The organism is Nonomuraea sp. NPDC049129, assembly GCF_040648495.1.
Lineage (GTDB): Bacteria > Actinomycetota > Actinomycetes > Streptosporangiales > Streptosporangiaceae > Nonomuraea.
The window spans coordinates 55919-112592 of record NZ_JBEZDU010000028.1; the positions used below are offsets into that span (position 1 = coordinate 55919).

A 56674-nucleotide genomic window follows, 5' to 3' on the forward strand; every position below is an offset into this window, starting at 1 on the left:
AGGTCTGGGAGCCGACCCTGGCGGTGGCACCGATGGAGACGCGGGGATGGCCGGTGGCCGGCCGGTCGGTGAGCCTGGTGGGGCGTACGGCGGTCCAGGCCAGGCCGCTGGTGGAGAGCAGATCCTCCATGCGGGCCATGTCGGTGTAGGTGTGCCGCATGAGGTGGTGTAGGAGGCGGGCGGCCAGGCGGGTGCCCGGTCCGGCGCCGGTGGGGACGCCGAGCCCGGCGGAGGAGATCACGACCAGCCGGGCACCGGGCTTGAGGGCGGAAATGATCTCGGCCGTGCCGGTGGAGTAGACGGCGGTGGGTCCCCGTCCGGCGGCGCCGAGCGCGGAGATCACCGCGTCGTGGTCGTCCAGCAGACCCTGAAGCGAGCCGGGGGCCAGGATGTCGGCGGTGCGGATGGTGAGCCCGGGCTCGGTCATTTGGAGGGCCTGGGCCCGGCGGGCGATCGCGGTGACGCGGTGTCCGGCGGCCAGGGACCGCTCGACGATGAGCCGTCCGGTACGGCCGGCCGCACCGATGACGGCGATGGAGCTCATAGGTGTATTCCTCCCCGAGCGTCGGCGGGCTATTGGGTGGCGGTTACTGGGCGGCGGGCTTGGTGGCGGGCTGGAACTTGAAGGAGACGGCCTCCATGAGCCCCTTGTGCTTGGTCTTCTGGACAGCGGCGATGCGCCACTGGCCGTCGGCCTCGCGGACGAGGGTGTAGGTGGCGAGCTTGCCGAGCTTCTTGGGCGCGCCCTTGACGACCTCGCCACGGGTGACCACGACGGCGGTGTCGGCGCCGTAGCGGCGGATCTCGAGGATCTCCATGACCAGTTGGGTGCCCTTGAGGAAGCTGTCGAACAGGGCCTGGTGGGCGCGGCCGATCTCGGCGCCGCCGTGGTACACGGTACCGACGAAGGTGACGTCGGTGGCGTCGTCACTGAAGCAGGCGCCGTAGGCCGCGCCGTCTCCGCGATTCCAGGCGTCCTGGCTGCGCTGGAGGACGGTACGGATGGCGGCGAGGTCGATCGTGGTGGTCATGGCGATACCCTCTCGTGATAGCTTCTAAGGAGCAGTTACTTCCTTAACGAAGTATCTTCTCTGAAGAAGAGAATATGAAGCGGAGAATCGCGTGTCAACCACACCGGGACGATCGAACGCCGGCCGGCTCTACCGCCGCTACCTCAGCGCGGTGATGCTGCACGGCCAAGCCAGCGCCAAGGCGTGCGACCTGGGCGCTACGGATCTGTACGCGCTGAACATCCTGGAGCTGACCGGCCCGATGACCCCCGGCGAGCTGGGCACGCGCACCGGGCTGACCACCGGGCCGACCACCCGGCTCATCGATCGGCTGGAGCAGGCCGGCTATGTACGCCGTGTTCCGGCACCCGACGACCGCCGCAAGGTGATCGTCGAGCCCATCGGCAAACCGGCCGAGCTCGACCAGGTCATGGCCCCCGCCCGGCAGAAGGTCGGCGCGATCCTCGCCGGCTACTCGACCGAGCAGCTCGACGTCCTCTTCGACTACTTCGACCGCGCCGCCGATGCCTACCAGGAGGCCGCCGAGCTGCTGCGATCCGACTCCTGAGCCGTCTGCCCCAGGAGGTAGCACTGACGTCCGTCATGAACTCGCCGGCCGACAGGGGGGCCGGCCTGTCAGCTGACGTCCCTCGTGAACTCACCGGCCGGCAGGAGGCCGGCCCGTCAACGGGATGGGAAAACCAGGCCCGCGTCGTAAGCCATGATGACCAGCTGTATTCGGTCACGGGCGCTCAGCTTGGCAAGCAGGCTGGCCACGTGTGCCTTGGCGGTGCCAGGGCTGATGTGCAGCCGGGCGGCGATCTCGGCGTTGGACAGGCCGCCCCCGACCAGGGCCAGCACCTCGTGCTCCCGTTCGGTGACGCCCACGAGCCGCCGCGCCTCGGGAGAAGGGGCGCGAGCCGGACCACGGGTGAAGTCCTCGATGAGGCGGCGGGTGACGCCGGGGGCGATCAGGGCGTCTCCGGCGGCGACGACGTGGACGGCGGACAGGATGTCTTCCAGCGCCATGTCCTTGACCAGGAATCCGCTCGCTCCCGCGCGCAGGGAGGCGTAGACGTTGTCGTCGTCGTCGAAGGTGGTCAGCATGATCACGCGGGTGGTCTGGGACTCGGCGAGGATGGTCTGGGTGGCCTCGATGCCGTCCATGCCCGGCATGCGGATGTCCATGACCACGACGTCGGGGCGCAGCCGGCGGACGAGCTGGACGGCCTGGGCTCCGGTCCCGGCCTCTCCGGCGACCTCGACATCGGGGGCGGCGTCGATGACCATGCGCAGGCCCGCGCGGATCAGCGGCTGGTCGTCGGCGAGCACGATGCGGATCGTCACCGGGCCTCCATCAGGTCGATGTCCGCGTCCTGGCCGAGTCCGCTTGGCGCGAGCGGCAGACGTGCGGTGACGCGGAAGCCGCCCTCGGGCCGGCGGCCCGCGCTGAAGTCGCCGTTCAACAGGGCGACCCGTTCGCGCATGCCGACGATCCCATGCCCGTCGCACTCGCGGACAGCGGCGTGTCCGTCGTCGATGACGTCGATGCGTAGTTCCTCTTTCCCGTAGTCGATCACGACCCGGCAGTGGTCCGTGTTCGCATGGCGGAGCACGTTGGTGACCGATTCCTGGATGATGCGGAAGGCGGACCGATCGACGGCGGCGGGCAGCGAGCGTGGCTCTCCGTGCCGGCGCACGTCTACGCGGACACCGGCGGCCATCGTCGTCTGCGCCAGCCGGTCGACGTCGGCCAGCCCCACGGGAGCAGCCGGCTCAGCCAGGCCGGAATACCCACCCTCAGCCAGGCCAGGACGCCCGCGCCCGGTCGAGCCGGGAAGCCCGTGCTCAGCCGGGCCAGACTGCCCGCGCCCGGTCGGGCCAGACTGCCCGCGCTCAGTCGTGCGGAGCACGCCGAGCAGGTGCCGCAGCCCCTTCAACGTCTGCCTGCTGGTGTCCTCGATCGCGTCAAGCGCCTGGCGCGCCTGCTCCGGCCGGCTGTCGATCACCCGGGCGCCCGCGCCGGCCTGGATGGCGATGATGCCGATGCTGTGCGCGACCATGTCGTGCAACTCTCGCGCGATGCGCAGCCGCTCGTCGGTGACCGCCCGAGCCTCGGCGTACGCGCGCAGTGCCCGGTCGTACTCGCGCCGCTGCCGGATGAACATCCCGGCCAGCCAGGCGACCAAGACGGCCAAGCCGAGCAGGAGCGACAGCGCGAGGAAGCCCGGCGCCGAGGCACGCAGGCCGTCGCGCAGCAGGTCCAGCTGCCAGGCCGGCTGCTGCACGATCAACGCGGCGGCGGCCGCCGCCAGGCCCGCGCGGCGCGACCGGGTGGCGGCGAAGAGGCAGACCATGACGTCGGCCGCCGGGAAAAGCGGCCAGACCCCCTGGGCCGGGTAACCCAGGAAGGTCGCCACGACGATCTCGGCCAGCAGCACCGCGAGCACCATGGCCGGCCGCTGCCGTGCCCAGGCCAAGGGGACGGCCATGGCGACGGCGAACCCCGCATGCGCCGCGCCCACCGGGAACAGGTCTTCACTGTCGGTCAGCGTCATGGCGTACAGCAGGGGCACCAGGGCCGCGACGCCGCCCCAGATGAGCAGCGCCCGCACGCCGGAGGGTAACCGTGACCAAAGGGGCGGTCTGGGCGTTTTGTCGCGCACCCGGTCGATCGTAGTCATCCGCTTCCCGTCGGGCATCGGCCTGTGGGCGTATGCCCGCAGGCCACCCCCGCGCCGCGGAAACCGGCCCACGGCCAGATGCGGCGCCTCTGGGAGCTGCGACAGCGTTGATCGGGTGATCGAAGTCAACGGACTGACCAAACGCTACGGCGCGGTGACGGCGGTGCGGGACCTCACCTTCGCCGTACGACCGGGGCACGTCACAGGGTTCCTCGGCCCGAACGGCGCCGGCAAGAGCACCACCTTGCGCATGATCCTCGGCCTGAACCGCCCCACCGCGGGCACCGCCACCATCGACGGCCGCCCCTTCGCCCGCCATCGCGCCGGGCTGCGTCATGTCGGCGCGCTGTTGGACGCGGGCGACGTCCATGGCGGCCGCACCGCCGCCGCTCACCTGCGCGCACTGGCGGCCGGCAACGGCCTGCCCCGCCGCCGGGTGGCCGAGGTGCTGGAGGAGGTGGGCCTGACCGGAGCGGCGCGCCGCCGGATCGGCGGGTTCTCGCTCGGCATGCGCCAGCGGCTCGGCATCGCCGCCGCTCTGCTGGGCGACCCGCCCGTGCTGCTGTTCGACGAGCCGATCAACGGCCTGGACCCCGAGGGCGTGCGCTGGGTGCGCGGCCTGTTCCGGCGCCTGGCCGCCGAGAAACGCACCGTGCTGGTCTCCAGCCACCTGATGAGCGAGATGGAGAACACCGCCGACCGCCTGGTCGTCATCGGGCGAGGCGAGTTGATCGCCGAGGAGAGCCTGGCCGACTTCGCCGCCCGCGGCACCGGCGCGTCCATCGCCGTACGTACTCCCGACCCTGCCGAGCTGGCGGCGGTCCTCACCCTTGAGGGCGCGCACGTCCGGCCGGACGGCGGAGAGGCCCTGACCGTGACCGGGCTGAGCGCCGCCCGCGTCGGCGAGCTGGCCCACCAGCGGCGGATCATGCTGTACGAGCTCGCCCCGCGTACCGCCTCGCTGGAGCAGGCGTTCATGGAGTTGACCGCCGACCGCGCCGACTACCGAGCCGGGGCCCCGCGATGACCGGCGGCCGATTCCGCGACCTCCTGGCCGCCGAGTGGATCAAACTCTGGTCCCTGCGCTCGACCTCCTGGCTGGTGGGCCTGGGCACGTTGGCCATCGTCGCGTTCGCGCTCCAGAACAGCCTGGACGCCTACAACGGCTGGCCCGGATTCACCGCGATGGAGAAGGCCAGGTTCAACCCTCTCACCGAGGCGTTCAGCGGCCTGTCCGCCTCCATGCTCATGATCGGCGCGGGCAGCCTGGGCGCCTTGACGATCGTCGGCGAGTACGCCACCGGCCTCATCCGCACCACCCTGGTCGCCGTCCCGGCCCGCCACCGCGTCGTGGCCGCCAAGCTCACCGTCGTCGCCACGGTCACGCTCGCGACCGGCACGCTCGTGTCGCTGGGCACGTTCGGCGTCAACCAGGCCGTCCTGTCCGGCCGCGGCGTCGCCGTCTCGCTCGGTGACCCCGCCGTCCTGCGCGTCCTGGCCGCCAACGCGCTGCTGGCACCGGTGTCGGCGCTGACCGGCTTGGGGATCGGCGCGCTGCTGCGGCACACCGCCGCCGCCATTGTCGCCGTCTGCGCCGCGCTGGTCATCGTGCCCACCTTCTTCCAGCCCAATGTCCATCAGTGGCTCAACGACCTGTACGCCCTGGTCCCCCTCTATATCTGGCGCACCTGCCTGGGCCTGCCCCAGCTCCGTGACGACCCCGCTCTGCCGACGGTGGCCGGCTCTTGGGCCGCCTTCGCGCTTTGGCCGCTGGCCGCCGCCGTCGTGACCTTGATCGTCGTACGTCGCCGTGACGTATGAGCGCCCTGACGAGGAGAAATCGCATGATACTGGCCCGCTTGCCGGCCGTTCCGTTGACGGCCTGCCTCACCTTGATCGCGGTGGCCGCCACCACGACGACCGCGACCGGAAACCCGGCCCCCACCGCGACCGTGTCCGGAAAACCGGCCCCCACCGCCGTCCGGCTGGCACTCCCGCGCCCGACCGGCCCCGACGCGGTCGGCCGCGACATCCTGCACCTGGTCGACAACAGCCGCAAGGACCCCTGGGTGCCCGACTCGGGCCCACGCCAACTCATGCTGTCGATGTACTATCCGGCCCGCTCCGCGACCGGCGCCCCCGCCCCCTACATGACCACCGCGGAGGCCGCCTCTCTGCTGCGGCGCAAGGCCCCCGGCGTCGAACTCCCTCCCGAGACCGTCAGCGCCACCCGCACCTACGCCCGCACCGGCGCTCCCGCCAAGCGCGGCCGGTATCCACTCGTCGTCCTCTCCCCCGGCCTCGGCCTCCCCCGCGCCAGCCTCACCTTCCTGGCCGAAGACCTGGCCAGCCGCGGCTACGTCATCGCGCTGGTCGACCACGCCTACGAGTCCTCCGGCACCACCCTGCCCGACGGGCAGACCATCACCTGCGCCCCTCTGTGCGACCAGCCCAAGCCTCCAGAGGGCGGGCAGGCGACCATCACCAAGAACCGGACCAAGGACGTCTCCTTCGTCATCGACGAGTTGGCCGGCCGGCACCCCGCCTGGAAGAAGTCCCGCATGATCGCTCTCAAGCGGATAGGCATGGCCGGCCACTCCCTCGGCGGCGACGCCAGTGCCGCCACCATGGCCGTCGACAAGCGCGTACGGGCGGGGGTGAACCTGGACGGCACCTTCCACCCCGCCGTGACGCTCGACCGGCCCTTCCTGCTGCTGGGCAGCCAGGCCGACCACGTCCCCGGCAAGGACGACACCTGGGATGCGAGCTGGTCCAAGATGAGCGGCTGGAAGCGCTGGCTCACCGTGGCCCATACCAGCCACACCAGCTTCACCGACCTGACCATCCTGCAGAAAGCGGTCGGCATGTCAGCGCCTGACGAGCTGTCGCCGCAACGCTCCCTCGAGCTCACCCGCGCCTACGTCGGCGCCTTCTTCGACCTGCACCTGAAGGGCAGGGAGCAACCGCTGCTCAACGGGCCGTCACCGGCCGACTCCGAGGTCGCCTTCCACAGTCCCTGACTCGCTCAGCATCGGTCCCGCTCCGCGCACTCGGCGGGGCGGGGCCGGGGCGTCAGAACAGCAGGGCGTGCGCGATGCCGATGGCGGCGCCGCCGGCGATGAACCAGGCGTTGTTGAGCCGCGTCTTCCACAACAGTACGAGCGTGACCACGGCGATGACCGCGGTGAGCGGGTCGATGATCGCGGTCCGGCCCAGTTCGTAGGACACCCCGGCCATGAGAGCGAGGGCGGCGGCGTTGAGGCCGTCGAGCAGGGCGGAGGTCCACTCGCTGGAGCGGAGCTTGTCGGTGAGTTTGGTGAGCAGGCCGACGAAGACGAACGAGGGCAGGAAGATGGCCACGGTGGCCAGGAACGCGCCCAGCGGCCCAGCGATCATGTAGCCGACGAAGGTGGCGGTGGTGAACACCGGCCCCGGGGTGACCTGGCCGACCGACACGGCGTCGATGAGCTGCTGGTTGGTGATCCAGCCGAGCCGGTCGACGAAGTCGCCGCGTAGGAAGGCCAGCAGCACGTAGCCGCTGCCGTACAGCACCGAACCGATCTTCAGCATGGTGGCGAACAGCTGAAGCAGCTGGCCGCCCGTGGGGTCGCCGAACACCGGCAACCCGCCGATCATCGGGGACCCGCCGAACGTCAGCAGTGGTGCGGCGAGCACCCCGTGGGCCGCGCCCCGGCCCGGCGGGCGGCGCAGGGCTCGGGCCGTGGCGGCCAGCGCCGCCCCGGCCGCCAGTACCAGCAGTTCGTTGACGCCCAGCAGGTACGCGGCCAGCGCGGCGACCGCCAGCACACCCAGCCAGACGGTCTTGACCACGGTGCGCAGCATGCCGAACAGCGCGTGCGCGATGATCGCGATCACCGCCGGGACGATGCCGTACAACAGACCCTCGGCCGCCGGCGTGCTGCCGTAGGTGACGTACGCCCAGGCCAGGCCCGTGACCATCAGCGCGGCCGGGAGGATGAAGCACACCCCGGCGGCGACCAGACCGCGCCACCGGGCCCGGTCGTAACCGAGGTGGATGGCCAGTTCGGTGGAATTGGGGCCGGGGATGAGGTTGGTGGCGCCCATCAGGTCCACGAACCGCTGGTCGCTGACCCAGCCGCGGCGGCGTACCAGCTCGTCGCGCATCATCGCGGTGTGCGCGGCCGGGCCGCCGAAGGCGATCAAGCCCAGCTTGAGGAACACCAGCGTCACCTCACGCAGCCGACGCCGGGCCGCCACCGGGTCCTGCCCGTGCGCTCCGGGCTCGTCCTGGCTCACCTGGACCCGGCCGGATCTTCCGCGTCCGGCTGCTCGACGCCGAGCCGACCGTCGAGCAGCAGGCCGGCCAATCCGATCGCGCCGCAGATCACGGTGACGACGACCAGCGCGGGATCGGTACGCCCGGTGAGCGCGTCACCGAGAAGGACGACCGCGATCGTGCCGGGAGCCACACCGACGGCCGTGGCGACCAGGAAGGGCACGAGCCGGACCGACGACACGCCCGCGCAGTAGTTGACCAGCGGAAAGGGAACCGGCCCGATCAGCCGCAGCGACCCGACGGCGAGCCAGCCACGACGGGCGAGGCGCCGGTTGACCGCCGCGACCGCCGGGTGGGTCAACCGCGCGGCGACCGCGTCGCGACCGATCGCGCGGGCGAGCAGAAAGGCCAGCGCCGCGCTCACCGTGGTCGCGCAGAGTGCGATGGCGATGCCGGTGACCGGCTCGAACAGGAGCCCGGCGCCGAAGGTGAACGGGGACCGCGGGAAGGCGATGGTTACCAGCGCATGCGTGACGAAGAACATGAGAGGAAGCCACGGACCGGCCGCCCGTGCCCAGTCGCGGATCTGTTGGGCGTCCGGATACGGAACGAACAGCGCGATCGTCACGAACGCCGCGAGCAGCACCACGACCCCGATCAGTCTCGGAGTACGGAGCCATCGCGCACGGCGGCGTATCAGCATGGAAGGTGCTTTCAGTTTTACGCGGAGCTCGGGGCGGGCTGGAACAGCTCGATGAGATTACCAGCGGGGTCGGCGAGCAGTGATCGGTTGCGACGGATGGTAATCGTGAGGTAATTTTCTGTCATAGCCGGGTGCCTGACTGGCGCTCGGTCCCCGCCCCATTGGTGTCCGCACCAACGGGAAAGCGTCCGGCGGGGCGGTGGCCCAAGAGGCGCACTCCCTCCAGGAGCGCGCAGTCAGGCCCCGACAACGCGGTTCTCACCCACGGTCCGCCCGGCTTGCCGGACAGACGCGGCTTCGGCTTCCACCGAATCACTACCCGGCCCCGATCGGGTGCGACGAGACTACGCCGATGTCGCTTTATCTAGGTAAACACAGGGAACCGAAGACGCTCCAATGCGTCGTGGCGGCCGATCCGTGGTGGCGAGGAACCTCGCGGATCTTGTCGCACAACGTGATCACGTAGTCGAAGCCCGTGACCGCGTCCAGCGACTGCGGCCGCCGGGGTTCGAGGTCGATGCCGTAGTCCTCACGCAGAGTAACCTTTAGGCGCGCCAGAGGGCGGCGAGTTGCCGGACGGCCAGCCGGGACGGTACGGCGCGGAACAACATGTCGCGCACCCAGGCGGCGGCGCCGGTCTGGGAGGTCAGCCGCGATTGCCGGGACGCCGCCCGCATGATGCCGTTGGCCCTGGGCCTGCGCTCGGCGTCGTAGCGCAGGAGCCGCTGGGCGACGTCCACCGGTTCGGCGCCGGTCAGGTGGCGGGTCAGCGCGGCCGCGTCTTCGAAGGCCTGGCTGGCGCCCTGGCCGAGGTCGGGTGGCATGGCGTGCGCGGCGTCGCCGAGAAGTGCGATCCGGCCGGCCGCGTACGAGGGCAGGGGTTCGGCCAGGCAGGCGATCGGATCGACATAGATGGCCGAACATCGCCCCGCTGCGACGGTCGACCAGCTGGCTGGCGAGCAGTTCCGGCGCCAGGCCGGGAGGGCGAGGCAGCATGCCGCGCAGGTCCAGCCGGCCGGTCCGCCGCAGCCCGGGATGGCCGGGGAAGAGCTGCGCGCGCAGCCTGCTGCCGATGCCGTCGGCCGCGATCACCGCGTCCGCTCTCGTGACGGGGCCGCCGCCGCTGATCACGGTCACCCCGGTGGGGTCGGATTCCAGGCGCTCGACCAGGGTCACGGTGCGCACCAGGTCGGGGGGTAGCGGGGCGCGTAGCGCCTGGTGCAGTTCCACTCGTTCGATCATGACGGGCGCCCCGATCTCCTGCTGCGCCTGGGTCAAGTCGGTGACCAGCAGCGGCCGTCCCCGCCGGTCCCGCAAGCCGCCATGGGTCGCCCGCATGACGTGCCCGCGAACATCGCCGGCCAGCCCCAGCGCCTCCAGCGCGCGGAGCCCGTTGGGCATGACCACGATCCCGGTGCCCGCCTCTCGGAGCTCCGCGCCGCGTTCGAAGAGCGTCACCTCGTGGCCCAGGCGGTGCAGCCCCACCGCCGCCGCCACTCCCCCGAGCCCGGCACCGACCACCGCGATCCTCATGGAACCTCCTCGCCGATTCACTACGATCGTACTAGTACGACTATTGGTAGCATGGCCGCATGCCGCCGACCAATCCGGCCCGTCGCCGAGCTCTGACCGATGCCGCCATCGAGCTGCTGGCTTCCTCGGGCGTCCATGGGCTGACCCACCGTGCGGTGGAGAAGCAGGCGGACCTGCCACCAGGAACGGCCTCGAACTATTTCCGCAGCCGGGAAGCACTGCTGGTGGCCGCCGCCGAGCGCATCGTCGAACTGCATCACGCCGACACCGACCAGGCCATCGACCGGGCCACCGAGCAGCCCACGACGCTGGTCGACCTGTGGACGCAATCGCTGCTCACAGCCGCGACCACTCTGCGCGACCGCTACCTGGCGATCTTCGAACTGCAGATGGAGGCCGCGCGCCGGCCGGCGCTCGCCTCGGCGCTCGCGAGCCTGCAGGACACGGCGTCGCTGCTCACCGCCGGCTACCACGACAAGCTCGGCCTCACCATCCCGCGCGAGAGGATCCCGGCCCTGATCACGCTCTACGGGGGTGCGCTGTTCACCCTGGTCGCCGCGCCGCCGGGGAGCGTCAGCAGGGCGGCCGTCCAGAACGTGGTCGAGGTCATGGTGCACGGCTGCGCCGTACCAGAGGACCGGCGATGAGGTGATCGCTCAGCGCGGCGCGCTCAGGAGGCCTTCGACCTTCTCGGCCGGGTACGGCGTCGTGCGAGCAACGCCGAACAACTCCCAGTAGAAGTCGTTCATGACTGCCGCGACAGGTGCGTACCGGCGGATCGCCGCGGCGACGGCCGGCGGAGCACCGACGGGGTCCGCACCGGCCGCGCACGCGCGGATGTACGCGTTGCGCCGCACGGGCCCGCCCTCTCGTGGCACCGCCACCCGCAGATGTTGGTGACAAGCCAGTTGACCAGCTGCATCAGCGCGTAACCCGTGTCATGCGTCGCCTTGCGGGCCAGAAACCCGCTCTCGCGGGCGGACAGGTCGAACCGAGGGGAGGCCGCCAGCCCGAAGTCGGCGATGTCCAGGCGTCGGCCGTCGGTCAGGACGTTGCCGAAGGGGGCGTCGAAGTGCGTCAGCCCATGGCCGTTCATGAACGCCACACCGGCCGGCAGGCGTGACCCGACCATGGCGCACGCCGCTACCGCTGCGTCCCGGCCGGCGGCGAGTTGTGCGGCGAGCCAGTCATGGAGGCTGTGCGGGATGAATTCCTGAAAGAGCACGACGCAGGCGGTGGCTCGCGCAAGGGCGTGCAGGCGTCGCCGTATCGCCGGTCACTGCGCAACGCCAGCGCGCTCGCCACAGCGCTGTATCTGCCGAGACGCTCACCCCGGGACATGTCCAAGCCGCGCGGTTCCAGCGGGTGACCTCCTTCATGATCGGCTCGCTTGAGCAGACGCTACACCCGCGCGCCGGCTGCGCCCTCTCCAGGGATTTCTGACGATCCCGTGCTCAGGGGAAGCGGCTCGCGGGTGTAGCGGTCAGCGGGGAGACGCGTCGATCTGTACGCGGTCGCTCTCGCCGTCGGAGAGGAACGCCGCCAGCTCCTGCCCCTGCTCGGCGACCTCAGCCCGGTCGGCTCGGGAGAAGCCGCCCAGCGGGGTGACGATCACGGTGCCCGCCTGGACGCTCCAGGTCGCGGCGACCCGGCCGTCGACCAGGACAACTCGGGCCCCGGCGACCGACAGGAGGCGGTGGGCGTCGTCGATGATCCGGCCGCGGTCGTGGTAACCGAGGAGCGCGTTGTCGAACGCCGGCAGGAACCGTACCGGGGCCGGTGTGTCGGGGTCGGGGCGCGGCGCGTCGGGGAGGTCCAGCAGGACCCGGCCGCGCTCGTCCCGGAAGGTGACCAGCTCCTCTCGTATCGCGGCCACCGCGGCCGGCAGTCCGGCCAGGCCGCACCAAGCCCGGAGGTCGGCCGAGGCGGCCGGACCGAACGCGGCCAGATAGCGCCGCACCAGCGCTTGACCGACCGGATCGGAGCCGACTGAATCGGAGGCGTTCGGATCAGAACCGACCGGATCGGAGCCATTCGGACCGGAGCCGTTCCGGGCCGGTGGGTCGATTTCGCGCCCCAGCCAGGAGGAGAGCAGGACGTTGCGTACTCCCGCCCTCGCACGCCACACCCCACGCGGCGGCAGCTGCGCCATCGGGATGAGCGCGGCGACCAGCATCTCGCCCAGGGCCCGCGGCCCCGGCTCTGGCCAGCGCTCGGCCAGCGCCCGCGCGAGCTCGCTCATCGAGCGCGGCTCGTCGTCGGCCATCACCGCCCGTCCTGCGGCCGCGAGCTCGTCGAGATCCACCCCGGCGAGCTCGCGGCGATAGGTCCCGAGTACGCGTTGACGCAGCATGGCGTCATGGCGGCCCCGCCAGGCCAGGACATCGTCGGCGGTCAGGAGGTGGACGGTGCGGCGCATGAGGTGGGTACGCACCACGCCCCGCCGGATGAGCAGGTCCGAGAGCGCCGCCGGGTCGAACGCCCGCAACCGCGACCAGAGCCCGACGAACGGTTCCTGCGGCTCCTGCGCCTGCAGGCCGCACAGGTGCGCGACGGCGTCGAGCACCGGCATGTCGGCGCGATCGAGCAGCAACTGCCGGGCGAGCGTCGCGCGGTTGAGCGCCCGGGTGTCCAGAACGGTCATCGCCGCTCAGGTCGACTTCTGACCGTCGAGCGTTTCGCGCAGGATGTCGGCGTGCCCGGCGTGCTGGGAGGTCTCGGCGATGACGTGCATCAGCACCCCGCGCACGCTGCGCACCGCGCCCGGCTCGTGCCAGGGTGCCTCCGGTAGCGGCTGCGTCGCCGACAGGTCGGGGACGGCGGCGACGATCTCCGCGGTGCGGGCGGCGACCTGCTCGTAACCAGCCAGGATCCCGGCCAGCGTGTCGCCGGGCAGCATCTGGAAGTCGTTCTGGTGGTCGATCATCCACTGCGGGAACTCGCGTGCGGTACCGGCCGCGATGTCGGCCCAGGTGACGCCCTCGGGCAGGCCGTACGTCATCGCCGACGGGCCGTCGACCACGAAGCGCAGCCACGTTTCCTCCATGGACGCGACGTGCTTGACCAGCCCGCCCAGGCACAGCGCGCTGACCGTCGGGCGCTCGCCGAGCTGCTCGTCGCTGAGCTCGCGGACGGTGTTGATCAGGGCCGATCGGGCGTTCGCGATCGCGGCGAGCAGGTCGCCCCGCTCGGCGTCGAGGGTTACGGGGGGCGTGGTGGTGGCGGTCACGGCGTTCGGGCCCTTCGAGTTGTCGTCGTTGTCTGGCACACGACAACAGTCGCAGAGGTAGCGGACAGGAAGTGGCCTCTTCTCCAGGCAAAATGAGGTCATGCCGAAGACTTCCGCGCGACTGCTGTCGTTGCTGTCGCTGCTCCAGACGCGCCGGGAATGGCCGGGGGCGCTGCTGGCCGAGCGGCTGGAGATCAGCCCGCGCACCGTACGCCGCGACGTCGACCGCCTGCGTGAGCTCGGCTATCCCATCCTGGCCTTCAAGGGGCCCGACGGCGGCTACCGGCTCGACGCAGGCGCGGAGCTGCCCCCGTTGCTGTTCGACGACGAGCAGGCCGTCGCCCTGGCCATCGCGCTCCAGACCGCCGCCACCTCCAGTGGGGCGGGCATCGAGGAAGCCGCGGCGCGCGCGCTGAACACCATCCGGCAGGTCATGCCCGCACGGCTGCGCCACCGGATCGACACCCTCCAGATCACCGCCGTCGAGCGGCCGGCGCGCCGACCGGGCCCACAGGTCGACAGCGGCGTCCTCATGGCGATCAGCGCCGCCGTCCACGCCCGGGAGGTGCTGCGCTTCGACTACCCACCCGGTGTGGACGACGACGGTATGCCGACCCCGCCGCGCCGGGCGCAGCCCCATCACCTCGTCACCTGGGGCGGGCGCTGGTACCTCGTCGCCTGGGACCTCGACCGCGAGGATTGGCGTACCTTCCGCGCCGATCGGATCACCCCGCGCACCCCTACAGGGCCCCGCTTCACCCCGCGCGAGCTGCCCGGAGGCGACCTGGTCGCCTTCGTGACCAGCAAGTTCCGGGGCGTCGACAGTGCCGGCAACTGGCCCTGTCGCGGCGAGGTGATCCTCGACCTACCCGCCGCCGCCGTCTCCCGCTTCGCCTACGACGGAGTCGTCGAGGAGCTCGGCCCGAACCGCTGCCGGCTCGTCCTGACCTCGTGGTCCTGGACCGGCCTGGCCGCCACCCTCGGCAGGTTCGACGCCGACATGGAGGTCGTCGGCCCGGCCGAGCTCAAGAACGCCTTCGCGCGCCTGGCCCGCCGTTATGCCAGCGCGGCAACCGACATAGCCGCCCCGCCGGGTACAGAGTGATTGAGCAGGAGCCGTCCGCGAAGTGTTCACCTTCCCCTTGGCATTCTTTGCCGTGATTTGACCTGAGAAGAGCGGCGAACATGACCATGTCTGTCACCCCCGAAGGAGGCCTCGTGCACACACAGCCGCGCCCCCGCCCTTCCTGGCCGGTACGACTGACCGTCGTCCTCGCCGCCATCACCTCCCTGGTCGGCCTGGTCGACATCACCCCCGCCAACGCCACGGTCTACAACTCCTGCACCATCTCCCGCTGCGCCGACGCACGCTCGGCCAACTCGATCTGGGCCTCAAAGAACTACCCCACCAGCAGCGGCTGGTACGCCTGGACGGACGGCAGGTACAACTACACCGGCGGGCGCTTCTACAACCGGGAAGGCCAGCTCCCCAGCGGCGCCACCTACTATGAGTACGACGTTTACTCCCGGGCGCGGGGTGCCGCGCGTGACGCGTACCGGATCGTCGTCAACCGCAGCAGCGGTGTGACGTGGTTCTCCCCCAACCACTACACCGACTTCTACCGGCTCTAGGACCGCCATGACCGCCGCCGCACATCCGCCGCCGCACTGGCTGACAGTGTCCACCGGCCCTGCGCCGACGCTGGTGGATGGGCGGGCCTGCCGGACGCGTGCCGCCTTCTTCGAGGAGGTGGCACGCGCCCTGCGCCTTCCCGGCCACTTCGGCCGCAACTGGGACGCGCTCACCGACTCCTTGCGCGATGTCGGCGCGGTCACCCTGATCGTCGGGCACGCGGAGGAACTGCTCAGCGCCGAGCCTCCCGGGCAGCTCGCGACCCTGCTGGCCGTCCTCGCCGACGCGGCCAAGACGGGGCTGACCGCGACCCTGTGCACCGACCCCGGCCACGAGGCCCTGCTCCGGCAGCGGGTCGCCGCCGCGCTGGCCTGAAACCCCGGGCCGCGCCCTCCCAGGCTCGGGCGGCTTCATATGCGCCGGCGCGGGCCGGGTCCGCGTGCGTTGATTCAGCGTCGCCCGCGACGGGCGGTACCGAAGATGGATCTGGTGATCTCCCGGCCGAGGCTGGAGGCCGCCGACCGCGCCAGGGACTGGAACTCCTTCGACTCCAGCACCCGCTCCAGCATGGACTGCTTCGCCTCTCGCTCCGGCTCTCGCTCAGGCTCTCGCGGGGTTTCGCGAGCGGGGCCCTTGGGAGGCTCGGCCAGTTTCGCGGACAGGATCTCGTAGGCCGACTGGCGGTCGACCGCCGTACCGTACTTCCGCTGAAGTGGCGAGGCGGCGATGACGCCTTGGACCACGTCCGGGCTCGACGGTCCCATGAGCGTCTGAGGGGCGCGCAGCCGCGTCCAGGCGACCGGGGTCGGCGCGCCCGTCTCGGACAGGACCGTCACGACGGCCTCGCCGATGCCGACCTCGGTGAGCAGCCGCTCCAGGTCATAGGAGGACGCGGGAAAGGTCGAGACGGTGGCCTTGAGCGCCTTGGCGTCCTGGGGGGTGAAGGCGCGCAGGGCGTGCTGCACGCGCGCGCCCAGCTGGGCCAGCACGTCCGTCGGTACGTCGTTCGGCGTCTGGGTGACGAAGAACACGCCCACACCCTTCGACCGGATCAGCCGTACGGTCTGGGCGATCGACTGCAGGAACGCCTTGGACGCGTCGTCGAACAGCAGATGCGCCTCGTCGAAGAAGAACACGAGCTTCGGCTTGTCGACATCCCCCACCTCGGGGAGCTCGTGGAACAGGTCGGCGAGCAGCCACATCAGGAAGGTGGAGAAGAGCTGCGGCCGGTCCTGTACGGCGGGCAGCTCGAGAACGGAGATCACCCCATGACCGTCCGGCGTCACCCGGAGCAGGTCGCGCACGTCGAACTCCGGCTCGCCGAAGAACGCCTCCGCCCCCTGCGCCTCGAAGTTGGTCAAGGCACGCAGGATGACCCCGGCCGTCGCCGCCGACAGCCCGCCGATGCCGCTCAGCACCTCCGGCGTGGTGGTCAGATACCGGATGACCGCGATCAGGTCTTTGAGATCGAGCAGCGGCAGCCCTTGCTTGTCGGCGAAGTGGAAGATCAGCCCGAGAGTCGACTCCTGCGTCTCGTTGAGCCCGAGGACCTTGGCGAGGAGGGTCGGGCCGAAGGCGGTCATGGTGCCGCGGATCGGGATGCCGTCTCCCAGACCGCCCAGGGAGAAGAACTCCACCGGACAGGCCGCGGGCTGCCAGGTCTCGCCCACCTCGGCGGCGCGCCGGGTGACGCGCTCGGAGGCCGTACCCGGTGAGGCCAGGCCCGACAGGTCGCCCTTGATGTCGGCGAGGAAGACCGGGACTCCCTGGGCGGCGAGCTGCTCCGCCATGAGCTGGAGGGTCTTGGTCTTTCCGGTCCCGGTGGCGCCGGCGACCAGTCCGTGCCGGTTCAGCATGCTCAGGGGGATGCGGATCCGCTCGGCGGAGTCGGCGGTGCCGTCCTCGCGCACCAGGGCACCAAGCTCCAGTGCCGCTCCTTCGAAGTCATACCCCTTCATCGCTTCTCCCCCTCCGGACGTCCACCGAGGGGTCGTGCGCATCATGCTCGCTTCGCAGGTGCGAAAAACCCGCGTCTGGGCAAAAGCGATTATGCGCTGGACGAGTTCTGTGACTTTTGACTATCGTGTGGCCTATGTCCAGTCCTGAGGCATCAAGACGCTAGCCACCGGTTCTTCCGGTGGCTTCTCGTGATGTCACGCGGCAGCGCCGCCCCCTGAGGCCAGCGCGCCCTTTCGTCACTCCCGCCGCCGGATCACCGTCGTACGGACTGATTCGTTCCAGGAGTTGCGCCCCTGTCGTGGTGCCGGACCTGGTCCTTTCCTTTCACGCGGTAGCGCCCGCGTCCCTGATGGACGCTGGTGCGCGCCGCGTCGTCCTGTGATGCCCTTTCAACGCGGCCTGGAGTCTTTCGCTCATGCCCTTCGCCATCTACATCCTCGGACTGGCGGTCTTCGCCCAAGGAACGTCCGAGTTCATGCTCTCCGGACTGGTTCCGAACATCGCCGCCGACCTGAACGTGTCCATCCCGGCCGCCGGCGCGCTGACGTCCGCCTTCGCCGCGGGAATGATCGTGGGAGCGCCGCTGATGGCGGTGCTCAGTATGCGCTGGCCACGTAGACGGGCACTGCTCGTCTTCCTGGTCGCGTTCATGCTCGTGCACGTCGCCGGCGCCCTCACCGCCAGCTTCTCGGTGCTCCTGGTGACCCGGGTGCTCGGAGCGCTGGCCAACGCCGGCTTCCTCGCCGTGGGGCTCGCGACGGCGGCCGGCATGGCCCCGCCGAACGCCAAGGGGCGGGCCACCTCCATCCTGCTGGGCGGCATCACGCTCGCCTGCGTCGCCGGGGTGCCCGCCGGTGCCGCGCTGGGTCAGACGTTCGGCTGGCGGTCGGCGTTCTGGGCCGTGGCCCTGATCTCCCTGCCGGCCGTCTTCGCCGTGCTGCGCTCGGTGCCGGACGTCGCGCCGGCGACGGGGGACCCCCGCGCGGGGCGCGAACTCCGGGCCCTGCGCGGCCCGCGACTGCTCGTCGTGCTGGCGCTGGCCGCGCTGGTGAACGCCGCCACCTTCTGTACGTTCACGTACCTGACCCCATTGGTCACCAACGTGAGCGGCTTCTCGCCGGGCTGGGTGCCGGCGGTGCTGGCGCTGTTCGGTCTCGGGTCGTTCGCCGGGGTGACCATCGGCGGGCGCCTGTCCGACACGCGGCCGACGCTGGTCCTGATCGCGGGCGGGATCGCCCTGCTCGCCGGGTGGGCGCTCTTCGCCGCCACGGCCGGCAGCCCGGTCGCCACGCTCCTGCTCGTCTTCGTCCAGGGGACCCTGTCGTTCGCCGTCGGCTCGACCCTGATCGCCCAGGTTCTGTACGCGGCCACCCAGGCGCCCTCGCTCGGCGGCTCCTTCGCGACCGCGGCCCTCAACGTGGGCGCGGCGGCCGGGCCCGCCATCGGCGGCGCCACCATCGCCGCCGGGCTCGGCTACCACTCGCCTCTGTGGGTCAGCGCCGTGTTGGTGGCGGCGGCGTTCGCCACAGCGGGCCTCGCCGAGGCCGTACGGCGTCACGCTGTGGTGGCCGCACGGTAACCTAGGGCCACCTGGCGCGCTCGCGCACGCGTGCTTTTGGTCGTTCCCTACAACTGTGGAGCCTTGGTGTGCTCCCTCTGCGACATTTCCCTACGAGCCGGCAGAGGCAAGGCTGTACAGGTGCGGGGGGTGCCACAGGGAAGGCGCGCACAGTCAACAGGAGGGCTCGGTCGGGTGTTCAGTCGTGTCGCCATCGTCAACCGTGGTGAGGCCGCGATGCGGCTCATCCACGCAGTCCGGGAGCTGGCCGCGGAGACCGCGACACCGATCCAAACCGTCGCGCTGCACACCGACGTCGACCGCGCCGCCACGTTCGTGCGCGAGGCCGACCTCGCCTACGATCTCGGTCCGGCGTCCGAGCGCCCGTACCTCGACCTGAAGGCGCTGGAGCGCGCGCTGGTGGAGACCGGGGCCGACGCCGCGTGGGTCGGCTGGGGGTTCGTCGCCGAGGACCCGGCGTTCGCGGAGCTGTGCGAGAAGATCGGCGTCACCTTCGTCGGGCCGAGCGCGGAGGCCATGCGCCGGCTCGGCGACAAGATCGGCGCGAAGCTGCTCGCCGAGGAGGTCGGCGTGCCGGTCGCGCCGTGGAGCCGCGGCGCGGTCGAGACCCTGGACGCCGCCCTCGCGGCGGCGGCCGAGATCGGCTACCCGCTGATGCTGAAGGCGACCGCGGGCGGCGGCGGGCGCGGCATCCGCGTGGTCACGGACGAGGCCGAGCTCGCCGACGCCTACGAGCGCACCAGCCAGGAGGCCGCTCGGGCGTTCGGCAGCGGCGTGGTGTTCCTGGAGCGCCTGGTCACCGGCGCCCGGCACGTCGAGGTCCAGGTGATCGCCGACGGCCAGGGCACCGCGTGGGCGCTCGGCGTCCGCGACTGCTCGGTGCAGCGGCGCAACCAGAAGGTCATCGAGGAGTCGGCCTCGCCGGTGCTCAGCCCCGCGCAGACGGCCGAGCTCAAGGCGTCGGCCGAACGGCTGGCCGTAGCGGTCGATTACCGGGGCGCGGCGACCGTCGAGTTCCTTTACCACCCCGGCGACCAGCTGTTCGCCTTCCTCGAGGTCAACACCCGCCTGCAGGTCGAGCACCCGATCACCGAGTCCACCACCGGGTTCGACCTGGTCAAGGCGCAACTGCGGGTGGCATCCGGCGGCCGGCTCGACGGCGCGCCGCCGGTGGAGCGCGGGCACGCCGTCGAGGCCCGGCTCAACGCCGAAGACCCCGACCGCGACTTCGCGCCCTCCCCCGGCCGCATCGCCCGTCTGGACCTGCCCGCCGGGCCGGGCATCCGCGTGGACACCGGCGTCAGCGAGGGCGACACCATCCCGGCCGACTTCGACTCGATGATCGCGAAGATCATCGCGTACGGCGTCGACCGCGACGAGGCCCTCGGCCGGCTGCGCCGGGCCATGGCACAGACCACGGTGATCATCGAGGGCGGCGCGACGAACAAGAGCTTCGTGCTCGACCTGCTCGACCAGCCCGAGGTGATCGACGCCAGCGCCGACACCGGCTGGATCGACCGCGTCCGCGGCCAGGGCAGGCTCGTCTCCCACCGGCACTCCGCCGTCGCGCTGGCGGCCGCCGCCATCGAGGCGTACGAGGAGGAGGAACGCGCCGAGCGGCAGCGGCTGCTGTCCACGGCGTTCGGCGGCCGCCCGCAGGTGCAGCACGAGAGCGGCCGGCCGCTGGACCTCAAGCTGCGTGGCGCCGGCTACCGCGTGCGCGTCGCGCGGGTCGGCGCGCACCGCTTCCGCGTCGGCGTCCAAGCGGGTGACGACGTCCGCACCGCCGACGTCGAGCTCGAGCGCTTCGACCGGCACACCGGGCGGATCATCGTCAACGGCACCCCCTACCGCCTGCTCACCGGCACGCATGGGCCGATCCACCTGGTCGAGGTGGACGGCGTGACGCACCGGGTCAGCCGTGACGAGGGCGGCGTCGTCCGCTCGCCCGCGCCCGCGCTGGTCGTCGCCACGCCGCTCAAGGTCGGCGCCGAGGTCGAGGCGGGCGCTCCGGTGCTGGTGCTGGAGAGCATGAAGATGGAGACGGTCCTGCGGGCGCCGTTCAAGGCGCGGCTGAAGGAGTGCGTCGTCTCCGTGGGCAGCCAGGTCGAGACCGGTGCGCCGCTGCTGCGGCTGGAGCCGCTCGCCGACGACGCCGCCGAAGCCGCGAGCACCTCGGCCGCCGCGTCCGTCGAGCTGGACCTGCCCGCCGCGCCGGGCGAGATCCCGGCGTGGAAGCGCGCCGCGCGCGGCCAGGAGGACCTGCGCAGCCTGCTGCTGGGCTTCGACGTCGACCCGCACGACGAGGGCGGGGTGCTCGAGGACTACCTCGCCGCGCGCCGGGCGGCCACCGAGGAGGGCCATCGGCCGCTGGCCGAGGAGCTCGCGCTCATAGAGGTGTTCGCCGACCTGGCCGAGCTGAGCCGCAACCGGCCGGCGGGCGAGGACGGCGGCGCCGGCCACGTCTACAGCGCTCGCGAGTACTTCCACACCTACCTGCAGAGCCTCGACGTCGAGCGGGCCGGGCTGCCGGCGGCCTTCCAGGCCAAGCTCGCCAAGGCGCTCGGGCACTACGGCGTCACCGACCTGGAGCGCTCCCCCGAGCTCGAGGCCGCTGTGTTCCGGATCTTCCTCGCCCAGCAGCGCGCGTCCGCCGACGCCGCGGTGGTCACGACGTTGCTGCGCGCCTGGCTACGGGAGTCGCCGCCGGACGAGACGCTGCGCGAGCCCGCCGGTCTCGCGCTGGAGCGCCTGCTGGCCGCGACTCAGGTCCGCTTTCCCGTGGTCTCCGACCTCGCGCGCGGCGTGGTGTTCGCCTGGTTCGCCCAGCCGCTGCTGCGCCGCAACCGCGCCCGCGTCTACGCCGACGTCCGCAAGCACTTGCGCCACCTGGACGCGCACCCCGACGCGCCGGACCGCGCCGAGCGCATCGCCGAGATGGTACGCACCACCGAGCCGCTGGTACGCCTGCTCGGCCAGCGGCTCACCCGCGACAACCTGGACAACGCGATCATGCTGGAGGTGCTGACCCGGCGCTACTACGGCAACAAGGGTCTGACCGGCGTCCGCACCAGCCAGGCCGCGGGCTGCACGTTCGTGGTCGCCGAGCGCGCGGGCTCCCGCGTGGTCTCCTCCGCGGTCGCCTTCGAGGATCTGGGCAGCGCGCTGCGCGGGCTCGCGGAGCTGGTCAGCGGCGAGGACGCCGTCGACGCCGACATCTATCTCGCCTGGGAGAGGCAGCCGGAGGGCTCCGAGGCGATGGCGGCCGCGCTGCACGAGGTCATCAGCGCGCACCCGCTGCCGAGCCAGGTCCGCAGGCTCACCGCCACCGTCGCGGGCAGCGGCGGCACGGTGATGCACCACCACTTCACCTTCCGCCCGTCGGACACCGGGATGACCGAGCAGCGGCTGATCCGCGGCCTGCACCCGTACATCGCGCAGCGGATGCAGCTGGAGCGGCTGAGCAAGTTCGACCTGACCCGGCTGCCGTCCTCGGACGAAGAGGTCTACCTCTTCCAGTGCGTGGCGCGGGAGAACCCCTCCGACGACCGCCTCGTCGCGTTCGCGCAGGTGCGCGACCTGACCGAGCTGCGCGAGCACGACGGCCGGCTGGTGGCGCTGCCGACGGCCGAGGACACCATCGCCACCTGCCTCGACTCCATCCGCCGCGCTCAGTCGCGGCGGCCGTCGGAGAAGCGCTTCAACACCAACCGGATCGTGGTCTACGTCTGGCCGCCGAGCGGCATCACCCGCGCCGAGATCGAGATGATCGCCGCGCGCGTACGGCCGACGACCGTGGGCGCCGGCCTTGAGGAGATCCTGTTCATCGCGCGGCAGCGCGACCGGACGACCGGCGAGCTGACGAAGATGGCCGTACGCATCACCTTCGACGCCACCGGCGGCACCGACCTGACCATCGGCGAGCCGTCGGACGAGCCGGTCGAGCCGCTGGACGACTACCGGCAGAAGGTGCTGCGGGCCAGCAGCCGCAACACGGTCTACCCGTACGAGCTGACCGGCCGGCTCGGCGACTTCGTCGAGTACGACCTCGACGACGACCACGCGCTGGTGCCGGTCGACCGGCCGAAGGGGCGCAACACCGCGGCGATCGTGGCGGGCGTGGTCACCACGCCGACCCGCCGGCACCCGCAAGGCGTCACCAGGGTCCTGCTGCTCGGCGACCCGACCAAGTCGCTCGGCGCGCTGTCGGAGGCGGAGTGCCGCCGCGTGATCGCCGCGCTGGACCTGGCCGAGCGGATGCGGGTGCCGCTGGAGTGGTACGCGCTGTCGGCCGGCGCCCGGATCTCCATGAAGTCCGGCACGGAGAACATGGACTGGGTGGCCGCGGCGCTCAAGCGGATCGTCGAGTTCACCCAGGACGGCGGCGAGATCAACATCGTGGTCGCGGGCATCAACGTCGGCGCGCAGCCCTACTGGAACGCCGAGGCGACGATGCTCATGCACACCAAGGGCATCCTGGTGATGACGCCGGACTCGGCGATGGTGCTGACCGGCAAGCAGTCACTCGACTTCTCCGGTGGCGTGTCGGCCGAGGACAACTTCGGCATCGGCGGCTACGACCGCGTGATGGGCCCGAACGGGCAGGCTCAGTACTGGGCGCCCAACCTGGCCGCCGCGCGGGACGTGCTGATGTCGTACTACGACCACACGTATGTCGCGCCCGGCGAGCAGGGGCCACGGCGGGCGAAGACCACTGACCCCGTCGAGCGCGACATCTCCGACTTCCCGCACTCGTTGCCGGACAGCGACTTCACCACCGTCGGCGAGATCTTCTCCACCGAGGCCAACCCCGACCGCAAGAAGCCGTTCGACATCCGTACCGTGATGCGGGCGCTGTCCGACCAGGACCACCCGGTGCTGGAACGCTGGGCGGGCATGGCCGACGCCGACACCGCGGCGGTGCAGGACGTGCATCTCGGCGGCATCCCGGTGTGCCTGCTCGGCATCGAGTCACGGGCGGTGCCGCGGCGCGGGTTCCCGCCCACCGACGGCCCGGACACCTACACCGCGGGCACGCTGTTCCCGCGCTCGTCGAAGAAGGCCGCGCGGGCGATCAACGCGGCCAGCGGCAACCGGCCGCTGGTGGTGCTGGCGAACCTGTCGGGCTTCGACGGCTCGCCGGAGTCGATGCGGAAGCTGCAGCTGGAGTACGGCGCCGAGATCGGCCGCGCGATCGTGAACTTCCGCGGGCCCATCGTGTTCTGCGTGATCTCGCGCTATCACGGTGGCGCGTTCGTGGTGTTCTCCAAAGCGCTGAACCCGAACATGACCGTGCTCGCGCTGGAGGGCTCGTTCGCCTCGGTGCTCGGTGGCGCCCCCGCCGCCGCGGTGGTGTTCTCCGGCGACGTCAACGTCCGCACCGCGGCCGACCCGCGCGTACGGGATCTGGAGGCGCGCACCGCGGCCGCCGCCGGCACCGAACGCGCCGCGTTGACCGCGGAGCTCGACGAGCTCCGCGCGTCGGTCCGCGCGGAGAAGCTCGGCGAGGTGGCCACGGAGTTCGACCGGGTGCACAACATCCAGCGCGCGGTCGAGGTCGGCTCCGTGGACGCCGTCATCCGCGCCGCCGAACTCCGCCCGCGCATCATCGAGGCCATCGAGTCGCGTCTGCGTTAGCCCTCTGTGAGCGCCGCTTTCATGACGTCCCGCAGGGGCGTCGGCGGGTGGCCGATCAGGTCGGCCAGCGCCGGGCCGACCTGGGCGAACTCGCCCTGCCTGCTGGCGGCGAACATGCCCACGAGCATCCGTGCCTGCGGCTCCGGCACGCCATGGGAGAGCAGGTTCGCCACGTACTGCTCGTCGGTGATGGTGACGCGCCTGATCGGGCGTCCGGTGAGTTCGGCGGCGATCTCGACGACGTCGGCGAGGTCGAGGGCTTCGGAGCCGGTGAGCGGCGGGGTCGGGCCGTCGAAGCGGCCCTCGTCGGCCAGGACGATCGCGGCGGCCTCGGCCAGGTCGGCGTGGGCCGTCCAGGAGACCGGCCCGTCCTGCGGCGCGGCCAGTTCGCCGGTCCGCAGGGCGTCGCGCAACAGCATCAGCGTCGTGGTGGCGTAGAAGCCGTTGCGCAGCGAGGTCCAGGCGACGCCGGACTCTCTCAGCGCCGCCTCGGTGGCGGCGTGGTCCGGCATGGGCGCGAAGAGCGAGGACGGGTTCGCGCCCATATGGCTGGTATAGAGGATCCGGCGCGCGCCGGACCCCCTGGCCGCCGTGATCGCGGCGCGGTGCAGACTGAGCGCCGTGTCGCCGGTGGCGGCGGCGGACACGATCAGGACCTGGGAGGCGTCCTCGAAGGCGTGGGCGAGGCTCGCGGGCTCGGCGTAGTCACCCCGGCGGACGCGGACGCCCCGTTCCCGCAACCACTGTGCCTTCTCAGGGTCGCGGACGCTCACCGCGACTTTCTCGGCGGGGACGCGTTCGAGCAGATCCTCCAGAATCGCCCGGCCGAGCTGTCCGCCGGCCCCGGTAACGATGATCATTATGACCTCCAGTTGTCGCCTTGCAGCAGGGTCGCCGGGGTCAGATCAACTCCCGCGCATCACTGCTAACGAGATGGACGTTATCACCGATAAATAGTGATGCTAACGCGAATCTGTTATCGTTGCCACCATGGATGCCGATGACGTCGACGCCGGGGGCGGCCCTCGCGAACGCATCCTCGCCGCCACGGCCAAGCTGCTCGCCGAGGGCGGCCGGGAGGCCGCGTCGACGCGTGCGGTGGGCGCCGCGGCAGGAGTGCAGGCGCCGACCATCTACCGGCTCTTCGGCGACATGCGGGGCCTGCTCGACGCGGTCGCGGCCGAGGGCTTCGCCGCCTACCTGAGCAGCAAGACCGACCGGGAGCCCACCGCCGACCCGGTCGAGGACCTCCGCGCCGGCTGGGACCTGCATATCGGGTTCGGCCTGGCCAACCCGGCCCTGTACCTGCTCATGAACGAGCCCCGCCTCGGGGACGTCGCCGCCCCGCCCGCCGCCGTCGCCGGCGAAAAGGTCCTCGCCACGCACATCCGCCGGATCGCCGAAGCGGGCCGGCTGCGCGTCAGCGAGGAACGCGCCGCCCACCTCGTCCAGGCGGCTGGTCTCGGCACGACGGTCACTCTGATCACCATGCCCGCGGACCGTCGCGATCTGGAGCTGTCCGTCCTCGCCCGCGAGGCGGTCATCGCCGCGATCACCACCGACACTCCGGCGGCCACGTCTCCAGGCCCGGTCACCGCAGCGGTCACCCTGCGCGCCGTCCTGCCCCGGACCACCGTCCTGACCGACCCGGAGCAGCGCCTCCTGGAAGAGTGGCTCGACCGCATCGCCGACCCGGCCACCTGACGGTCCCCCGGGGGATTCGTCACACAACCGTCTCGGTCCGTGGTGGCTGGGGTTCTTTGAGAGGGATACCCCCTGCGGGGAGAGGAAGACAACGGTCGGTCGTGACGCGTCATGTACGGGGCCCGCCGCCCCGCACGCGCCCGCCTCGTGTACCACAAGGTGACCATGAGCTCCCTGGCCTTCGCTTCGGGCACCTAGGAATCGGGGCGACGGACTGGGGGACCTGGCGGCGTCGGACCTGGACGGCGGAGCTGAAGTGCTCGCACGCCGAGGCGCAGCCGCGGTCGGTGAGCACCACCAGCGGCAGGTTGAGCAGCGCGACGCTGTCATCGGGTCTGCATGGACTCGCACCTGCCGTCCACGGCGCACTGGTACGCCGTGACCTTGCCGCATCCAATTGGGAGGCCGAAGGGAGACCGCCAGTTTCGGACGCCTCCCCCACAGTCACCGCCCGAGGCACCAGAACGGCGGTGGTTTCGAGACCGCCCGCCGCCTGACCGAGGCCGGGGCGGTCCCGCAAGCACTGTCAGAATCTACGTGGTGATGATAAAAATCGACACTGTGTAGACTTTGAGATGGGGAGCAGTCCAGCTCCTCGCGAGTCTCCTCAGGAGGAACAATGCAGAGGCAGAACTGGCTCATCACCGGCGTCAGCACGGGCCTTGGACGTGCCTTCGCCCAAGCCGCCCTGGCCGCCGGTCACACCGTCGTCGGCACGGTCCGCTCCGAGGAGGACCTGCGGGCCTTCGAAGGGCTCAAACCCGGGTACGCTCACGGCCGCATCCTGGATGTGACCGACGACGCCGCCGTCTCGAGTGTGATCACGGAGGTGGAACAGAGCGTCGGCCCCCTGGATGTCGTCATTGCCAACGCGGGCTACGGCCTGGAGGGCACCTTCGAGGAGACGCCGCTGGCCGACGTGCGGCGGCAGTTCGAGGTCAACGTGTTCGGGACAGTGGCCACGCTGCAGGCGGCCCTGCCCCACATGCGCCGGCGGCGCCGCGGGCACCTGATGGCCGTCACCTCCATGGGCGGGCTGATGGCCGTGCCCGGCATGTCCGCCTACTGCGGCAGCAAGTTCGCCCTGGAAGGCATCCTCGAGGCACTGGGCAAGGAGGTCGCACAGTTCGGGATCCATGTGACGGCGATCGAGCCCGGCTCCTTCCGCACCGACTGGGCCGGACGGTCCATGACACGCACCGCGCGGTCCATCGACGACTACGACGAGCTGTTCACCCCCATCCGTGAAGCGAGGCAGAAGGCCAGCGGGAACCAGCTGGGCGATCCGGCCAAGGGCGGGGAGGCCGTCGTGCACATCGCGTCGGTCGACCAGCCGCCGGCCCACCTCGTCCTTGGCTCGGATGCGCTGCGACTGGTCACTGCCGCGCGCAAGGCTGTGGACGAGGACATCCGCGCATGGGAGCCCCTCTCCCGTACGACCGACTTTGCCGAGGGTGCTCAGCTCTGATGCCCAGCCACCACTCCGCGCGGAGCCGGCGCGCCACCGAACGCAAGGGCGATGTCCGGGAGAGGGCCATTCTGGACACCTGCGAAACTCTACTGGTGCAAAAGGGCTACGACGCCATGACTGTCGGCGACATAGCTCAGGGCGCCGGTATCACCCGCGGCGCCCTGTATTTCTACTTCGGCTCCAAACAAGAAGTGGTCACGGCACTCGTGGCCCGAACCGTTGAGCATCTGTGGGAGCGGTCCCGGGCCACTGCAGAGACCGACGAGCCGCGCCAGGCCATCGCAGCAGCCATGCAGCGCACGGTTGAGCTGTGGGATGAGCACGGTCTGGTCATGCGCACGGCGATCGATCTGTCGTTGACCGTGCCGGAGATCGGCGAGCTGTGGAGCCACACGGCTGACCTGTTCATCACGGCCATCACCGCTGTCCTGGAACGAGCCGGCGTTCAGGCCGGCACCGAACCAGAACAAGCGTCAGCGATGGCACGCGCCCTGTGCTGGATGATCGAGCGGACCTTCTACCACGCCTCGCAGGAATCCCGCGAGAATTTACAAAAGGCATCTTCGACCTGCGAACACATCTGGCTGACCAGCGCCGGTCTCACCACCTGAATGAGGCATCTGGCCTGGAAGTGAAGGCGCAGACATGCTGGCGCCGGCACAGCCCGAGATCAATCTGATCGAGAACCGCCGTACGACCGCCTCGGGCGGGGTTCGGGGGCCGGGAAGAGTGGCCGCCACCGCGTGGCGAGGTCGAGGTGGGAGTTCATGTCCAGCTCGAATCGGCCGTAGGGGTTCACGTGGGTCCAGAACAGTGGCGACAGGGCCCGCCGGTCGGCGTCGGTGGGCCGCTTCTGCCACTCGCCGTACGTACCGTGCGGCCCAGTTCCTCGATCGCCCGGTAGGTGGGGTGCTTGGGCCCGCCGCGGGTGAAGCGCCGCAGGACCTCCTCGGCCTCGGCGGTGCCCAGGCGCAGGGCGGTGGTGTACTTCACGATCTGGTCGTACTGCTGGCGGATCAAGTCCCAGTCGATCGTCTTGGTCGACAGCACCGGCGCCAGGTTCGGCCACTTCTCGTCCTCCCCGGCGGCCTGCCGGTACAGGCGGGCCGAGATGACGTTCTTCAGCCGGGGCAGCAGGTTGAAGCCGAGCATATGGGCGAAGGCGAACCCGACGATGGAAGCGCCGTGCGTGTCCGTGGACTGCCGGTCGATCTCCACGTCCGTGCAGTGCCGCAGTACGCCCTCGATCATCGCGGCGACTTCGGAGGCCGCGCAGGATTTGAGCTGGCTGTAGACGCACAGCGACTTCTTCTCGACGTGCCAGTAGATCATCACCCCGGGGCCGCGGTACCACTGGTGCCACTCGGTCATGAAGTTCTAGCTCCACGAGCCGAACTTCTCGGAGTCGCTCGCGCAGGCCATGCCCTCGCCCCACCACGCCGCATCGCGGGCGGCGAAGGTGGCATTGACCAGCCGTACCATCGCCGCCGGGGTGAAGGTCTCGGTCGGCGTCGTCCACAAGACCCTCGCAGCCGCCCGGTCCGAGACCGAGCCCGCCGCCATCGCCGAGGACAACTCCTAGCCACCGACCAGAAGGCCCGACGCCGGCGGTCAGCACGATGCTGGCACGCCCCAGCGCGCCCTGCACTGGGTGGCATAAGAGCGGACAAGCATTCTCCGCAGCTTGAGGACCGGGACTCAAGCCGACTTGCGCCGGTCGGGACGACAACACAGCCGGGGTCGGTCTGGACCTCGCCGCCTTCCGCCGCGCCGGTGAGCAGGGGACGGTGCTCCGTCACGGTAGGGTTCTGGCGGACTTTCTATAAGGTGGACGGCACGTGTGAGCAAGGCCAATGAGCTGATCGGCGCGGCGATGGAGGCGCTTGCCAGCGAGGATCAGGCGGCCTTCGACTCCGCTGCCGCCTTCCTGGCCGACCGGGACGACGCCGATCGCGTGCTGGTGGAGGTCGTGACCCGTGCGATCTCGGGGTTGTGGCGGAACGGCTGGCAGCCCGCCGACGTGGTGAGGATCGCGGCCAGGCGGCTGACCGACTGGCACGGGCGGGCGGCGGCCGACCTCATCGCCTGGGAGATGCGGACCTATGAGCCGGCCACGGTTGATGAGCGCTGGCGCGACCAACTCGCCGGCTTGGAGGCCGCGGTGTGGTGGAAGGGCGGCTACCTCGCGGCGCGGCAGGCGCGCGACGGGGCCGGCCGTCTGGTGACCGTCTCCGGTGTGCTGGAACTGTTGGGGTTGCTGACCGGGCTGCCCCGGCTGGAGTCGTTGAGCCCGCCGCCCGGGGCCGCTCGCCGTACGGTCCAGGCACGCTCACACGTGGTCAGTGAGAAGACGCTCGGGCGGGTGCGGGCGCTGCTTGCCAAGGCGGAGTCGACGGCGTACGAGGCGGAGGCGGAGACGTTCATGTCGGCGGCGCAGAGCTTGATGGCGAAGTACAGCATCGACGCGGCGATGCTGGACGCGCAACCAGGCGGAGGTGAGGCCCCGGCGGGCATCCGGGTCGGCATCGACGCGCCGTACGAGCAGCCCAAGGCCGTGCTGCTCGTTCTCATCGCCGAGGCCAACAGGTGCCGGGTGATCTGGTCGAAGGAGCTGGGGTTCGCCACTGTGCTGGGGTTCTGGGCGGACCTGTCCTGGGTGGAGATGCTGTTCACCTCGCTGCTGGTGCAGGCGCAGACCGCGCTGGTGAACTCGGGCACCAGAAAGCACGGCACCGGCCGATCGAGGAATAAGACGTTCCGCCAGTCGTTCCTGTCGGCGTTCGCCTCCAGGATCGGGGAGCGGCTCGCCGAGGCCACGGCGGCCGCGGTCTCGCAGGAGAGCGCCAGCCGGGGCACCGACCTGGTGCCGGTGCTGGCGGCCCGCGAACAGGAGGTGGAGCAGGCAGTCGAGCGCATGTTCCCGAACCTGGTCTCGCATGCGGTCCGCACGTCCTGGGACCGGGAGGGCTGGGCGGCGGGCCGTACCGCCGCCGATCAGGCCAGCCTCGGGGCGCGAGACCGATAGCGCTCCGGGTGCGGGGGACCAGGCGCCCGTGTGGCCGGGTATCGCCGACTCCAGGGCCACTCGCGGATGCGCGCCGCCGCGGGCCACGCCGGTGTTGTCCACGTTCGACGAAGGCGAAGGCCGCGTACGCCATGGGGACGATCCCGCGCGCGCCGAACACCAGGGGATCCAATGCCGCGCGGAGACGACATCAGCGTGTCCTCTCGAGAGGCGGTCCGAAAGGTGGTCATGAACAGGGCCTCGATGCTTTCGTCGTCCCCTCTTGCAGCAGGCCCAGCCGCAGTTAAGGAGCTGGCACTCCCGGAGCGGTCCATCAGGCTGGAGCCTTGCCATGACCAGCGGGATACGTGATGCTTACTGACCTCTTATGTGAATCGGCCGAAAGCTCCCAGAGCGCATCACTCGTGCTGTTACGTCTGCACCGACGTGGCGACGGGAGCAACCAGAGAGGTAGTTCGTCCCCGTGACCCATGGCCCGTGGCCCCAGCAGCCTGCGCAAACACCACCGTCAACGCCCATTGAACCGCTGCTGACCAGGGAATACGACGCTGATCCCGCGCTCGTGCACGAGCGCCTGCGCGCCACGTACGGACCGGTCGCCCCGGTCGACCTCCTCGGGGTGCCGGTCTGGTTCGTCCTTGGCTATGAGGAAGTGTTGCGCGTCCTGCAGAACACGGGCGGCATCTGGAGCAAGCACGTCGACAGGTGGCAGGCCAACATCGAGGGGCGGCTACCGGCGGATTGGCCGCTGCTGCCCGTCTTCCAGGTCAACAGCTCGGCCTTCCAGGAGGGCGCGACGCAGCGCGAGTTGCGGGGCGCGTGGACCAGCGCGCTCGCGCCGTTCCAGAACCCCGGCCACCTCCAGGCGCAGCAGTTGGAACGTTCGATCGTGCGGTACGCCGACGACCTCCTCGACACGCTGGCGGAGGGCGGTGCCACGGGATGGGCGGATCTGGCGGCGCAGTACGCGCGGCCACTCCCCCTGATGGTCGCCAACCGCATGCTCGGCTTCGCCGCCTCACGTGGCGAGGACGTCGTGATGGATCTCTGGCGGATGATCGACGCCGGGCCGGACGCGCCCGCGGCGTTCGAGCGGCTGTACGCGGCCATGACGGAGCTCGCGGCGAGCAAGCGTGAGAGCCCCGGTGACGACCTGCCCTCCTACATGATCGAGGCGAAGCCGGACTTCACGCTGGACGAGCTGGCCCGCGAGCTGCTCATGCTGCCCGGCCTGCTGGACTTCACCGCCAGCCTCGTTTGCAACGTGGTCGTCGAGGTCATCTCCAATCCGGATGTCCGGGAGAGCCTGTCCGTGGGTTCGATCGACGAGACGGTCAACCGGGTCGCCCTGCTCAATCCGCCGATGGCCAACCTGACCTTCCGGTTCCCGATGACGGACGTGAAACTGGGCAACTACACGATCGCCGCCGGGGATCCGGTCATGCTCTCGGTCGCGGGCGCGCACGCCGACCCGCGATTCGCCGGGGCGATCGATCGGCAGGCCATCCGCAGCACCCGCGCTCATCTCGCCTGGGGCGCGGGGCCGCACAGCTGCCTGGGTCAGCGGCTCGCGACCCAGATCACCACCATCGCCGTACGCCGGCTCTTCAACAGGTTCTCCAAGATGAAGCTGGCGCTACCGGCCGACCAGTTGCCCTGGCGCCCCTCTCCCTTCATGCGGGCGCTGCGGTCCCTGCCCGTCCAGTACGAACTCGCCAGCCCCCACGTCCCCGCGACCGCCCCCGCTCCCGTGGACGTGCAGCCGTCCCCGGCGGGTGAGGCCGCCACCGGTCAAGGGGCGCCCCGTTCCGCGCTGTGGAACTTCCTGCGCGGGCTGCGTCGCGGACGATAGACCCTTCAGGTGGAGGGGTCGCTCCACTTACCGTGCTACGGTATCCCGGTAACTGGATAACCCACTCCAGTTACCGGGATGGAGGATTCGTGCCCTACAAAGGACCCCTGCCGAAGCAAGTGGTCACCCGTGTCAACGCCTGCGCGAGCGCGCTGCGCTCCTCTCCTCGCTGGGGCAGGCTGGTGCGCAAACACCTCACGATCGTCACCTACACAGGACGTCGCTCGGGACGTGTCTTCAGCACACCCGTCGCCTACCGGCGGGCGGACGACGTCGTCACCATCGGCGTGCAGATGCCGGACGCCAAGAAGTGGTGGCGCAACTTCCTGGACGAGGGCGGCCCGATATCGCTGGACCTGGACGGGACCGACCGCACCGGGCACGCGGTCGCCCGGCGTGACGGAGCGGGCCGCGTCACCGTCACCGTGCGCCTCGACGGCTGAGCTGAGCCGTCACCCACGCACCGTGGCGGTTTTCAGCTGCGGGGCGGCGGCGATCTCGGCTTCGGTGAAGCGCTCGGTGGCCCACTGACCGCGCGAGAACAGGACCGTCTGGTCGGTGTGGTGGGGCGAGGCGGGGTTGGCGGACAGGGAGTAGGTCAGGACGGTACGGGTACGCGGCCCGTCCGGGGTGAGCTCGACGGCCATCATGAAGCTGGAGCCGGTGTCCACCTCCGGGTAGCGCCCGTCGGCGCCGAGCGGGCCGCGCATGCGCACCCCGTCGAAGCAGCCCTCCCCCTCGGTGCAGCCGGGAATCGGGATCGAGGCGTAGCGCTGCGCCTGGCCCGGAGTCAGCGTCAGGGGGACGCGGTTGGTCTGGAAGAAGAGCACGGCGTCGGCCAGGGCCTGCCGGACCGTCGGATCCTCGCCCTTGAGCCCCCGAGGGGTGGTCAGCGGACGCGCGGGATCGAACGGCACCCGCCAGGGACTGAACCTGGGCTCTCCCGGCTTGGTGGGACGCTCGAGCCGGGTGTAGAACTCCCGCCACAAAATGGCCCCCTGGCCGTCGAGAGTGGCACGCCCGTTCCAGTCGCCCAGCGTCCGGCAGGCCGCGCGCAGGTTGGCGGCGCTGACGTCGGCCAGCACGTACGCGACCTTGTGGGTCTGGCCGACGGCGAGCACCGGGCCGTAGCGCGAGGTTTGACGTGCTCCTCGCCCTGAAGAGGCGGGGGATTCCCGTGCTGCTTACGCAGCAGTCCGTGCCGCGTAAGCAGCACGTGCTGTGGAACAGGATGCTTGACGCTTCACTGACCCGCCTACCGGCAAGTCTCCACGTCCTGTCACCGCCCGTCCGGCGGCCTCGTCATACCGATGAATCCAGGAAGCGATCTCACGGCCAGCTTGGTTATCGCTTGCCCGTTCAATCACGGAAACCTTACCGTACGTGATTGAAGCGTCGCAAGCAGTTTCGATCACTGCACGCTCACGCCCCAGAGGGCACTCACACGTGGGCCTACACCATCCCGCCTGAAGACAGGAGCACTAGCCCGCATCTCGGTAGACGTCGCTGGACAGGTTGGTGACCGGGCGGACCGGGTCGTCGGACATGGCCGTGGCGCCGAAGTAGCGGGACCGCTCGCCCCGCATGGTCACCACCCACGAGGCCAGCACGCACAGGTTGTCCTGCGCGAAGGCGTAGCCGTACCCGAACCCGAGGCCGCCGTAATCCTTGGCGGAGATGTGCGGGATGCCGTACTCGGTGCGCCGGATCGTGGCGGAGTAGCGCTCGTCGGCGGCAGCGGCGGACGGCGCGGTCGCGTTCACTACCACGGAGGAGGCGAGCACGAACAGCGCGACCAGCACGGCCGGTCGCGGTATGAGCTTCATGTGGCTCCTATTCGAAACGGGCGTTGTCGGGCGCGGTCAGGCGCCTGAGCAGCGGCAGGCCGGCGAGAATCACCAGCAGGGAGGCGGTCAGGCCGCCGCCGACGGTCGCGAAGTAGACGGGGCCGGGCAGCGCCAGGGCGGCCTTCTTCATCGCGAGCTGGCCTATGAGCGGTTCGGCCACGCCGAAACCGGCGCCGGCGGCGAGCACGGCGGCCAGGACGAGCGGCAGCGCGGACTCCAGCAGCACCACCCCGGCCAGGGTCCGGGTGGGGGTGCCGGCCAGCCGCAGCAGGGTGAACGGCTGCCGGCGTTCGACCAGCCCGCCGCCGACCGCCACCACGAGGCTGCAGCCGCCGACGATGAGGGTCAGGGCGACGACGGCCAGCGCGATGTTCTGGCCCTGGGTGTACAGGGTGGCTCTGACCTGGGCGACCTCGGCGAAGGTCATCGGGGCTTCGACGGTGTGCTCGGCCAGCAGCGTGCGGAGCCGCTCCACCGCCGCCGGGTCGGCCGTGGAGATCAGGATCGCCTCCATGGCGAGGCCGGTGGTGGAGGAGACGGATCGGCTGCCGGCTCCCGCGACGGGCAGGATCTTGTCGATGGTGAGCGGGTTGTCGGCGCCGGCCACGCGGTTGAAGACGCCCGCCACGGCGTGCGCGTCCGCCGGGCACCGCCCGAGCACGGGGAAGCGGGCCAGGCTCGCGCATTCGACGGCGGTTCGCGGGGGCGGCGGGCCGTCCGTGGGCATAGGGGCGGCCGCCGGCTCCGCCAAGGCGTAGATCGGCAGTATGTCCACGCCCGGGAAGCCGCGCAGCCGGGCGAGCACATCCTTCTGCGCCTGCTGGGACAGCCCCGCGCTGCCGGGCCGGTCGAACTGGGCGCGCAGTACGTGGTTCAGCGCTCCCCCGGCCACGGCCCGCTGGCCGGACAGCACCGCGGGGACGATGCCGGCGAGCGCCGTACCGACGAAAACCGCCAGCATGAGCCCGCTCACCGCGCGGAAGGCGGCCTTGGGGTCGGCGGCCATCCGCTGCGCGGCCAGCAGCGTCGCCGCGCTCTGGGTCCGCCGGGCGGCCAGGCGAGCGGCCCGCATCGTCAGCCAGGGTCCGGCCAGGATCAGCCCGACCATGATCAGGGCGAGCCCCGCCACGGCCAGCACGGTGTCGAGGTCGTTGCCGTCGCGGAACACCGGGCCCGCGAACAGCCCCAGCCCGGCCAGCAGCGGGATCACCCGCCACGCCCTCGGCGCAGGCGCCGCGCCCTTCCTGGCCACTCCGAGGGGTGAGATCCGCACCCTGCGCAGCGACCATAGGGCGGCGCCCGCCGCGGCGACCGGCACGCAGGCGAGCACGGCCGCGTACTGCCAAGGATGTGGGGCGATCAACTCGGGAAAGAAGCGGACACCGGTGATCCGCACCCCGGCCAGCGCGGGCCGTACGACCTGGAAGAGCGCCAGGCCGGCCAGCGCGCCGAGCAGCGCGCCCAATGCGGCGTCCACCGCGGCCAGCACGTTGATCTGCCGGGAGGTGGCGCCCACCAGCCGGATCGCCGCCAGGCGGGTCTCACGGCGGGCGGCCGCCAGCCGGGTGGCGGTGCCCACGAGCGCCAGCAGCGGGACGACCAGCGCGATGGCGCCCACGCCGAAGCCGAACCGGTAGATGTCGGCGTAGCCATCGGTCGCGGGCCCGGTGGCCACCGTGTCGACCTGCGCGGCGCCGGGCATGGCGGCGACCTGCCCCGATGTCCGCCCCACCACGATGGCCAGCTCGTCGGGCCCGGACAGCCCGGCCTCGCCGATCAGCCCGGCACGGGTGCCGGGGAAGCGATCGGCGAGTCGCTCGCGCGGCGCCGAATCCAGCAGCCTGGCCAGCGCGGGCGAGGCGTAGTACTGGCCGGGAGCGGGCATGCGGGACAGGCCGGGGATGACCGGCGCCCGGGCGCCGAGCGCGGCGGCGTCCAGCCTCGTGATCGTCTGGCCGGCGTAGTAGTCCTCGTGCAGGTTCCACAGCGCGCCGTCGGCGGTGGCGTCCAGGGCCCAGCCGTTGGGGGCGGTGCCGCGCGTGCATTCCCAGCACTGGCGGTCGTTGGTGGCCTGGAAGGCGTTGAAGAGCGACAGCGTGCCCAGCAGCACCGCGACACCGGCCGCCACCCCGCCGACGATCAGCGCCAGCCTTGCTGCCGCCTCCCTGCCGCTGCTCAGCGACAGCCGCAGGCCCAGCCGGATCATCGGACGATCCCGCTGGCGTACGGGTCGGTGACCCGGCCGTCGCGGACGACGACCTCCCGGTCGGCACAGGCGGCCACCCGGGCGTCGTGGGTCACCACGATCACGGTGGTGCCCTCCTGGCGGGCCAGGCTCACCAGCAGCTCCATCACGTGCTCGCCGGTGAGCGAGTCGAGCGCGCCGGTCGGCTCGTCGGCGAAGACGACCCGCGGCCCGGTCACCAGCGCTCTGGCGATGGCCACCCGCTGCGTCTGCCCGCCGGACAGCTCCCCCGTACGCCGGCCGCCCAGGTCGGCCAGCTCCAGCCGTTCCAGCCAGGAGGCGGCCCGCGCGTAGGCACGACGGCGGCGGGTACGGCCGAGCAGCAGCGGCAGCGCCACGTTGTCGGCCACGGTCAGCTCCGGCACGAGCTGGCCGAACTGGAAGACGAAGCCGAAGGCGCTGCGCCGTAACTCGCTGCGGCGGCCGTCGTTCAGCGTGTCCAGGCGCCGCCCGTCGAACCACACCTCGCCGCTGTCCGGGGTGAAGATTCCGGCCAGGCAGTGCAGCAGCGTCGACTTGCCGGAGCCGCTTGGCCCCATGACGGCCAGGACCTCGCCTGCGCTCACCGACAGGCTGGCCTCGCGCAGCGCGGGCGTGTTGCCGAAGGCGCGGCTGATGCCGTCGGCCCGCAGCACCGGGTTGACGATCATCGCTCGCGCACCGCCGCCGTCAGCGCGTCCAGCCGGGCCTGGGTGACGTCGATCCACCGCAGATCGGCCTCGAGGCGGAACAGCCCGTGATCGGCCAGCAGCGCGTCGACCAGGTTGCCGGCGCGCTTGATCTCGGTCAGCTCGCGCATGCGCCGCAGATGCGTCGCCCGCTGGGCGTCGAGGTAACCGGCCGCGTCGCGGCCCAGCATCAGGGCCAGCACGACCTTGGTGAACAGCACGGTCTGCAGGTACGGCTCGGCCGCCACCGGCTCGGCCAGCCACTCCTCGACCTCGCCCGTGCCCACCGGGGTGATGGCGTAGCGCTTACGGTCGGGCCCGTCGCCCGGCTCGCTCGCCCCGGCGGTGATCTTGCCGTCTCTGGCCAGCCGGCCGAGCGTGGAATAGACCTGGCCGAAGGGCAGGGGCTTACCGCGGCCGAAGAAGGTGTCGTAGTCGCGTTTCAGGTCGTATCCATGGCTCGGCTCCCGTTCCAGCAGGCCGAGCAAGGCGAGGGGGACGCTCATGGGACGCCACTATACCCCGAGGGTATATACGACGAGGATAACGACATCCACTCAGCCCGATGTGGGCCGGACCCCCACGACGGCAGTGGCGAGCCGGGTGAGCTGGGCGCGCTGAGCGGCGGAGAGGCGGTCGGTGAGCCCCATGACCCGGCGGCCGATCTCGGCGGCGCACCCCTCGGCGAACCGCCTACCCTCGGGGGTGAGGCGGACCAGCACAGCGCGGCCGTCATGGGGGGAAGGCGAGCGCTGGACCAGTCCGCGCTTCTCGGCGCGGCTGACCAGGCCGGTCATGGAGGACTTGTCCAGGCCGAGGTAGCCACCGAGTTCGAGCATGCCGCACTGCCGGTCGCGCAGGATGCCCAGCAGCCTGATCTGGATGATCGACAGGTCGTGCTCCGCGCCGGCCTCGGACAGGACGCGCTGGACCAGGAAGGACAGCTGCACCAGGGCGTCCACCGTGTTCAGGGGCCCGTCGGCCGGGGTGGAATCGGTCGTCATGGGGTCAGCCTACTTGACCTAGTACGTGGCACAAACTACTTTCAAAAGTAGTACGCGCCGCAAACCAACTATGGCAGGAGAATCCCATGCGCGCCGCAGTCGTCCATTCCTTCAACGCCCCGCCCCGATTCGGCACCTTCCCGACCCCCATCCCCTCGGGGGAGCACGAGGTCCTGGTCGACGTGCTGGCCGCCGGGCTGCACCCACGGGTGCGCTCGGCGGCGAACGGCAGCCACTACACCTCCGACGGCACCCTGCCCCTGGTGCCCGGCATCGACGCGGTCGGCCGTACCGCGCAGGGCGAACTGCTCTACTTCGCCGCCCCCGACACCGCGCTGGGCACCATGGCCGAGCACGCCGTCGTCGACCGCCGCCGTGCCATCACCCTGCCGGCGGGCACCGATCCGGCCGCCGTGGCCGCGGCCATGAACCCCGGCATGTCCTCCTGGGTAGCGCTGCGCCGCCGCGTGTCCTTACCGCCCGGCGGTTCCGTCCTGGTCATGGGCGCCACCGGCAACGCCGGACAACTCGCCGTCCAGATCGCCAAACACCTCGGCGCCGCCCGCGTGATCGGCGCCGGCCGCGACCCACTACGCCTCGACCTGCTGAAGAGCCTCGGGGCCGACGAGGTGGTCAGGCTCTCCGACCCCGACCCCGACCCCGGCTCTGGCTCCGGCTCCGGCTCCGGCTCCGGCTCCGGCTCTGACTCCCACGACGTCGCCGAGCGGCTCGCGCGGGCGGCCGCGGACGTCGACGTCGTCATCGACTACCTGTGGGGCCGGCCCACCGAGCAGGCCATGCCCGCCCTGCTGACCGCCCGCTCCGACCGGTCCAAGGCCCTGGCCTGGGTCCAGATCGGCTCCATGGCCGGCCAGGACCTAGCCCTGCCCTCGTACCTGCTGCGCGCGGCGAACCTGAACATCATGGGCAGCGGCCAGGGCTCCCTGACCACCGCCGGCATCATCGCCGAACTGCCGTCCCTCGCCGCGGAGATCGCCTCCGGCGCCTTGGCCGTGGACCCCCTGCCCATGCCGCTGGACCAGGTCGAGCAGGCATGGAACGCCCCGACCGCGCCCGGCCAGCGCCTCGTCCTGACCCCTTCTCGCCGGTGATCCGTTCTCCGCGGAGCCGCCGCCGGGCGACCGGTGGCGTCTGAGGAGATCGCCGCAGGCGCCCGGGATCCCAGAGCGAGTATCTAGGTGAAAGAGACTGGGCCCATGACGAGGACCCGGACTCCGTGATCTGGAAGTGATCGCGCCCCGACGTGGCGGCGGTTAACCTGATCATGTGACGGATGCGATCCCGGTCGAGCGTATGCCGACCGCCATGCGAGTCGCCATGTTCGTCCTGACGCTCGATGTGGCCTTCAGCCTCTTGGGGCTCGCCATCATGATCGGCACGGTCGCTTTCGCCTTCAGTGGGCCGTTTCTCCTACTGCTGCTCTACAGCGCCGTGATCACAGCGTTCATGTGCTGGCTGCTCGCCCGCTGGACTTCGCGACGTAAGCTCGTGCGCTGGGGTGCCATCGCCGTCGAAGGGGTCTCGGTCGGTGGTTCCCTCCTCAGGAACGCGATCGACGGCGGTTTCGGCTGGACCACGCTGCTCCCGGCCATGCTCCTGCCGCTGGTGCTCGTCATCATGCTGCTCACGCCTTCGGCGGCCCGCTGGTTCGACCGCTGATGACATAGCGGACCGCGCAAGTTCGCTACAGCACGCTCAGTGGACGCCCGCTTGGCGGGTCAGACGCTTGGCGGTTGGGTGACTTGGGTGCCCAGAGCTGGTCGGCGTCGCCAGCGGCGAGCCGGCCCCGGTAAACGTCGATCTTGTGGTCGATGAGCCGGAGGTTCTCCTGTAGCTCAGCCATCTTGGCGAGCACGTCGGCGCGGTGGCCCTCCATGAGGGCGAGTCGTTCCTCCTCGTTGCCGTGTCCGGCGGAGACGAGTTCGGCGTAGCGCCGGATGGCCTTGATGGGCATGCCGGTGGCCCGCAACCTGGTGCAGATGGTGATCCACTCGAGGTCCAGCTTGCGATAGCGCCGCCGGCCGCCGGCGGTCCGGTCGACGGCGGTGACGACCAGGCCGGCGCGTTCGTAGTAGCGCAGGGTGTGCGCGCTGATCCCGGTGAGGCGAGCGGCCTCGGCGATGCTCAGGCCGGCGTCAGGGACAGAGCGGTTTGGGATAGAGCGGGTAGAGACAGCGGAAGCAGGGGCAGAGCGGGCAGGGCCGGAGCGGGCAGGCTCGGGTTCCGGCTGCGGCTCGACTTCCGGCTGCGGCTTGACTTCGAGCATGCTCTAAATCCTAGCGTCGTGGTCATGAGTGACTCAATGCGGCCGAAGGCGACGGCCGTCGAACGCGGGCCGGTGTCGCGTGACGTGCCCGGCCTCAGCCGGCGCCGTCGATACCTGGTGCTCGCCATCTGCTGCGCCAGCATCATCGTCGTGGTGATGGACATCTCCATCGTCAACGTGGCGCTGCCCGCGATCCGTCACGACCTCCACACCTCGGTGTCCGGCCTGCAATGGTCGGTCGACGCGTACACCCTGGTGCTGGCCGCCTTTCTGTTGCTGGCCGGGTCCACCGCCGACCGGGTGGGCCGTCGGCGGACCTTCCAGGTCGGCCTCGCCGTCTTCGGGCTCGGCTCGCTGATGTGTGGCCTGGCGCCGAGCATCGGCTGGCTGGTCGCCGCGCGTACGCTCCAGGCCGTCGGTGGCACGATGCTCAACCCGGTGGCGATGGCGATCACCGCCACCACGTTCCCCGACCCGGCCGAGCGGGCCAGGGCCATCGGCATTTTCGGCTCGATGTCCGGTCTGTCGCTGGGGCTGGGTCCGATCCTCGGCGGCGCGCTGGTCGACGGCTTCGGCTGGCGCTCCATCTTCTGGATCAATGTGCCGATCGTGGCGGCCGCGATCGTGTGCACGGCGCTGTTCGTTCCCGAGTCCCGCGCCGCCCGTGCTCGCCGCTTCGACCCGGTGGGCCAGACGCTGGTGATCCTGGTGCTGGGCAGCGTCGTGTACGCGATCATCGAGTCCGGCAGGTCGGGCTGGACCTCGCCGGTCATCCTCGGCCTGCTCGCCGTCGCCGTGCTCGGCGTGCTGGGCATCCTCGGGTACGAAACGCGCCGTGCCGACCCCCTGCTGGAGTTGCGCCTGTTTCGCAGTGTGCCGTTCAGCTCGGCGATTCTGATGGCGTTGTTCGCCTTGTGCGGGTTCGGCGCGTTCCTGTTTGTGACCACCCAGTATCTGCAGGACGTACGCGGCATGTCGGCGCTGACGGCCGGACTGTGCCTGCTTCCGGTAGGTGGGCTGGTCGTGGTGCTGTCCCCGCTCACCGGGCGGGTGGTCGGAGCGCGCGGTCCGCGCCTGCCGCTGGTGGTCGCCGGGGCCGCACTGGCGCTGGGCGGCGGGGCGTCGCTCTGGCTCGTACCGGCCACCCCGCTGCCGGCCGTACTCGCGATCTATTTGCTGTTCGGCGTGTTCCTGGGCACGGTCAACCCGCCGATCACCAACACGGCGGTGTCCGGTATGCCGCGCTCGATGACCGGGGTGGCCGCCTCGTTGGCCTCCACCGGCCGGCAGACCGGCACCAGCCTGGGCGTCGCGATCTCCGGCACGATCGTCGGGTCATCCGTGGCTCACGGCGGCACGGCGTTCACCGGCGCGGAGCACGGCGTGTGGTGGCTGGTGCTCGGGCTCGGGCTCGGCGTTCTGGCCCTGGGACTGCTCAGCACCGGGCGCTGGGCCTCGGAGACGGCCGGGCGGGCGGCGGCGCTGTTCGAGGGGATTGACCGGGGCGAACACCCACAAACCACCTCCCTGAGCCACCGCTGATCGGCGCTGGTGATCGGCGCTGGTGATCGGCATCGTCCGATGCATGGCGCCGCGCCTCGGCAAGCTGTGACCCCCGGCACGGTATGAAGCGAGGACTCCGGGCAGAGGAGCACCCGTGCCGGAACACTCTGATCCCCCCACCGCGCAGGCCCCGGGCGATGCCAGGGCCGTTCGAGAGGAACCCTCGCCGTTACCGTTCGGCCGCCCCGGCCGTCCCTTCGGCAGCAACCCCTTCCTCTTCGGCTTCACCGCCGCGCTCGGCGTACTGGCCGCCTGGCTGCTGGTCCAGGCGTTGACCGCCGCCGTCTCGATACTGATCTTGATCGTGATGTCGCTGTTCCTCGCGGTGGGGCTCAACCCCATGGTGGAATGGCTGGAAGAGCGGCACCTGCCGCGCTGGCTGGCGATCACCCTGGTGTTCGTCGCGGTGATCGCGTTCTTCGCGGTCTTCGTCATCGCGGTCGTGCCCGCCGTGTCCCAGCAGAGCGGCCAGTTCGTCGAGCAGTTGCCCACCTACATCAGCCAACTGCAGAACAACCCGCAGGTGCGCGAGCTCGATCAGCGCTTCGGCCTGCTGGAGCAGGCCCAGGCCTACCTCACCGGCGGGCAGGTCGGACAGCAGTTGTTCGGCGGGCTGCTCGGTGCGGCCAGCGTCGTGGTCAGCGCGGTCTTCTCCGCCATCACGGGACTGATCTTGACGCTGTACTTCCTCGCCGCACTGCCCTCCATCATCCGGGTCGGCTATCGGCTGGTCCCCAAGAGCCGGCGACCGCGCGTACAGATGCTGGGCGATCAGATCTTCAAAAGCGTCGGCGGGTACGTGGCCGGGAACCTGCTCATCTCCCTGATCGCCGGGGTGACCACGTTCATGTTCCTGTCGATCGCCGGCGTGCCCTACGCGCTGCCGTTGGCCATCATCGTGGCGATCACCGACCTGATACCGCTGATCGGCGCCGGGATCGGGGCGACCATCGCCATCTTGGTGTCACTGTTCGTGTCGTTTCCGGTGGCCATCGCCACGCTGGTGTTCTTCATCGTCTACCAGCAGATCGAGAACTACCTCATCGCGCCGCGGGTGATGAAGTCCTCCGTCGACGTACCCCCTGCCACCACCATCGTCGCCGCGCTGATCGGCGGTGCGCTGCTCGGCGTGGTGGGCGCGCTGCTGGCCATCCCGGCGGCCGCCGCCCTCCAGCTGATCACGGCCGAGGTGGTGCTGCCGCGCCAGGAACGCCACTGACTTTGCGGTTGTGGTTCTCAGTGAGGGCCCTGGGCAGGCGCGACCATGGTCGGGTCGTGTCCGTCGGCCAGAAGGATCATGATGCGGTGGGCGTCGGTGAGCAGGCTGCCGCTGACGGCCCAGCCCTCAGGGTGGTCGACCCGACCGGCCTGGATTTCGGCGCTCATCTCCTCGTGGATCCCGATAGCCCGGGCTTGCGCGCGGGCCAGTTGGTCCCGGATGGAGTCGGGATCGTCGGAGTGCCGCACCTGAATGGTCAGGATGTCGCCGAGCCGGTCCAGCAGGTCGGCGTAGTCGCGGGCGAACGCGTCACTGACGTCGGCCGAGCCGGACGGCGGGGTGTGACTGTGGTCGAGGTGGGCCAGAGCCTGGATGATGGCGCCGATGTGGGTGCTGACGGCGGCCATGGTCCGCAGGTGCGGGGTGTGGTCGCGGCCGGGTGGCGCGGTGAGGCGGCGCAGGTTGTAGCGACGGCTCTCGGCGCCGGCCGCCACGGCGGCCTCGGCGGCGTCCAGGCGCTCCGTCAACCGCGTGGCCTGGGCCTGCCACTCGGTCAGTCCGGACAGGTCCCAGCCTTGGCGCAGCCCGTCGGCCACGTCGCCGAGCAGCGCGGCACCCTGTTCGGCCAGGCGCCGGAAGGCCGCGTCGGGGCGGCGGTGATAGAGCGGTGGCCACAGCAAGGTGTTGATGGCGGCCCCGCTCACCGCGCCCATGGCGGTGGCGATGATGTAGGCCAGCAGGTAGCGCTCCTGAGAGGCGGCTCCGAAGGAGAGCATCAGGACGGCGGTGGTGGCCACGTCGGAGCCGTACCTGCCCATCCGGCGCCAGCGCGCGGCCAGCAGCGCGGGTGGGATGACCAGGACGAGGCTGAGCGCGGTCAGACCGATCAGGGAGCCGATGCTGCCGGCCAGGATGACCCCTGCGGCCACGGCGGCGACCCGGCGTAACCCGTTGGTCAGGGTCTGGTACACCGTGGCGTGCACCATGATCACGGCCGTGGCGGGGGCGATCCAGATGCTCTCGTGCGGCAGCAGCCGGCTGGCCAGGAACCAGGCCAGCACGGCGGCCAGGGTGGCTTTGCCGATCTGGCGGGCCTGCAGCCGTTGGTGGGAGTCCTTGGTGGCCAGCCCGTGCCAGCTGCCGCGGATGTACGCGAGCTCACCGCGCAGCGCACGGGCGAGTCGGCCACGCCAGGTACGGATCACGAAATGTCATGATATGTGCCGCGAGGACGGCGACCTGCCGCGATGGTTCACAGACCGTGGCGGCTTTCGCCCATCGCCAGTTCGCACAGACGCGCTTCGGCCTCGGCCGAGAACGGGTCCCGGTAAGCGGCCACCGCCTCTCGGGTCTCCTCGGCGATCAGGTCGGCGTTGATCTGGGCCGCCGCGGTGGCGCCCGCCGCCGCGGCGGTGCCCACCTGGGCGACCAGATCGCTGACATTGCCAGCGACCCAGATCCCGGGCACGTCTGTACGGCCGGTCGCGTCAGCGGGGATGTACTCGCCGGCTCCAGTGGGATGTTCGACCGGCCGCAGCCCGAGCGCCGCCAGGAACCCGGCGCGCGCCACCATCCGCGTGGCGACCGCCATCACCTCGCGGCGGACCAGCGTGCCATCGCCCAGCCGTGCTCCCACGACGCGGTCCTCGACGATCTCCAGGGACGCCACCTCGCCGGGCACCACGGTGATGCCGCGAGCGGCCAGCCGCTCCGCCTCCTCCTCGTCCGGCGGCGGCATGGTGTGGGAGAAGAGCGTGACGTCGGCGCTCCACTGACGCAGCAGCAGCGCCTGGTGCACCGCCATCGGCCCACTGGCCAGTACGCCGATGGCCCGGTCACGAACCTCCCAGCCGTGGCAGTACGGGCAATGAATCACATCCCGGCCCCACCGAGCCCGCAGTCCCGGCACGTCCGGCAGTTCGTCGACCAGGCCGGCGGCCACCAGGAGCCGGCGCGCCCGGACGGACCTGCCGTCGGCCAGCGCCACGGTGAACCCCTTGGCGTCCCGCACCGCCGTGGCGACCTCCCCGGCCACCACGTGACCGCCATAGCCGCGAACCTCGGCCCGGCCGCGCTCCAGCAACTCGGCCGGCCGGATCCCCTCCCGGGCCAGCAGCCCGTGGACGCCCTCCGCCGGGGCGTTGCGCGGGGCCCCCGCGTCGATCACCGCCACCGACCGCCGCGCCCGGGCCAGCATCAGCGCCCCGCTCAACCCCGCGGCGCCACCGCCGACCACCACCACGTCATAGCCGTCCTTCAGCTGATCGGTCACCTTGACCACCTCCGCGACGAACTATGCGACCCAACGGGTCACAGCCGCAAACTCTGTTGCCGATATGGCAAAGGGCGCGTCTGCGACTTCCGTGGTAGGCCACACCCCCGGTGCCAGCGAACGGAGTAGAAGCGGCTACCGCGGATGGTGGACCGCCGGCTCAAACCAGGGATTGAAGACGGGCCGCCGATCTCTCCATAGATTTCGAGCACCGTTCCTTTCCTCGAAGTCCCCTCCTCGCCGGGGGAGCCCCACGCTCCACGAAGAGTGATCCTCGACCCCCGGCACTCGTCCAGCGGGACCGCGAGCGTCTTCACCCAACGACGTAAGGAGAGCTTCATGAGGCGATTAGCCATCGTCACGGCGGTCACCGCGGTGATCCTGCCCCTGCTGGCCGTCCTTCCCGGGCAGGCGGCCGTCGCCGCCACGGCGTCGGACAGCGACCAGCCCGTCGGCCCCGGCCAGTACTTCGCCGACACCAAGACCTTCGAGCTCAACGAGATCGAAGGTCTTGGTGTCGCGCGATCGGCCGCAAGCACGGCGTGGCCGCCATCGACGGCAGCCTGGCCCAGCCGAAGGCGGTGCCGGCCTCCCGCGCCGACCTGTCGGTGTTCGGGCCGGGCTGGCAGGCCGAGTTCCTCGGCGGCATGACCGGCAGGAAACTCGAAGTCCTCAGCGACGCCGTCCAGGTCACCGAGCTCGACTCGGGGGAGAAAACCCGATACGCGCTCAAGAGCAGCGTCTCCTTCCCCGACGGCGGCGGGGTGCGGCGCTACGAGGCCGAAGGCGGCGCCAAACTCACCGAGACCACCCGGTGGGGCGGGACGCCATGCGTGCTCAGCTTCACCAGCGCCCAGCTGGCCGGGCTGGAGAAGGTACGGGAGCTGAACGGCGAGCTGCCCATCGTGGCGGCCAACCTGAGTCTAGGCGGCGGCCGGAACACCGCGCCCTGCGACGGCGACCCCCGCAAGCTGGCCATCGACAACCTCCTGGCCGCCGGGGTGGCCACGGTGGTCGCCGCGGGCAACGACGGCTACACGGACGCGATCAGCGCTCCGGCCTGCGTCTCCTCGGCCATCGCCGTGGGCAGCACCACCAACGAGGACGCGGTCTCCTCCTTCAGCAACCGCGGCCCGCTCCTGGACCTCTTCGCTCCGGAAACCGACATCATCTCCTCGGTGCCCGGTGACGCGTGGCGCTCCATGAGCGGTACGTCCATGGCCGCCCCCCACGTCGCCGGCTCCCTGGCCGTGCTGCGCCAGGCATTCCCCAACGCGAGCGTGACCGAGCTGGAATCGATGCTCAAGGAGAACGGCAGGAGCATCAGCTATCCCGGCGCCACGACGCCGCGGATCCAGCTCGACGACGCCGCCCTGGGCGCGACGCCGAGACCGGGGCCCGACCAGTACTTCAACACCCGCGGCCGGATCCTGGACAGCGTCCAGCTCAGCGCCAACTCCACCATGGCGGTGCAGGTCGTCGGCGTGGCCGGACTGCCCGCGACGGGGATCCGCGCGGTCGCGCTCAACATCGCCGCCAAGGGCGACTGGTTCAACTCGGGCTCCCTTGCGGTGTACCCCTCCGACGAAGCGGAGCCGGAGAGCAACGTGCTCTTCTACGACAGCAGCCGCTACACCTCCACCATGGTCATCGCGAAGGTCGGCGCGGACGGGAAGGTCAAGGTGGTGAACAGGAGCGGCGCGCCGGTGCGCGTGACGCTCGACGTCCACGGCCACACCCGCGCCCAGGCCGACGCCGCCGTGGGCGGCACCTACATGCCGATCTCCCCGGTACGGCCGGCGGAGCGGACCGTCATCCCGGCCTGGGGCAACGTCCAGCTGGCCACCTCCAGCATGTCCGGCGTCCCCGCCTCCGGAGTGGACACGGTCGCGCTCACGGTGATGGTCAAGAGCGCCGCCACCGGGACGATACGGGTCTACGCCGCCGGGGACATCTATCCCATCGACGCCAACATCGACTACCCGGCCAACACCGCGGCGCAGTTCTTCACCATCGTCAAGCCCGGCCCCGACGGGAAGATCAACCTGCACAATCTCGGCGCCAATACGGTGGAGATCTCCGTCGACGTGAGCGGCTACTACACCTCGGCCCAGCGGGGATCGACCACCAAGGCGATCCGGCCGGCGTCGGTGACCAAAGCCGTCACCATCTCCGCGGGCGGGACCCGCGTGCTCAGGTTCACCGGGGTGCCGGACATCCCCTCGTCCGGCGTCGCCGCCGTCGGCTTGTCCGTCGCCGCGAAGGCGAGCGCGGCCGGGATCGTCTCGGTGGTGCCCCAGAGCGGCCCGAACACCGTCCGGGTGGTGGCGTACCCGGCGGGCAAGGACACCAGCGGCTTCACGACGGCCGCGCTGCGGCAGGACGGGACGGTCGTGCTGAAGAACGAGGGCACCTCGCAGGTGACCGTCTCCGTGGACGCCTACGCGTACTTCCCGGCCCGATGACCCGTCGTTCATGCTCCCCCGATCGCGCCGGCACCGAGGTGGAAGGAGAGCGTAGTCCAGAGCGAGCCCTTCGCGATTGCGAGGGAAGATCGGGGAAGGGCCTGCGACCGGGTTCTGACCATGGGGAATCTGCCGCGGACAGCAGCTCTTTCCAGCCGGGAGGTGCCCAGCGAGTCTCCCTTCCAGAGGCCGCCCCCCGAGTGCGGTTGGCGTCGGTGGTGATGTTCGTCCGCGATCTGGACGTCAGCGTGGATTTCTACCGTGAGCTCCTGGGGATGGAGGTCAGGGTCCGCAGTGCCACCGCGGCCCTGCTGGTCAGCGCGGACAGCCTCCAGGTTTACCTTCGCGCAATGGGTACCAATGCCCCCACGCGCTGGGCACCGTCGGCATTCAGTACGTGATCTGGACCGCGGCTGACGAGCAGGACCTGCGGCGCTGCGAGCAGTTCCTCAAAGACGCAAAAGCCCATGTCCACACGCGGACCAGTGGCGGCTTCACCCTGGTTGAAGGCAGTGATCCGAGCGGCGCCCCGGTGATGGTGGCATTTCCTGGCCCGGACTTGGCGATGCGCCATGGGATCATGACGCGGATCTATGCCTGGTGAGGACATGCCTGTCCGTGCGTAGTCGCGCTGAGGGCCGGGCCGTCGTCCGATTCGGTCAACGGCCGGTCATGTTGGGCCGGCGCTGATCATCGGTTGCATCAGCCGCCGCAGGACCTGCCGTGCGGCCGTCGAGCGCCGCGCCGACCGTTGGTCCGGATGAAGGATCCGGGACCTGCCCACCGGATGCGAAATCTTCGGACGAGAGCTCGGCCGGCAGCCGCGCCACGCAGGCGATGAGGCTGCCGGCCGGTCTGGTCAGGGGGTGACGATGGCGAGCTGGTCGACGGGGTTCTCGGTGACCCAGAGGTTGTCATCGGATCCGACGGCGATCTGCATGGGGCCGGCGTAGCTGGTCGGGAGACCGTATTCGCTGATGGTGCCGGTTGTGGTGATGTTGGCGACGTTGTTGGCGCTCTGTTCGACGAACCACACGTTGTCGTCCAGGCCGAGGGTCATTCCCCAGGGGAAGCTGTTGGGATCGCTGAGGGAGTAGTCGGTGAAGCTCCCGGCGGTGGTGGCCTTGCCGATCCTGCCTTGGGCGTCGGTGTACCACAGGTTGCTGTCGGATCCAGTGACGATCCCTATGGGCAACGCGCCAGTGGGACCGGCGTACTCGGTGACGGTTCCGCTGGTGGTGATCTTCGCGAGACTGCCCAGAAGGGGCTCGGTGAACCACAGGTTGCTGTCGGGGCCAGTGGTGATGAACATGGGGTAGGCGCCGGAAGTGGGCAGACTGTATTCGGTGATCGTCCCGGACGTGGTGATCTTTCCGACCTTGTCGGCGTTGGTCTCGGTGAACCACAGGTTGCCGTCCGGACCGGAAGTGATGCCCCATGGGTAGGCGCCGGAAGTGGGCAGACTGTATTCGGTGATCGTCCCGGACGTGGTGATGCGCCCGATCTTGTTGGCGTTCGCTTCAGTGAACCACACGGCGCCGTCAGATCCGGTGGTGATGTGGCCGGGCTGTGAGTCCGCGTTGGGCAGGCTGTATTCGGTGTACACGCCGCCCGGGGTGACTTTCCCGATCTTGTTGGCGTAGTTCTCGGTGAACCAGATGTTGCCGTCCGGACCGGAGGTGATTCCGACAGGGCTCGCTTGGTTGGTCGGTACGGAGCTCTCGTTGATCGTCGGTGTGCGCAGGGAGTCGGCTATGCGCATCGGGGCGTTCGCGTGCCGGTCGGCGGGCGGGAAGATGCACCGGATGTGCCTATGGTGCGGCCGCTGCTTGAGCATGAGGCAGAGCTTGACCCAGGGGCGTAGGGGCGAGGGGAGGTGGGGTGGCTTGGCGTCGGATGCGGCGGCTGGTATGTGGGCCGCCAGGAGCAGGGCCATGACGGCGAGTGGATATCCGAGGATTCTGGAGCGTCGACGCATGACATCCCCTTTCAGGAAGAATGGAAATATATCGGCTGAATGAGCGGCTTTTACCGCCACAAGCAATGTCTGGAATGCTCGAATATCCGCCGCGAACACCGCCGAATAATCGATACTTCGGACATTCCTCACCTCCGCCCGGCTCAGCCGTCCCAATATCTCCCGGCGCCACTGTTCCACCTCGGCCGTCTTCGTTTGTGGCCGGTCATGAGTCCGCCAATTCACCGGCCGGGTTGCCAAAGCAGTGGGCGGGCGGTTAGTGGGAAATGTCGGCTTCGCCGCAACGAGCCCCTATGAAGACGTCGAACCGGGGCCCGCGCGATGGCGGGAAGCGAGTGATCAGGTAACCGTGTGGGTGATGACGCCGGTGTAGTGGCCAAAGACGGCCGCGATCGGGACGCTGATCACGAGTGTCGGCTGCCAGCTGGTGGTGGTGCTGAGCGGCGCCTTGGTCCCCTTGAACGCGATCACCGGCGAAGACAGCGGAACCTTGTCCGCCGCGGTGGGCTGCCCCGGGACGCGGGTGCCACCGCCCGATTGGCTGGTGGCCGGGCCGGACCAGTACGCGACGTTGCCTTTGGTGATCGTCTCGCCCGCGCTCCCGCCGCCGGTGGTGAAGTTGGTGGACGTCACCGTCGCTGTCCAGGTCAGGGACCCGTTACGGGAATCCTCCACGGTGATCGTGCCCATGCTGGCGCTGCGCGTGTTGCCCTGAGTGCCGTTTCCCAGGCTGGCCGAGGCAGGCACGGTGATCGTGAGGGTGTTGACGTGCAAGGCGAACGTGGAGTTCGTCGCGGCACCGATGGCACCGGCGGCGGCCACGGGAACCGCGGGAGCACCGAGCGCGAGGCTCACGACGATCGACGCCATCAGCGAGGCGAATGTCCCCACGTATCTCCCTCGATTCCGATGAATCTGCATGAGCCGGACCGCCGACCGTTCAGGCGACAAGCGAATGCCGTCGGCAGTCTAAGTGGGGAATGGCGGGCCGCGTTCATAGGGCAATCCCCGCGTCCGGTAAATTCATCGCCAAACATGATGCAGGATTTGGGCGGACACCTCACAGAACGGGGGCGGCTACCAGGCCAATCACGGCATTCGAAGGCTTGGCGTTTTTTGGTGGGGCGATTAACTGTATCGGCAGAGGAGTCGCTTTCACTCCGTGTTAATGTTCCCACACCCTGTGCCCGGAGCGGGCCGGGTTTTCGATATCTGCGAGTTCAAGGAGAATTCACCAGCATGAAAGCTCTTTTGCGGACCGGCCTGGTGGGATTGGCGGGGGTGATGACGCTGGGAACGCTGACCGGAATGCCGGCCGAAGCCGCCACCTGTGCCAACAACACGGCGTGCAACACCACGGTCACCTTCGATGTGACCGTGGGTGCGCTGGAGATCACCGTGCCCAACAGCACGGTCGACCTGACCAATGACGCGGCACCGGGCGGCTACTCCTCCGGCCAGCTGGGGGCGGTCACCGTGAACGACGCGCGCGGCTCGGCCACCCCCACCTGGACGGCGTCCGTGACCTCGACGGCCTTCACCACCGGCGGCGGTGACGACCCCGGGGAGACCATCTCCAACGCCAGCGTGTCCTACTGCTCGGGAACCGCCTCCGCCACGAGCGGCAACGGAACCTTCACCGCCGGCCAGACCGGCTGTGCCGCACCGCCTCCCGCGACGGGACAGGCCTTGAGCGCCTCGCGCACCGCCTACAGCCATTCGGGCGGCACCGGCAGCAACTCAGCGACATGGAACCCGCTGATCACCATCGCAACCGCCCTGAGCAACGTGGCAGGCCAGTACACCGGTACGATCACGCACACGGTGACCTGACCACGTGGGCCTGCGCACCATGCTGCTCTCCTCGCCGCCGCTCTCCTCGCCGCCGCTCTCCTCGCCGCCGCTCTCCTCGCCGCCGCTCTTCTCGCCGCCGCTCTTCTCGCCACTGCTCTCCTTGTTCGGGGCGCTGACGCTGCTGCTCAGCTCGGTCTGCGCCCCCGCCCTCGCGCAAGGCGGATCGGGCGGTTCTGACCCGTCCCACAGCGCCCCCCGCGGCGTCATCGGCATCAAGCTGCTGGAGGCCTCCGCCAACCGTCGCGACGATCCCCGCGCCTACCTGTACATCGTCGACCACATCAACCCCGGCTCCAAGATCTCCCGGCGCTTCGAAATCGAGAACACCTCCAGCAGCCCCCAGCGCATCACGGTCTATCCCGGTGCGGCGGAGATCCGCGACGGCAAGTTCGTGCCGTCGCCGGAGCGCGACGCCAACGAGCTGAGTTCGTGGGTGTCCATCAACCGCACCGAGCTGGTCGCGCCGCCGCACAGCCACATCCCGCTCAAGGCGACGATCAGCATTCCCCAGACCGCCACCAAGGGAGAACGGTACGGCGCCATCTTCGCTGAGGCGACCTCCCCAGCCGCACCCGGCTCCGCTCCCAACGTCCAAATGATCAACCGGGTCGGCATCAGGATCTATCTCGACGTCGGCCCCGGTGGTGACCCGCCGTCGGACTTCCGCATCGACCGGCTGACCCCCGGCCGCACAGCCGACGGCATGCCCGTCGTCCAGGCCGCGGTGCACAACACCGGACAGCGCGCCCTGGACATCAGCGGGCAGATGCGGCTGAGCGAGGGGCCCGGCGGACTCGGCGCCGGACCGTTCCCAGCCCAGCTGGGCACCACGCTGGCGATCAACGCGAGTGCACCGGTCTCCGTCGTGCTCGACGAACGGCTGCCCGAGGGCCCGTGGAAGGTCGAACTCCTGCTGGAAAGCGGCCGTATCCACCGCACCGTCACCGCGACACTCCTCTTCCCCGGTAAACCCGCCAGCTGGGGTATCCCGACATTGATCGACTCGTCTTGGCCGTGGGTCCTCATCATCGGCCTCGTCACGACGGTCGTGGCCACTCTGGTCCTCGCCCTGTGCCTTTCCCGGCGACGTCGAACCCGGCTCACCTAGTCCGCGACCACCCGCCGCCTGGGGCGGGTGACTAGACGGTGCAGCGCAGAGGGAGTCCGTCGATGACCCCGACTGCGCTGGACGGCACTCTGATCCCCATCGACCGCTACCCACCCTCGCCGACCGGCAATTCGCTGAGATCACTTCACTTAGTTCTCCTTTGAGTGCGCCGCTAACGCGGGGAGAGGGGAACGTCGCCGATTACGCTGGGGGCCGGCGGTAATGCGTCGGAGCACGCGGTCAGCCGACGTGAGCCCGGCTCCGCAGACGGATGGCGGATGCGGCGGCGGCTTGTTGTTTTACCGGGCGTCGTGCGAGGTAGGCGGTACGGGTGATTGACTGCTCTTTCGCGCGCGGAGCCAGGGAATCAGCCCACCGGCCAGCAGCATCGCGATCTGCCGGTCGGACAGTCGGTGTCGGGTGGAGTACAGCTGGTCTCGGCTGGTGTTGTGCACGGTGATCTCGGTGCCGCCGGAGGCGATCGCGTGCCGTACGTCGTCCAGCACGAGAACATCGCCCTGTTCGACGCGGTGGTAGTCGTCGGAGTCGGCGAACTCCAGCGCGAGCACGCCGAAGTTGGCCAGGTTCTGCCAGTGGATGCGCGCGAAGGACACCGCCAGCACCACGCGCAGGCCGAGATAGCGGGGGGCGATGACGGCGTGTTCACGCGAGGAACCCTGTCCGTAGTTGGCGCCGCCGACGACGATGTGCCCGCTGCCGTGGGAGGCGTGTGCCCGGCCGACGTAGTTCTCATCGATGGGGGCGAAGGTGAACTCGGCCAGTTTGGGGATGTTGCTGCGGTAGGGCAACACCCGCGCTCCGGCGGGCAGGATCTCGTCGGTGGAGACGTCATCGCCGACCTTGAGGGCGACCGGCGCCTCCATGCGGTCGGGAAGCGGCGGGAAGTCGGGCAGCGAGGAGATGTTCGCTCCCTTGATCAGTTCGGCCTGACCGGCGTGCGTCGAGGGCGGCGGTTCGAGCATGGCGGTGTTCACGCTGGACTCGGCCGGCAACTCCAGGTGCGGATGGTCGATGCCGAGTAGGTGCGGCAAGTCGCGAGGGTCGGTGATCTGGCCGGTGAGAGCGGCCGCGGCGGCGGTCTCGGGGGAACAGAGGAAGACCGAGTCCTCACGGGTTCCGGACCGTCCGGGAAAATTGCGAGGGACGGTGCGCAGGCTGTTGCGCCCGCCGGCCGGCGCCTGGCCCATGCCGATGCACCCCATGCAGCCGGACTGGTGCAGCCGCGCACCGGCCGAGATCAGCGAGAACGTGGCACCCATCTTCGTGAGGTCCTGGAGGATCTGCCGCGAGCTCGGGTTGATGTCCAACGACACCCTCGGATGCGCCTGCCGCCCGGAAACGATGGCGGCGACGACTGCGAAATCGCGCAATCCTGGGTTGGCTGACGAGCCGACCACCACCTGGTCCACCTGCCGACCGGCTACCTCGCGCACCGTGACCACGTTTCCCGGTGAGCTGGGCAGCGCGATCAGCGGCTCCAGACTCGACAGGTCGATCTCGTCAGTGACGTCGTAGGTGGCGTCCGCGTCGGCGAGCAGTTCGACGAAGTCGTGCTCGCGGCGTTCTGCACGCAGGAACTCCCTGACCTGATCGTCGGCCGGGAACACCGTGGTGGTCGCGCCCAGTTCGGCCCCCATGTTCGCGATCACATGCCGGTCCATGGCGGTCAGATGCGCCAGCCCAGGGCCGTGGTATTCGATGATCCGGTTCACGCCGCCTTTGACGCCGTGCCGGCGCAGCATTTCGAGAATGACGTCCTTGGCGCTGACCCAGGCCGGCAGTTCGCCGGTTAGCCGAACTCCCCAGATGTCGGGCATCCGCAGGTACACCGGTTCACCGGCTATCGCCATCGCTACCTCGATGCCGCCCAGGCCGATCGCCAGCATCCCCAGCGATCCCGCCGCCGGTGTGTGGCTGTCGGAGCCGACGAGCGTCTTGCCGGGGATGCCGAAGCGCTGCATGTGGGTCGGGTGGGAGACACCGTTGCCCGGCTTGGAGTACCACAGTCCGAATCGATGGCAGGCTGAACGCAGAAAGGTGTGGTCCTCTGCGTTCTTGCTGTCGGTCTGCAACAGGTTGTGATCGACATACTGCACCGACACCTCGGTGCGTGCTCGGTCCAGGCCCAGCGCTTCCAGTTCGAGCATCACCAAAGTGCCGGTCGCGTCCTGGGTGAGGGTTTGGTCGATACGCACTGCGATCTCTTGCCCGGCGGTCATATCGCCGGACACCAGGTGAGCTGCGATCAGTTTCTGCGCGATGTTGTGCCCCATGCCGCGCCTCCTGGCCCTGCGTCAAAGAGTCTGCTCTCGCCTCCGCGCGTTGGCCGCGCCGATGGCGTTCCGGCCTGTTGCCGGTGATCAGGTAGGCATCGTGGTGGTGCGGGCTGACGGCTGATGCCTGTGCGTATCGGCCCTACGAGCACGGCTGTCCTGCCGGCGGCCGTGGTCACTGCTGGAGCAGTTCGGCGAGCACGGCGGCCTCGCTGATCTCGGGCTGTTTGGTCGCGGTGAGCAGGGTCAGCACTCCGCTGTTCGCGAGCTCGCGCAGGTGCGTCACCGCGGCTGCCCGTTCGGGATCTGCCAGTTCGCTGCGGTAGCGGCGGCCGAACTCCGCGAAGAGCTCGGGATCGTGGTGATACCAGGTACGCAGCTCTGTCGACGGAGCGACCTGTTTGCACCATTCGTCGAGGCCGGCCTTGATTTTGGTCAGCCCTCGCGGCCAGATCCGGTCCACCAGCACCCTGGTGCCGTCGTCTCCCGCCGGCTCCTCATAGACCCGGCGCACCTGAACCTTGCCCTTGCCTGCCATGGTTGCCTCCTCACGGTCGTGCGCGTCCCTGTATGGCGGGCGCCTTCATCCGTCTCCTGCCTAGGGCGAAGCGCCGACCAGCGAGCCCAGCGGTGTCCTGGGATCGCCCAGCGCGCTGGTGTCCACTCGTTCGCCCGAACGTACGAGATCTTGGATGGCGTCGTTGACGTCCCAGATGTTGACGTTCATACCGGCCAGCACCCGCCCGCCGCGCAGCCAGAACGCGACGAAGTGACGCGTCTGTACGTCACCGCGGAAGATCACCTCGTCATATTCGTCAGGTTCGACGTAACCGGAATACTCCATTCCGAGGTCGTACTGATCGGTAAAGAAGTACGGCAGCCGGTCGTAGCGGACGTCCTCGCCGAGCATGGCCTTGGCCGCGACCTGCGGTTGGTGCAGCGCGTTGGCCCAGTGCTCGACGCGGATGTGCTTGCCCAGCAGACGGTGGAAGGCGTTGGCCACGTCGCCGGCGGCGTAGATGTCCAGGTCGGAGGTGCGTAGTCGCGCGGTGACCTGGACGCCGTTGTCCACCCTTAGCCCCGCGGAGAGCGCGAGCCCGCTGTTGGGGATGATGCCGATTCCGACGATGATCGCGTCGGCGTCGATCTGGCTGCCGTCGGCCAGCCGGACGCCCACGGCCTGGCCGCCACGGCCGACGATCTCGGCGACCCGCACGCCGCAGCGCAGGTCGACACCGTGCTCGCGGTGCAGCCCGGCGAAGACCTTGGCGACCTCGCGGCCGAGCACCCGCAGCAGCGGCAACTCCGCGCTCTCCAGGACGGTCACCTCGGCTCCGGCGGCGCGGGCGGCGGCCGCGGTCTCCAGCCCGATCCAGCCACCGCCGATGATCGCGACCCGGGACGCGGTTGGGAAGACCGCCTTGAGCCGGTCGCTGTCTTCGACCCTGCGCAGGTAGAGCACACCATCCAGGTCGGCGCCCGGAATCGGTAGCTGCCGCGGGGAGGAGCCGGTGGCCAGCAGCAGCTTGGTGTAGCCGATCCGGCTGCCGTCGGACAGCCTCACCTCGTGCTCGGCGGGGTCGATGCCGGTGA

At 70.2% G+C, this 56674-nt stretch carries 51 protein-coding genes and 2 pseudogenes (2 of these 53 cut by a window edge); 25 read left to right on the plus strand and 28 right to left on the minus strand.

Annotated features, from left to right (window positions below):
* Together AB0B64_RS50175 and AB0B64_RS50180 are read right to left on the minus strand one after the other, a co-directional pair.
* Positions 1 to 544, minus strand: partial view of an NAD(P)H-binding protein gene (locus AB0B64_RS50175; RefSeq protein ID WP_358196356.1) — the 5' portion only. It extends 83 nt beyond the left edge of the window; the window shows 544 of its 627 coding nt (coding positions 1-544); the start codon lies at positions 542 to 544; its stop codon lies off the left edge, out of view.
* Positions 545 to 587: 43 nt separating this feature from the next.
* Complete coding sequence (locus AB0B64_RS50180) at positions 588 to 1031, minus strand: SgcJ/EcaC family oxidoreductase (RefSeq protein ID WP_358196365.1); 444 nt, start codon at positions 1029 to 1031, stop codon at positions 588 to 590.
* A gap of 91 nt (positions 1032 to 1122) precedes the next feature.
* On the opposite strand from AB0B64_RS50180, the gene AB0B64_RS50185 reads away from it, so the two are divergent.
* Positions 1123 to 1578 (plus strand): MarR family transcriptional regulator, encoded by a 456-nt coding sequence (locus AB0B64_RS50185; protein ID WP_358196375.1) that lies wholly within the window; start codon positions 1123 to 1125, stop codon positions 1576 to 1578.
* Positions 1579 to 1694: 116 nt separating this feature from the next.
* Here the strand turns inward: AB0B64_RS50185 and AB0B64_RS50190 are convergent, their stop codons facing one another.
* The gene (locus tag AB0B64_RS50190; RefSeq protein WP_357958760.1) at positions 1695 to 2357 is read right to left on the minus strand and encodes a response regulator transcription factor; all 663 of its coding nucleotides are present in this window, start codon (positions 2355 to 2357) and stop codon (positions 1695 to 1697) included.
* On the minus strand, positions 2354 to 3694 hold the full coding sequence (locus AB0B64_RS50195) for a histidine kinase (RefSeq protein ID WP_358196385.1): 1341 nt from the start codon (positions 3692 to 3694) through the stop codon (positions 2354 to 2356). The genes AB0B64_RS50190 and AB0B64_RS50195 overlap by 4 nt, the downstream gene beginning before the upstream one ends.
* Positions 3695 to 3809: 115 nt before the next feature.
* Here AB0B64_RS50195 and AB0B64_RS50200 point away from each other — a divergent pair, with 115 nt between their 5' ends.
* Genes AB0B64_RS50200 through AB0B64_RS50210 form a run of 3 tightly spaced genes read left to right on the plus strand, consistent with a single transcriptional unit; the run spans position 3810 to position 6714 of the window.
* A complete protein-coding gene (locus tag AB0B64_RS50200) occupies positions 3810 to 4721 on the plus strand; it encodes an ATP-binding cassette domain-containing protein (protein ID WP_358196391.1) in 912 nt (303 codons plus the stop codon).
* Positions 4718 to 5515, plus strand: a complete 798-nt coding sequence (locus AB0B64_RS50205; RefSeq protein ID WP_358196397.1) for a hypothetical protein — start codon at positions 4718 to 4720, stop codon at positions 5513 to 5515. Before AB0B64_RS50200 ends, AB0B64_RS50205 begins: the two co-directional genes overlap by 4 nt.
* A gap of 23 nt (positions 5516 to 5538) precedes the next feature.
* Entirely contained in the window at positions 5539 to 6714 is a 1176-nt protein-coding gene (locus AB0B64_RS50210; RefSeq protein WP_358196403.1) for an alpha/beta hydrolase, read from the plus strand.
* Positions 6715 to 6766: 52 nt separating this feature from the next.
* Here AB0B64_RS50210 and chrA read toward each other — a convergent pair whose 3' ends face one another.
* The 4 genes and pseudogenes from chrA to AB0B64_RS50230 form a co-directional block, all read right to left on the minus strand.
* Positions 6767 to 7972, minus strand: a complete 1206-nt coding sequence (chrA, locus tag AB0B64_RS50215) for a chromate efflux transporter (RefSeq protein ID WP_358196415.1) — start codon at positions 7970 to 7972, stop codon at positions 6767 to 6769.
* Entirely contained in the window at positions 7969 to 8655 is a 687-nt protein-coding gene (locus AB0B64_RS50220) for a TVP38/TMEM64 family protein (RefSeq protein WP_358196419.1), read from the minus strand. Before AB0B64_RS50220 ends, chrA begins: the two co-directional genes overlap by 4 nt.
* 545 nt (positions 8656 to 9200) lie before the next feature.
* Positions 9201 to 9479, minus strand: a complete 279-nt coding sequence (locus AB0B64_RS50225) for a hypothetical protein (RefSeq protein ID WP_358196754.1) — start codon at positions 9477 to 9479, stop codon at positions 9201 to 9203.
* 172 nt (positions 9480 to 9651) lie between these two features.
* Positions 9652 to 10188, minus strand: a pseudogene (locus AB0B64_RS50230) (FAD-dependent monooxygenase); the annotation flags it as partial.
* A gap of 59 nt (positions 10189 to 10247) precedes the next feature.
* On the opposite strand from AB0B64_RS50230, the gene AB0B64_RS50235 reads away from it, so the two are divergent.
* Entirely contained in the window at positions 10248 to 10835 is a 588-nt protein-coding gene (locus AB0B64_RS50235; protein WP_358196423.1) for a TetR family transcriptional regulator, read from the plus strand.
* A 98-nt stretch (positions 10836 to 10933) separates the two neighbouring features.
* Here AB0B64_RS50235 and AB0B64_RS50240 read toward each other — a convergent pair whose 3' ends face one another.
* The 3 genes from AB0B64_RS50240 to AB0B64_RS50250 form a co-directional block, all read right to left on the minus strand.
* Positions 10934 to 11413, minus strand: a complete 480-nt coding sequence (locus AB0B64_RS50240) for a hypothetical protein (protein ID WP_358196425.1) — start codon at positions 11411 to 11413, stop codon at positions 10934 to 10936.
* A 258-nt stretch (positions 11414 to 11671) separates the two neighbouring features.
* Complete coding sequence (locus tag AB0B64_RS50245; RefSeq protein ID WP_358196431.1) at positions 11672 to 12832, minus strand: winged helix DNA-binding domain-containing protein; 1161 nt, start codon at positions 12830 to 12832, stop codon at positions 11672 to 11674.
* Positions 12833 to 12838: 6 nt separating this feature from the next.
* Complete coding sequence (locus AB0B64_RS50250) at positions 12839 to 13456, minus strand: DinB family protein (RefSeq protein ID WP_358196435.1); 618 nt, start codon at positions 13454 to 13456, stop codon at positions 12839 to 12841.
* Positions 13457 to 13517: 61 nt separating this feature from the next.
* On the opposite strand from AB0B64_RS50250, the gene AB0B64_RS50255 reads away from it, so the two are divergent.
* The 3 genes from AB0B64_RS50255 (at position 13518) to AB0B64_RS50265 (ending at position 15425) form a co-directional block, all read left to right on the plus strand.
* Entirely contained in the window at positions 13518 to 14522 is a 1005-nt protein-coding gene (locus AB0B64_RS50255) for a YafY family protein (protein WP_358196440.1), read from the plus strand.
* A 113-nt stretch (positions 14523 to 14635) separates the two neighbouring features.
* Positions 14636 to 15049, plus strand: a complete 414-nt coding sequence (locus AB0B64_RS50260) for a ribonuclease domain-containing protein (protein WP_358196446.1) — start codon at positions 14636 to 14638, stop codon at positions 15047 to 15049.
* Between the two features lie 7 nt (positions 15050 to 15056).
* Positions 15057 to 15425, plus strand: coding sequence for a barstar family protein (locus AB0B64_RS50265; RefSeq protein WP_357958799.1), 369 nt, complete (start codon positions 15057 to 15059; stop codon positions 15423 to 15425).
* Between the two features lie 74 nt (positions 15426 to 15499).
* On the opposite strand, the gene AB0B64_RS50270 is transcribed toward AB0B64_RS50265, so the two are convergent.
* Positions 15500 to 17008 (minus strand): helicase HerA-like domain-containing protein, encoded by a 1509-nt coding sequence (locus tag AB0B64_RS50270; RefSeq protein ID WP_358196455.1) that lies wholly within the window; start codon positions 17006 to 17008, stop codon positions 15500 to 15502.
* 416 nt (positions 17009 to 17424) lie between these two features.
* Between AB0B64_RS50270 and AB0B64_RS50275 the strand changes: the two genes are divergently transcribed.
* Together AB0B64_RS50275 and AB0B64_RS50280 are read left to right on the plus strand one after the other, a co-directional pair.
* Positions 17425 to 18588 carry a Cmx/CmrA family chloramphenicol efflux MFS transporter gene (locus AB0B64_RS50275; RefSeq protein WP_358196458.1) on the plus strand — a complete coding sequence of 388 codons (1164 nt, stop codon included), beginning with the start codon at positions 17425 to 17427 and terminating at the stop codon, positions 18586 to 18588.
* Positions 18589 to 18762: 174 nt separating this feature from the next.
* Entirely contained in the window at positions 18763 to 24225 is a 5463-nt protein-coding gene (locus tag AB0B64_RS50280) for a carboxyl transferase domain-containing protein (protein ID WP_358196470.1), read from the plus strand.
* Here the strand turns inward: AB0B64_RS50280 and AB0B64_RS50285 are convergent.
* The gene (locus tag AB0B64_RS50285) at positions 24222 to 25085 is read right to left on the minus strand and encodes an NAD(P)H-binding protein (RefSeq protein WP_358196478.1); all 864 of its coding nucleotides are present in this window, start codon (positions 25083 to 25085) and stop codon (positions 24222 to 24224) included. The two genes, AB0B64_RS50280 and AB0B64_RS50285, sit on opposite strands and share 4 nt — an antisense overlap.
* 130 nt (positions 25086 to 25215) lie before the next feature.
* Here AB0B64_RS50285 and AB0B64_RS50290 point away from each other — a divergent pair, with 130 nt between their 5' ends.
* The 3 genes from AB0B64_RS50290 to AB0B64_RS50300 all read left to right on the plus strand — a co-directional run bounded on the left by AB0B64_RS50290 (position 25216) and on the right by AB0B64_RS50300 (position 28011).
* Positions 25216 to 25929, plus strand: coding sequence for a TetR/AcrR family transcriptional regulator (locus AB0B64_RS50290; protein WP_358196484.1), 714 nt, complete (start codon positions 25216 to 25218; stop codon positions 25927 to 25929).
* A 619-nt stretch (positions 25930 to 26548) separates the two neighbouring features.
* Positions 26549 to 27397 carry an oxidoreductase gene (locus tag AB0B64_RS50295; protein ID WP_357958817.1) on the plus strand — a complete coding sequence of 283 codons (849 nt, stop codon included), beginning with the start codon at positions 26549 to 26551 and terminating at the stop codon, positions 27395 to 27397.
* Positions 27397 to 28011 (plus strand): TetR/AcrR family transcriptional regulator, encoded by a 615-nt coding sequence (locus AB0B64_RS50300; RefSeq protein ID WP_357958820.1) that lies wholly within the window; start codon positions 27397 to 27399, stop codon positions 28009 to 28011. Before AB0B64_RS50295 ends, AB0B64_RS50300 begins: the two co-directional genes overlap by 1 nt.
* Before the next feature lie 152 nt (positions 28012 to 28163).
* Here the strand turns inward: AB0B64_RS50300 and AB0B64_RS50305 are convergent.
* Positions 28164 to 28885, minus strand: a pseudogene (locus tag AB0B64_RS50305) (Tn3 family transposase); the annotation flags it as partial.
* Positions 28886 to 29240: 355 nt separating this feature from the next.
* Between AB0B64_RS50305 and AB0B64_RS50310 the strand changes: the two are divergent.
* The 3 genes from AB0B64_RS50310 (at position 29241) to AB0B64_RS50320 (ending at position 32720) form a co-directional block, all read left to right on the plus strand.
* Complete coding sequence (locus tag AB0B64_RS50310) at positions 29241 to 30425, plus strand: DUF2786 domain-containing protein (RefSeq protein ID WP_358196495.1); 1185 nt, start codon at positions 29241 to 29243, stop codon at positions 30423 to 30425.
* A gap of 562 nt (positions 30426 to 30987) precedes the next feature.
* Positions 30988 to 32277 carry a cytochrome P450 gene (locus AB0B64_RS50315; protein ID WP_357958828.1) on the plus strand — a complete coding sequence of 430 codons (1290 nt, stop codon included), beginning with the start codon at positions 30988 to 30990 and terminating at the stop codon, positions 32275 to 32277.
* Positions 32278 to 32366: 89 nt separating this feature from the next.
* A complete protein-coding gene (locus tag AB0B64_RS50320) occupies positions 32367 to 32720 on the plus strand; it encodes a hypothetical protein (protein WP_358196507.1) in 354 nt (117 codons plus the stop codon).
* 9 nt (positions 32721 to 32729) lie between these two features.
* Here the strand turns inward: AB0B64_RS50320 and AB0B64_RS50325 are convergent, their stop codons facing one another.
* The 6 genes from AB0B64_RS50325 to AB0B64_RS50350 all read right to left on the minus strand — a co-directional run bounded on the left by AB0B64_RS50325 (position 32730) and on the right by AB0B64_RS50350 (position 38041).
* Positions 32730 to 33398, minus strand: coding sequence for a penicillin acylase family protein (locus AB0B64_RS50325; RefSeq protein ID WP_358196515.1), 669 nt, complete (start codon positions 33396 to 33398; stop codon positions 32730 to 32732).
* A gap of 360 nt (positions 33399 to 33758) precedes the next feature.
* Positions 33759 to 34103, minus strand: a complete 345-nt coding sequence (locus AB0B64_RS50330) for a penicillin acylase family protein (RefSeq protein ID WP_357958838.1) — start codon at positions 34101 to 34103, stop codon at positions 33759 to 33761.
* A gap of 7 nt (positions 34104 to 34110) precedes the next feature.
* On the minus strand, positions 34111 to 36330 hold the full coding sequence (locus tag AB0B64_RS50335; protein ID WP_358196527.1) for an FtsX-like permease family protein: 2220 nt from the start codon (positions 36328 to 36330) through the stop codon (positions 34111 to 34113).
* Complete coding sequence (locus AB0B64_RS50340; RefSeq protein WP_357958844.1) at positions 36327 to 37019, minus strand: ABC transporter ATP-binding protein; 693 nt, start codon at positions 37017 to 37019, stop codon at positions 36327 to 36329. Before AB0B64_RS50340 ends, AB0B64_RS50335 begins: the two co-directional genes overlap by 4 nt.
* Positions 37016 to 37543 (minus strand): PadR family transcriptional regulator, encoded by a 528-nt coding sequence (locus AB0B64_RS50345; protein ID WP_357958847.1) that lies wholly within the window; start codon positions 37541 to 37543, stop codon positions 37016 to 37018. The genes AB0B64_RS50340 and AB0B64_RS50345 overlap by 4 nt, the downstream gene beginning before the upstream one ends.
* A gap of 51 nt (positions 37544 to 37594) precedes the next feature.
* A complete protein-coding gene (locus AB0B64_RS50350) occupies positions 37595 to 38041 on the minus strand; it encodes a MarR family transcriptional regulator (protein ID WP_358196546.1) in 447 nt (148 codons plus the stop codon).
* An 86-nt stretch (positions 38042 to 38127) separates the two neighbouring features.
* Here AB0B64_RS50350 and AB0B64_RS50355 point away from each other — a divergent pair, with 86 nt between their 5' ends.
* Positions 38128 to 39153, plus strand: coding sequence for a zinc-binding alcohol dehydrogenase family protein (locus tag AB0B64_RS50355; protein ID WP_358196550.1), 1026 nt, complete (start codon positions 38128 to 38130; stop codon positions 39151 to 39153).
* 175 nt (positions 39154 to 39328) lie between these two features.
* Entirely contained in the window at positions 39329 to 39721 is a 393-nt protein-coding gene (locus tag AB0B64_RS50360; RefSeq protein WP_357958856.1) for a hypothetical protein, read from the plus strand.
* 25 nt (positions 39722 to 39746) lie between these two features.
* Here the strand turns inward: AB0B64_RS50360 and AB0B64_RS50365 are convergent, their stop codons facing one another.
* Positions 39747 to 40328 carry a MerR family transcriptional regulator gene (locus AB0B64_RS50365; RefSeq protein ID WP_358196563.1) on the minus strand — a complete coding sequence of 194 codons (582 nt, stop codon included), beginning with the start codon at positions 40326 to 40328 and terminating at the stop codon, positions 39747 to 39749.
* Positions 40329 to 40352: 24 nt separating this feature from the next.
* Between AB0B64_RS50365 and AB0B64_RS50370 the strand changes: the two genes are divergently transcribed.
* Both AB0B64_RS50370 and AB0B64_RS50375 read left to right on the plus strand, forming a co-directional pair.
* Positions 40353 to 41870, plus strand: a complete 1518-nt coding sequence (locus AB0B64_RS50370; protein ID WP_358196570.1) for an MFS transporter — start codon at positions 40353 to 40355, stop codon at positions 41868 to 41870.
* Between the two features lie 115 nt (positions 41871 to 41985).
* Positions 41986 to 43110 carry an AI-2E family transporter gene (locus AB0B64_RS50375; RefSeq protein WP_357958864.1) on the plus strand — a complete coding sequence of 375 codons (1125 nt, stop codon included), beginning with the start codon at positions 41986 to 41988 and terminating at the stop codon, positions 43108 to 43110.
* 17 nt (positions 43111 to 43127) lie between these two features.
* Here the strand turns inward: AB0B64_RS50375 and AB0B64_RS50380 are convergent, their stop codons facing one another.
* Together AB0B64_RS50380 and AB0B64_RS50385 are read right to left on the minus strand one after the other, a co-directional pair.
* Positions 43128 to 44315, minus strand: coding sequence for an FUSC family protein (locus AB0B64_RS50380; protein ID WP_358196585.1), 1188 nt, complete (start codon positions 44313 to 44315; stop codon positions 43128 to 43130).
* A 47-nt stretch (positions 44316 to 44362) separates the two neighbouring features.
* Positions 44363 to 45382: an NAD(P)/FAD-dependent oxidoreductase gene (locus tag AB0B64_RS50385; RefSeq protein ID WP_358196591.1), complete on the minus strand. Its 1020-nt coding sequence runs from the start codon at positions 45380 to 45382 to the stop codon at positions 44363 to 44365.
* A gap of 542 nt (positions 45383 to 45924) precedes the next feature.
* Between AB0B64_RS50385 and AB0B64_RS50390 the strand changes: the two genes are divergently transcribed.
* Genes AB0B64_RS50390 through AB0B64_RS50400 form a run of 3 tightly spaced genes read left to right on the plus strand, consistent with a single transcriptional unit; the run spans position 45925 to position 48451 of the window.
* Positions 45925 to 47847, plus strand: a complete 1923-nt coding sequence (locus AB0B64_RS50390) for a S8 family serine peptidase (RefSeq protein WP_358196599.1) — start codon at positions 45925 to 45927, stop codon at positions 47845 to 47847.
* A complete protein-coding gene (locus AB0B64_RS50395; RefSeq protein WP_358196611.1) occupies positions 47844 to 48248 on the plus strand; it encodes a VOC family protein in 405 nt (134 codons plus the stop codon). Before AB0B64_RS50390 ends, AB0B64_RS50395 begins: the two co-directional genes overlap by 4 nt.
* The gene (locus AB0B64_RS50400; protein ID WP_358196616.1) at positions 48245 to 48451 is read left to right on the plus strand and encodes a hypothetical protein; all 207 of its coding nucleotides are present in this window, start codon (positions 48245 to 48247) and stop codon (positions 48449 to 48451) included. Before AB0B64_RS50395 ends, AB0B64_RS50400 begins: the two co-directional genes overlap by 4 nt.
* A 255-nt stretch (positions 48452 to 48706) precedes the next feature.
* On the opposite strand, the gene AB0B64_RS50405 is transcribed toward AB0B64_RS50400, so the two are convergent.
* Together AB0B64_RS50405 and AB0B64_RS50410 are read right to left on the minus strand one after the other, a co-directional pair.
* Positions 48707 to 49825 (minus strand): virginiamycin B lyase, encoded by a 1119-nt coding sequence (locus tag AB0B64_RS50405; protein ID WP_358196620.1) that lies wholly within the window; start codon positions 49823 to 49825, stop codon positions 48707 to 48709.
* A gap of 339 nt (positions 49826 to 50164) precedes the next feature.
* Positions 50165 to 50716 carry a hypothetical protein gene (locus AB0B64_RS50410; RefSeq protein ID WP_358196625.1) on the minus strand — a complete coding sequence of 184 codons (552 nt, stop codon included), beginning with the start codon at positions 50714 to 50716 and terminating at the stop codon, positions 50165 to 50167.
* A 348-nt stretch (positions 50717 to 51064) separates the two neighbouring features.
* Here AB0B64_RS50410 and AB0B64_RS50415 point away from each other — a divergent pair, with 348 nt between their 5' ends.
* On the plus strand, positions 51065 to 51658 hold the full coding sequence (locus tag AB0B64_RS50415) for a hypothetical protein (RefSeq protein ID WP_357958882.1): 594 nt from the start codon (positions 51065 to 51067) through the stop codon (positions 51656 to 51658).
* A 4-nt stretch (positions 51659 to 51662) separates the two neighbouring features.
* Entirely contained in the window at positions 51663 to 52787 is a 1125-nt protein-coding gene (locus AB0B64_RS50420) for a hypothetical protein (protein ID WP_358196637.1), read from the plus strand.
* A 299-nt stretch (positions 52788 to 53086) separates the two neighbouring features.
* Here the strand turns inward: AB0B64_RS50420 and AB0B64_RS50425 are convergent, their stop codons facing one another.
* The 3 genes from AB0B64_RS50425 to AB0B64_RS50435 form a co-directional block, all read right to left on the minus strand.
* Positions 53087 to 55081: an aconitate hydratase gene (locus AB0B64_RS50425; RefSeq protein ID WP_358196644.1), complete on the minus strand. Its 1995-nt coding sequence runs from the start codon at positions 55079 to 55081 to the stop codon at positions 53087 to 53089.
* A gap of 175 nt (positions 55082 to 55256) precedes the next feature.
* Positions 55257 to 55619 (minus strand): DUF488 family protein, encoded by a 363-nt coding sequence (locus tag AB0B64_RS50430; RefSeq protein ID WP_357958888.1) that lies wholly within the window; start codon positions 55617 to 55619, stop codon positions 55257 to 55259.
* Between the two features lie 60 nt (positions 55620 to 55679).
* Positions 55680 to 56674 carry the 3' portion of an FAD-dependent oxidoreductase gene (locus AB0B64_RS50435; RefSeq protein ID WP_358196658.1) on the minus strand. 247 nt of this gene lie beyond the right edge of the window, so the window shows 995 of its 1242 coding nt (coding positions 248-1242); the start codon falls outside the window, past its right edge — the gene reads right to left on this strand; it ends in the stop codon at positions 55680 to 55682.

Coding starts and splice junctions, on each gene's coding strand:
- AB0B64_RS50285 (WP_358196478.1), bottom strand. CDS start 25,085: ATGATCATCGTTACCGGGGCCGGCGGACAGCTCGGCCGGGCGATTCTG.
- AB0B64_RS50355 (WP_358196550.1), top strand. CDS start 38,128: ATGCGCGCCGCAGTCGTCCATTCCTTCAACGCCCCGCCCCGATTCGGC.
- AB0B64_RS50395 (WP_358196611.1), top strand. CDS start 47,844: ATGACCCGTCGTTCATGCTCCCCCGATCGCGCCGGCACCGAGGTGGAA.
- AB0B64_RS50430 (WP_357958888.1), bottom strand. CDS start 55,619: ATGGCAGGCAAGGGCAAGGTTCAGGTGCGCCGGGTCTATGAGGAGCCG.
- AB0B64_RS50220 (WP_358196419.1), bottom strand. CDS start 8,655: ATGCTGATACGCCGCCGTGCGCGATGGCTCCGTACTCCGAGACTGATC.
- AB0B64_RS50245 (WP_358196431.1), bottom strand. CDS start 12,832: ATGACCGTTCTGGACACCCGGGCGCTCAACCGCGCGACGCTCGCCCGG.
- AB0B64_RS50290 (WP_358196484.1), top strand. CDS start 25,216: ATGGATGCCGATGACGTCGACGCCGGGGGCGGCCCTCGCGAACGCATC.
- AB0B64_RS50350 (WP_358196546.1), bottom strand. CDS start 38,041: ATGACGACCGATTCCACCCCGGCCGACGGGCCCCTGAACACGGTGGAC.
- AB0B64_RS50370 (WP_358196570.1), top strand. CDS start 40,353: ATGAGTGACTCAATGCGGCCGAAGGCGACGGCCGTCGAACGCGGGCCG.
- AB0B64_RS50180 (WP_358196365.1), bottom strand. CDS start 1,031: ATGACCACCACGATCGACCTCGCCGCCATCCGTACCGTCCTCCAGCGC.
- AB0B64_RS50345 (WP_357958847.1), bottom strand. CDS start 37,543: ATGAGCGTCCCCCTCGCCTTGCTCGGCCTGCTGGAACGGGAGCCGAGC.
- AB0B64_RS50405 (WP_358196620.1), bottom strand. CDS start 49,825: ATGCGTCGACGCTCCAGAATCCTCGGATATCCACTCGCCGTCATGGCC.
- AB0B64_RS50330 (WP_357958838.1), bottom strand. CDS start 34,103: ATGAAGCTCATACCGCGACCGGCCGTGCTGGTCGCGCTGTTCGTGCTC.
- AB0B64_RS50275 (WP_358196458.1), top strand. CDS start 17,425: ATGCCCTTCGCCATCTACATCCTCGGACTGGCGGTCTTCGCCCAAGGA.
- AB0B64_RS50295 (WP_357958817.1), top strand. CDS start 26,549: ATGCAGAGGCAGAACTGGCTCATCACCGGCGTCAGCACGGGCCTTGGA.
- AB0B64_RS50425 (WP_358196644.1), bottom strand. CDS start 55,081: ATGGGGCACAACATCGCGCAGAAACTGATCGCAGCTCACCTGGTGTCC.
- AB0B64_RS50415 (WP_357958882.1), top strand. CDS start 51,065: ATGAAAGCTCTTTTGCGGACCGGCCTGGTGGGATTGGCGGGGGTGATG.
- AB0B64_RS50205 (WP_358196397.1), top strand. CDS start 4,718: ATGACCGGCGGCCGATTCCGCGACCTCCTGGCCGCCGAGTGGATCAAA.
- AB0B64_RS50195 (WP_358196385.1), bottom strand. CDS start 3,694: ATGACTACGATCGACCGGGTGCGCGACAAAACGCCCAGACCGCCCCTT.
- AB0B64_RS50235 (WP_358196423.1), top strand. CDS start 10,248: ATGCCGCCGACCAATCCGGCCCGTCGCCGAGCTCTGACCGATGCCGCC.
- AB0B64_RS50210 (WP_358196403.1), top strand. CDS start 5,539: ATGATACTGGCCCGCTTGCCGGCCGTTCCGTTGACGGCCTGCCTCACC.
- AB0B64_RS50365 (WP_358196563.1), bottom strand. CDS start 40,328: ATGCTCGAAGTCAAGCCGCAGCCGGAAGTCGAGCCGCAGCCGGAACCC.
- AB0B64_RS50225 (WP_358196754.1), bottom strand. CDS start 9,479: ATGCCACCCGACCTCGGCCAGGGCGCCAGCCAGGCCTTCGAAGACGCG.
- AB0B64_RS50270 (WP_358196455.1), bottom strand. CDS start 17,008: ATGAAGGGGTATGACTTCGAAGGAGCGGCACTGGAGCTTGGTGCCCTG.
- AB0B64_RS50335 (WP_358196527.1), bottom strand. CDS start 36,330: ATGATCCGGCTGGGCCTGCGGCTGTCGCTGAGCAGCGGCAGGGAGGCG.
- AB0B64_RS50255 (WP_358196440.1), top strand. CDS start 13,518: ATGCCGAAGACTTCCGCGCGACTGCTGTCGTTGCTGTCGCTGCTCCAG.
- AB0B64_RS50340 (WP_357958844.1), bottom strand. CDS start 37,019: ATGATCGTCAACCCGGTGCTGCGGGCCGACGGCATCAGCCGCGCCTTC.
- AB0B64_RS50300 (WP_357958820.1), top strand. CDS start 27,397: ATGCCCAGCCACCACTCCGCGCGGAGCCGGCGCGCCACCGAACGCAAG.
- AB0B64_RS50265 (WP_357958799.1), top strand. CDS start 15,057: ATGACCGCCGCCGCACATCCGCCGCCGCACTGGCTGACAGTGTCCACC.